Origin of the sequence: Robiginitalea aurantiaca (assembly GCF_030380815.1) — a bacterium.
Classification (GTDB): domain Bacteria; phylum Bacteroidota; class Bacteroidia; order Flavobacteriales; family Flavobacteriaceae; genus Robiginitalea; species Robiginitalea aurantiaca.
Genome location: NZ_JAUDUY010000003.1, coordinates 57,672 through 115,342 on the forward strand (window position 1 = coordinate 57,672; position 57,671 = coordinate 115,342).

The following is a 57,671-nucleotide window of genomic DNA, read 5'->3' on the forward strand; positions in this document are numbered from 1 at the left end:
TGCTTCTAAAATAGGTGCTAACCCCAATAAATATACCGCATAATAATATAGAGTAGATGGATCCATTCTTAATAGCCCTTAAAAGAAAATAGATTGCCAGCAATAAAAACCCTGTGGCAATACAGCCAGGCAAGACATTAGTACTTGGATAAATTAAAGGCGGGTATAAAGCGTAAATCCAAGTAGCAATTAAACTCAAAGAAACATTCTGCCCGGTAAGCAATATGGCAATAAGATAGAAAAGTAAAGGAAAAAAGGAACTAATTAAAGCCTGAAAAATGGACATATTTCTGACTATAGGTTCTCCAGTTAGTTTATATACAGCAAAAATCAGCATTGGATAACCTGGCAAACGAAAATCCATGGCCTGTAAATCTAATCCACTTAAATCAGGCCTATTATTTTCATTTAAAGTTTTGCCGAAGTCCAATAAAGAAACTGAAAAACTATTTAAAGTGTCGGCAGAATATTCCCCTACCGGCCTGCTATATCCATACCCGGAAGACATCATGTACACTGGAGAAATATAGGATTTAGTCATACCTTCATAAGAAGGATTTGTGTAGCTAACCCATATTATTCTTATACAGAAACCTATAATAAGGATAAGAATTAAGTGAAGATGAACCTTACTTATTGTGGACATAAATTAGGACCGCTCCAAGTTTTCGCATAATACCATTGTCCAAGGGAATGGACTTCTAATTTCACATATTGCAAAATGAGGTTTTAAAATGTGCAAGAATGATTTTTTACTCCAATGCTGTAAATGTCCCGGGGTATTCCCTAAATCTTTCCAGTATTTTCCACGTGCTACATTAAGAATTCTCCATATTGGTTCTCTAGGAACACTTACAATTAAGTATTTTGAATTGAGTGATTTAATAATTTCTAAGGCCATATTCGGATTATCGAGGTGTTCCAACACCTCACAACAAACGATCAAATCGGGATTCGCCACATCTTTTTTGGTAAGATTATAGACACTCTGAACCTGAAAGTCAATATTCAGTTTCATGAGTTGATTATTTTTTTTGGCTTCTTGAATGATTTCTGAGGATATATCTGATCCTTTCACTATGCCTCCATTCTCTGCCATTCTTATAGCCAGATGACCTTCTCCACAACCGATTTCATATATAGATTTGGCATTGGCTTTCTTCACCAAGTCATCAAAAGACTTTAAGAATCCGTTCATCAGAGCTTTGGCAATGGGATTGGCGGTTCCATATTTATCATAAAAATTACCGGCAGGATTGTTTTCATTTTTCATGAATTTTGTTTTCAAATAAGCTTAGTTATTGACATCATTCTTCTTGGCTAATATTTATTGCTTTTTAACCTAATAAAACGCATTAATCAAAACAGTTTGCAAAATCTTCCCATTTGTATTTCTTCAATTCCTCAAAATTCTTTTCACCTATTTTTTTTAATTGGTCACAATTCAGTAGAGAAGACTCATAAAAAATTTTGGTTAGCTCACCTTCCTCAAATAGGAGTTGTTTCTGTTGACTTAGCCTACTAGCCAGAACTCCTTTTCTCGGAGCAATTATTGGCTTCGAAAATCCCATCGCTAGAATTGCACTTCCTGAATTTTCAATTTTATTAAAAGGAAGGGCCACAATATCAGAGGCATTAAAGTAGTATTGTAGATCGTGATCAGAAACAAATTCTTCTTTGATCAAAACACAAGACTTTTCACTGCTTTTCTGAATAAGCTTAAAATATTGAGAATCTAATGACTTGCCAGCAATTACCAGTATTGTGTTAGTCAAGCAACTTTCTCGAAATGCTTCTAGCAATTTCAGCACCCCTTTATAGGGCTTGATTAGCCCCAGATATAAGAAAATTCGCTTGTCCAAAGGTAAATTCAACTGATGTCTAGCTTCATCTTGAGTGACATTATTAGGGTAATAATCTACATAAGAACCTTCTGGGACCACTCGAAACTTATCTTTTGGGACATTTAGCGCTCTGGAAGCTCTTGGAATTGTACTATTATCAAAAACTCGAATCCACTGACAATTTGCTGCAAAATATCTTCTAGCCCATTTATAAGGACCATGTATAGGACTTTCGTGAGGGAAGATGTTATGTAGTGTCCAAACCAGTTTTATTCTAAAGATATTAGTGATGATGTATATCTGTAAAACAAAAAAAGGGAATTGTACCCAAGTCATCCATGTTTCTCGCCTTAAATAGTATGAATGTAACCAATCTAGGTGTAGATAGTCTGGGCGATATTTTAATGTAGTTTTAAGTAAACCAAAAAACTTACCAGACACGCCATGTTTTACATTATAACCAGCGAGTCTTAACCCTTGCATCATAAGAAACTGATAGGGGTTTTCAATGCCTGCTATGGGCAAGGTAATTATGGTTGTAACTTCAGGTTTCTTCATTTAAGAAGAAAGGAATTGATTTTCGAATTGAGAAGTGCTTTGATTTTATCAACTTTACTGCTGGAATTAAAAGGAAAATTCAAAAGACTTGGAGCGTTTCTTCTTATAAAATCTAGATGGAACCCTTTTACAGACATCATATTTGAAGGAATACTTTTCATTAAATTAATCTGATATATCGAATTTCCTAAATTGTGGGATAGAGGTTTTGCTAAGGTAAGACTCTGTTCAATATAGCTTAGCCAACCCCCTATTCTTTGATCTAAGTAATATTTTTTATGAAAGTGGGTTCTTAAAGGATGATTACTACAATATGTAGCGTATTTTTTTGTTGCCTGAATTTGAAAGTTCCGGAAATCGGAAAGTGCGTAATTGAATATACGAGTATCTTCTTCGTTTTGAAATTTTAAGTCAGGGAGTCTTTCGTAAAGATGTGCTGAACTTTCCCCAGCCAATTCCAATATACCTCCACGCAAACAGACCTGATTTTCATTAAACGATTGCCATTGTTGATGTGAAAAGAAAAAGCGATCAGCATCCCTTGCGTGAATTCCGCTGTGCTGGTCAAATAATGTTTGAAGGTTTTTTTTGAATACTGATGGCTTAATAAACAGGTTTTCCGACGATATAGCCTTAGGAATTTTGTAATCAGAAATTTTCATGCTTGGGAATACATGTGTGTAGGAACGAACATCTTTTTTGACAGTTGAAGCTATTGCTAAAATAAGCCTGCTGTCATAGCCTCCAGAAAGAGCAACCAAAGGCTTTAACTTGAGCTTCAAAACTAAATAGGATACTTCATTAAGGAAACTTTCACTTAGGTCATTATATAAATCCTCGTATGAATCAAATCTATAATTTAGTTCCAATTGTCGATACCTTATACCCCACGAATTTTTTAACCTAATTGCTTTTTCACCTGGAAACATTTTAAAGATATTTGAATAGGCCGTTCCAGGCACAATAAACCAATTATGATAATATTTACCTTGGAGGTCATAATCAGGACTTTTCTTATTCAATAAAGAATTTAATAATACAGGGCTCGAAGCTAAATAGGAACAAGATTTATCATATACCAAACAGATTAAATTGGAAGCATCTGAAAAGATTTGATCTTTGCCAATTAGACACCAGCGTCCAGCCCATTTATGACTATCAGATTCTATTTCTTGGATTCCGGCATACTCATTTTTAAAATTATTCTCTAATAAAACAGGCCAACCGAGTAGGTAATAAATGTTGCCTTTACAATCATTTAGTGTTTTAACCGGTAATTTGGAACAATAAGAAATATGCAGACCGTTGCCAACAGAAATAGATCTCCATTTTGAATTTAAATGGTGTTTTTGGGCAGAAACAACAAACTGCTTTTGATGTAATTCCAAACTATCTAAACCAATATTTTTTAGAAGGATTATATTTTAGTTTTGATTTTCTTTTTCCAATTATTTTTGCCGGAACACCAGCCGCGATGGTCATCGGAGGGATATCTTTTGTCACAATACTGCCGGTTGCTATCACCGCACCTTTACCAATTTTGACCCCGGGCAAAATAGTGACTCGAGAAGCAATCCAAACATAATCTTCAATTACCACATCACCTCCTTTTGTGGCGTGATTGTCACTATTCGGATCATGCTCTAGAGTCCATATGTTTGTTTCTTGCCCTATATCAACATAATCACCAATAATTAGTTTTCCTCCACGGCCATCTAAAAGGATTCTTTGATTAAAAGAATTCCAATTCCCAATGTATATTTTTCTTGGATTCCGGATTTCTGTGTACATCCTGAAAAAATTACCTTGACCAACTTTGTTCAGTCTTTGCCTCAAAAGAAAGTAACGAATAGAATGAAAAGGAAGTCCCATTAACCAGTCGTTGAATATATAATTCCAAAATGCTAGGATTATAGTTTTAATTTTCTTCAAGTTGAAATCTTAGAAATACTAATTATAGAACATAAATTTTAAATCAAATTACTAAGGCAGATATTTTGGTGACTAAAGTCGATTCTTAAAAGTTATTTATATAGAAAATCTAACTTTTGATAGCCATCAATAACTCCTTTTTAAAAATTGTAATAATCAGTAAGGTGTAAATAACAAACATTAATGCTCCCTTTAGAATTATAACTTCAATTAACATTAGAGAACTTTCGGGGATGAATGCTAAAACAATAACGGACAAACAAATACTTAAAATAAATAGAAGTTTTTTCCATGTTCTATTTTTTTTTAATGGAAATATATTCCCCCAATAAACACCTTGTTTCTTGGCCATTATAACGGATACTATACTTAGAACAATCATATTAAAAAGTGGGATAAATGATAGACCCCAGACCCCAAACATTTTAACGGCAAAAAAGCTAAAAATTGCGCTGGCAAGTTGAGACAAAGTCCAAAAGAAATATAATTTTTTAGCCCCACCCAAAGCCACTGCAGATTTTCTAAAAAGAGCAGACATCATAATGAATGCTATACCAATCGTGTTTAGTATCAACATTATATAGGCTGTTTGGAATTCTGGTTCAGTCAGCTGGTCATTCTTCCAGAGAATTTGTAAAACTGATTTACCGATAACTACTGCCAAGCATATTTGAAGTATTCCAACAAGTCCCAAAAACAATAATGGAGCTCTAAGATACGAGGCCAAATTACTCTCACCCTGAGCAACTTTCTTGGAAAATTTGGAAAAGAAAACCGTATTAATAGGGGTAAGTATAATACTTCGCGCCCTGCTACTAAGCTGCCTGGTATAACTAAAAATCGAAAGAATTCCTTCCGGCATTAAACTCGCCATTGCCGTTAGAATCACATTAAATAATTGAGTAGCTCCAACGTAGCCGGATGTTGTAAAAAGCACCTTAAAGAATTTATTTAAATCGAATTCATTAGTATTATAAACCAATTTATATCGAAAACCTATTTTGTTTAAATAGTACAAACCGAGCAAAAACTCGACTATTTTTCCAATTAATAAAGCATATATAAGAATCCAAATACCAAATTTGTTGTGATATACTAATATTAAACCCACTGAGATAATACTATTTACTAGGGCAGTAACCTCAGCTCGCCCGTAAACCTGTTCTGCATTTAAGGTAGTATTAATAAAAGATGCGATGATATTGAAAAGAATAAGAATTAACGAGGCCTGGAAAAGGGAGGTCGCGAGTTCCTGATTATTATTTACTAAGCCAGGCCCCATTATAGAAATAACCCAATATGCTCCAAAATAGAGTAATAACAAGATAAATATTAGAAATAACGTTACTCTGTTTAAGACTGCGGAAAGAAGTTTTGACGAGGACTCAATGCCGTTGCGTTCCTTTTCTTTAATATATTCAGGCAAAAAGACTTCAGCTAATTGTCCGCCTTGAGTTAAAGAGCTTACTAGGTATAAGGCTGACGTTGCCACGAAATATGCGTCAACAGAACCGTTTGCGCCGAAGTAGCGAACCTGTAATACTGAGTAAACCAAACCGAATATTGCTCCAAATAATTTTAGGACAGTTAGCTTTCCAACGGCTTTAATAGAAGAAATCAAATGCTTCTAGACTATTTAAAAATAAAATCAGCAAAGGGTTCCTCACCGGAGATTCTTCGAATTATTTTATTGATTGGGGCGTCTGAATCCTTTTTAAGTTCATCGTAAGAATAATATCCATAACCATTGAAAAGATTTGATTTGGTATAGCTCATTGGCATTTGATGTTGATATTCAAACATCATCAAATAAAAGTATTTACGAGATAGATGTTTTTGATCTGGTAAAGGACTTGGTTCAGAGATCAATTTATCTATAATTTCAAAATAGTTTTTACGGTTCTGAGCATCATACGTAAAACCTTTTCCCCTATAATGTGTGTCAGAGATTAGAATGACAGGTTTTTCAGCGATAGCCATTTCCAAACCGACTGTGGAAGTATGGACAACGCCGATATCAGAAATATCTAAAACGTCAAAAGAATTAATATTATCATCTGGATTTATAATAGTTACATTCTCTGGGATTTTTCGATTAAATGCATTAACAACTAGTTCTCCATAGCGCCCTTCTGTCCCTAAAACTTTTTCAGCCGGATGTATGCGGACTAAAAAATGAATATTGTTCTGAATTTTGAGCGTTTTGATAGTGTCAACAATACATTCTATGGGCGATTTAAAGGCAATGTCTCTTGATACATTTGCCGCATCCCAAATAAGGTTAGTAAAAAAGGTCACGACAGTACTACCCTCTTTAATTCTAAGTTGTTCTTTGACTCTAGATAAATCCTTTGCTCTGCCCGAGAAGTTATATGAAAATACATCTCCTTTTTGCAGAATGCGTTGACGTAGGTACGCATCGACCTTTTGCTCTTCTTCTTCTGAAAGAGAGTGATTTTTTAATCGAACCCAGGATTCACGAAAATCCCAAACAGGGGAAGGTCTATTAAGATTGAAGTTGCAATGGCCTTTGGTTTTTGCCCTGTCGTAACATATGAAGTTTATTCCTTCCTTGCGGCAGTACTCAACAATGGGTTGCCAGGTACAGTAAATGCCGTGAGAAAATAAAACGTAGTTAAAAGCTTTTTTTTCGTGAAGATTTCTGATCTGGAAATAATTTATCAGAGCTGTGTGTAGAAATTTTTTTGCAACATCATATGCGTCCTCATCAAATTGTAAGGATTTATAGTAACGATACATAACGCCTTCGACTATTTCGCCAAAGCCAATCCCTTCATATTCGAAATTAAGAATAGCATCTAAATCATTATTCGGCAGACTATTAACAACCTCGTAAACAGCTGGATCAGGAGTAATAAAACTATATTTAACTTTTGAGGCTGTTAAGATTTCTTTGGCTTTAGACACATTATTCTTCCAAAAATCTTCTTTACCCTTTTGTTCAATTACTTTTTTTGTAATCAATTCATTAATTGGGATTTCCTCATTGTAGATATAGTACTCTACTTCAAATCCATTTTCTTTTAATAAATGGTATAGTAATATTTCCACCGGCGTTAGAAACATTTTTCCAATACCAGCATAAATAAGAATTTTTCTATTCGAATCATTCCTTTTAAAGGTTTGCTCAAAAAATTTTTTATAATAAGCTGTTTCCAATCTTTGAGAAACTAACTTTTGATATACTCTTTGAACAAATGGAGTGTTTCCGTAAATGCTTCTTTTCAAACTATTTCCATGTAGTATTAGACTGTATTACTTTTGCAGGGTTGCCTGCGGCAATTGAATTTGGGGGAATGCTTTTTACAACAACACTTCCCGATCCAATGATAGTGCCTGATCCTATTGTCACTCCCTTTAGAATTGTAGTTTTAGAACCAATTAACACTTTGTCGCCAATAATAATGGGCTTATGAGATTTAGGATTTGTTCCTACTAGATGAAAATCATCATCAAGTATTTGACAATCCCAGGAAATTGCACAATGCTCACCGATGTGTATTTTTTCTCGTGTAAAAATTAATGTGTTAGGGTTGATGTACGTTCCGTTTCCTATTCTAAGGTTTCCGGACACATAAATTTTGCACCCTTTTGCTATTCTTACAAAGCCATTAATCTGAACCTTACCAGTTTTATAAACTCTAAATACCCCTCTGCTTTTTGGTTGAAATCCCATTTGATTACTTAAAAATCCTAAATATAGCCGGCCTCGATTTTCTATTTCCCCATGGTTCTTAAAATCAAAATAAAACGACTTAAAGAATTTAAAATTAGTTAATGGCCCCCAAATTATAAAGGTGAAAAAATCATCAAATTGATTTTCTGATTTAAAGATTTTTTTTAAAATTTTTAAAAAGGATTTAGGCAAAAGATTCTTCTGTTTAATGTTATCTCATTATGATTTAAGGTAATTTACTAACCATGTCAAATTTTATTAAATCTTATGGTATTAGGTTGCGCCACTTACAGCTACTAACCCTTTCTTAGCCTTTATGTGCAATCTATTTTCTTTAAAGAAAACAAACTGATACATCGTGACTAATTGAAATATATAGTGTTGAAGACTTGATCCTTTAAATGGAAAGAGCAGGTAAAATAAGGCAAAAACCTTATTTTGAGTGCTAAGTTTCGTAGGTGGCCATTCCTTCAAATATAAAAGATGTAGCTGCCTTTCATTCCAATTGGTAATTTTATGATATTGATCTACTCTTTTCAAAGCGGTATTGTCTAACGTGGTCTTATCGGAGAAAACAGATCCTGACATGGCCGGAACGCCTAATCTTGTTGGACTTGTAGGAGTGTTTTCGTCCTTGAGATCTAACCAATTAGATATAGATTGTAAGTTCTTTTTTGAGTTTTCAACAAGCTCTTCAAAATAGATAAGTTTGTAAGACTCTTCGCCAATATCCTTTAAATTCCTTTTCGCTAAGTTTATAGATGTCTGATCAATCTCAACATGACCAAGCACAAAATTAACTCGATTTATATGTCCCAATCTTTGACCATTCTTATTTTTCTGATATAATCTTCTCGTTTTGGCAGAGGTATATCTTGAGATTGGGTTTCTTAGTATTTGAAGAAATCTAAATTCGGGATAAATATCAAATGCTTCTTTGGCGAAAACTTCAGTAAAAAAGGGTTGCTTAAAAACCACGTACTGTAAAGTTTCCAACTTTTTTCTGGCATATTCATTACTCTGAACAAGGGCAAAAGCTAGTGCCTTAAAAATAATCTCAAGAGTTATTATGGAATTGCCAATATATTCCAAATAATACTTACGAAATGCTACTGCATCTATAGAAATTAATAAATCGTTGCTGTATTCTTTTCGAATTTTGTAGGCATAATTTTTAAGCCTATGTTCATCGGCTAAAATAGCCTGTTGTCCAGTGTTTTTTTTTGATATAAAATCAGCAGTAAAGTATTCGAGATTATTTTGATTCCGATAAAATTGTTCAAAAACGGAATGCTCAAGTGGAAATACTAACATATTTGGATGACTATCCAAAAGGTTAGAAAGTAATGTGGTTCCACTTCTTGGCGCACCACCAATAAATAAGAGTTTAGCGTTCTGTATTTTTTCTACCACGCCGTCCATCCCCCGTCAACAATTAGGTTCGCTCCCGTCATATACCGAGAAGCATCGGACATTAAAAAAAGGATAGCCCCCTGATAGTCTTCAGCTTTGGCCATTCTGCCAAGGGGGGTGAGCCGGGTATAGTTCGAAATAAATTCTTCGGATTGGTTATTGAAAACCCCACCCGGGCTTAGGCAATTCGCCCTGATATTCTGCTCAGCTAAATGAGTGGCAAGGTAGCGGGTGAAATTTATCAAAGCGGCCTTGGAGGTACCGTAGGCCACCGGGGAATTAATCCCGGAATCCCCATAGATGCTTTTATTGGCACTGACCTTTCCATAGGTGGAGGAGATGTTGACAATCACTCCGCCCTTATTTTTTTTGAATAGGGGAATGACTCCCTGACTCATCAGAAAGGCACCTTTAAGGTTTACATCGTGAACCATATCCCAGGCTTCTTCGGGGTAGTTTTCAAAATCGGCAAAGAAGTTTGAGGAAGTGTCCAGTTTACGGGTATTCCCTTTGAAGTGAAAACAGTTCACCAGACCGTACAGAGATCCAAAAGTAGCCTCGAGTTGCTCAAAAAATGTGGTGACAGAAGCTCTGCTGGAAACATCGAGTTTCTCTATGGTAATTTTTTCGGCTAGGTTCCCGTCAAGCTCGCTCAACTTATCCTTCGCCATTTCGACGTCTATGTCTGCAAGGACAACGGAAGCTCCGGCATCTGCCAGGATTTCACAAAAAGCAAATCCGATCTGTCCGGCCCCCCCGGCGACCACGATGGTTTTTCCTGTGAGATCGAAGAGTTTATGATGTTGTTTCATGTATGGATTCTTTGTCCTGTATTGCTCGATTCATGCATTTTGAGCATTAGTTCCGTATTCGAGACTGCGTGCTTCCCGTCCAGCTCATGTGTTGCAGTTCCGCTTTCAATTAGGGAGAGAAAATGCTGAACTTCTTCTGTATAAAGGCCATTCACATCAAAGGGTTCCTGAATAGTGATTGCTTCAGGTTTTTCTTTGTGCTTTTGGATGATGACCTTATTTTCATGCCAGTCCCATAGAATTTCGCCTTCATCACAACGGATCTTGATATTGCGATCGTAATCTTTTTGCAAATAATTCAGATGTAGGCTAACGGTTTTCTCCCGGTATCCGAAAATGGCTTCACAAACTTCCTCCACATCGATTTTGAGTCGGTTCAAGTTTCGGGCTTCACAAACAACAGATTCGGGTTTGCCGAAAAAATATTGTATCAGATCGAGTTCATGAGTGATCGTATTGATTACCCCCCCACCGAGTTCGGACCGGGCCGCATAACTGATATGATAGTCTTCCCATGGATGCCAGTAGGGCAAATAACTTCCAAATTCAAAACGAGCCGAATAAACTTCGCCCAGTCGTTTTTCGTTAAGCAAGGTTTTAATGCGCCGTACCAAAGGGTGGTAGCGAAGCATAAAGCCGATAAAAAAGGTTCCGGTATACCCAGAGAGGAGCGCCTCTGCCTTTTGCATTCCCTCTGAATTGTGGATCAGGGGCTTCTCCATAAAGACGTGGAGGTTGTTTTTGATTCCCCATTCCAAACCTTCATTGTGAAGGGAAGTCGGGGTACATATAAAAATGGCGTCTAACCCAAGCTTTTCGGCTTCGACATAAGAGTTCAGCACGGCAACATTGAATTCTTTTTCAAATGACGGGTCCTGGTAACGCTTTAAAACCCAAATGGAATGATCGCCGAGGATTTGAAGGTTTTTAATGTGCCGCTGACCTATAGAGCCACCTCCAATAATTAGAAAATTTGCCAATCTTTATTCTTTAATAATGTAGGAAGGTGCTTTTGCAAATGGAAAGCTTCTGATTTGTATGGAAGTGTCTGCAAAATATTCATCTACGGCTTTTGATTCACCTTCCCATACTTTATAATCATCCAGAATTAAAATACCGCCTTTGGACAATCTCGGGAATAAGTACTCGAGAGAAGTGACGCTAGGTTCATAAAGGTCAACATCAAGGTGAATTAAAGACAAAGTAATGTCCGGATTTTCCTCAATAAATTTGGGCACCGTTTCATTTATATTTCCAGATATCAGTTCTACATTGTGCTCTACTCCTTTTCTTTCTAATACCGTTTCGAGTTGAGTCTTTGAAATACTCTGATCGCCAGCATCCTCAAGAAATTTTGAAAGCATTTTTTTGTCACTATCTAAAGTGGCCTTAGGGAAATGTCCAAAAGCATCAAATCCAATAAATTTTCTATGGTTATTACCATCAATCATTTCTCTGTAAGCAAGAAATCTAACAAAAGATATTCCCTTGAATATACCCAGTTCAACAAATGCCCCAGGGACCCCTAAGACTTTTTTATAAAGCTCATAATGAATTATTGGTTTATACATTCTGCTAATCGCAGATGCCAGATAGAAATTGTTTTCATAATCAAAAGCTTTTTCGAAATCAGGGAGTTGGATCATTGTTGAATATTTGCTGCTTCTATATAAAGATTGATGGACTTGTCTAATTGCCCAATCTCTTTTAAGTATTTTTCCACAAACCCCCGGAAAGCCCCATCACCCCCTTTTATAGGGATCTCCCAATTCACTTCATTTTTGATGTAATCCGGGGCATTGGCCGGGCAGGCGCTAAGTCCCACGGCTCTGAGTAAAATGATGTCGTTAATGTCATCTCCGATATAGGCGACTTGTTGGAGGGAAATGTTGAGTTCTTCGCAAAGCTTTCGGGCGACTTCGAGTTTATTCCTGACCCCCATATACAGATGAGGTATCACAAGTTTTTCTGCACGCCTCCTGACGATTTCGGTTTCTTCTCCCGTGATGATAGCGGTTGGGATTTCAAGGAGTTTTAAAAAAAGGACTCCGGCACTATCAGCCGTATTAAACTTTTTCCACTCGTTCCCCGTTTGGTCATAGTACATTCCTCCGTCTGTCCAGACCCCGTCGATATCAGTTATAAAGAGCTTTATATCCATCCCTATTTAAACATTTCAGGCAGAAGTGTAACGTCGGAAGGTATGGCCTGCACTGCTTTTTTTCCTAGTATCGTACTCTTTTCAGCCCACTTGAGTCCTGTCCCCGGGCTTTTGAGGCAAATCATGTCTTCGTTTAGAACACTGCCTTCCGGGATGGCTACTTTACTGGTCACACTTCGGGCGAGCTTCTCTTTGGCCGGGCGGGTTACAGGGTCTACCGCTTTTATTCCATCACCAAGGGATTTTTCAGACTCCCGAATGTATTTAACCATTAGCTTTAAACCGGTTTCCTCCAGGGATCCGGCCTGATCACTTCCCTTCATGGCTCTGGAAAGCGTAATGTGTTTTTCGATAACAGCTGCCCCGAGGATGGAGGCCGTTACAGAAGCAATGATTCCGGCCGTATGATCCGAAAAGCCGGTGATCTTCTTGTATTTTTTCCGAAGGGTTTTTATAGCCCTAAGGTTGACTTTTTCCAGATCTGCCGGGTATTGAGAGGTGCATTGTAGAATAATTATGCTTTCCGGGCGGTCTCCTAAAACTTTCAGGGCTTCCTCTATATCTTCATGGCTGGCCATTCCGGTAGACAGAATCACGGGTTTCCGTGTTTTGCCAATGGCATCAAGGGTTGGAAGGTTGGTTAGGTCGCGGGAGGCTACTTTATAAAAGGGAACTCCCAGGCGTTCCATCATTTGCACCGAGGGAATATCGCAGGGGGTACAGAAATAGGTAATTCCATGTGCCAGGGAATACTCTTTGAGTTCCTTGTGTTGTACTTCGTCCAGCTCCAGAAATTCCCGATGTTCCCCGTAGGTATGACCAAAAGAATTATGCGAATCATAAACACGCTCATAGGCCTCTTTTGTGAGTTCCGAGGCGATGTCCCTTTTCTGAAATTTAACAGCATTGGCTCCGCAGCGAACCGCCATATCAATCAGTTTGCGGGCGTTATCCATGTTGCCATTATGATTTTGACCGATTTCAGCGATGATATAACACGGGTGTCCGTCGCCCACCCAAGTGCTTCCCAATTTGGTTTGCAAACCTCCGGTAATGGTAAGCTGATGCTGTTTTTGCTCCAGATAGGGGAAGATTTTTCCAAAGTCGGGCATGCCCCCGTTTAGTTTTAAGGCAAGGATCATCTCTTCGAAACGGTCGAGGTCTTCCCGGGTGTCAATAGTCAGAAACCGGTCCAGGTCGTCTCTGAGGCCTTCAAATGACCCGGGGAGGGTCTGGACTTTAAATTGATCTTTGTGCTTTCTTAGATATGGGGTCACATGCTCCTTATCAAAGTCTTCTTTTACGAGGGCATGGATTTCCCGGAGTGCACGGACCTTAATGAATTCAGGAACAATATGGGAAAGTCCGTCAATATGGGAATAATCGAAGTTGTTTTCCAGATGGGAAGTATAGACTTTCTCTGCGATGTCTATATGATAGAATGGATTGTCAGCGGTAAACCGGATGACCTGGTCTTCCTCGTCCAGATCACTGGAGGCATCTTTGAATCGCTTCAGCACATTCATGGAGTCTCCCCGGTAAATATCAACCCCCAGATTGTTAGCAGCTGCCGCAATAGGATCGTCAGCTTCGGACCGGGTGGTAGCAATCATGATCTCATCGATAAAGGGAAATTGGCGAACACTTTGGATCACCCGGTATAAGAGAGGTACGCCTGCGACCGAAATCAGGGACTTCCCCCTCAAACGACTGCTGAGCATACGCGCCTGAATGATGGCTCTGGTTTTCATTTATATTTTTATTGACTAATTAGGAAGCGTAATGAGTTGTCACTTTTCCTCAACCCGTTTCATTAAATATTGTCCATAACCTGTGTTCGCCAAGGGTTCTGCGAGCTCGAGTAGTTTTTCTTTGGTGATAAATTCACGTTCGAAGGCGATCTCCTCAAGGCAAGCTATTTTAAGACCCTGTCTTTTTTCGATGGTCTGGATAAAACTGCTGGCCTCCAGCAGGGAGTCATACGTGCCGCAGTCCAGCCAGGCGTATCCCCGCCCCAGCAGGTTTACTTTGAGCTGGCCTTTTTCTAAAAAGGCCTGGTTTACAGCGGTAATCTCGAGTTCTCCACGGGCAGAGGGAGTGATTTTTTTTGCGATCTGGACCACTTCATTGGTATAGAAGTAAAGCCCGACTACGGCATAGCTAGACTTGGGTTTGGCAGGTTTTTCCTCTATGGAAACGGCATCTCCGTCTTCATTAAATTCAACTACCCCATACCGTTCAGGATCCTCGACATAGTAACCAAAAACGGTGGATTTGCCCTCGTTCACAACTTGTGCTTTAGCCTGTAGTAACTGCTGCGTCAATCCCTGTCCGTAAAAAATATTATCTCCCAGAATAAGGGCTACCTGGTCATTCCCAATAAATTCTGCTCCGATCAGGAAGGCCTGGGCGATCCCCTCCGGGGCAGGCTGTACTTTATATGCAAGGGTCAGGCCAAAATCCGACCCATCGCCTAAGAGCTTCTGTATGTTCGGGAGGTCTTCCGGGGTCGAGATGATCAGGATTTCCCGGATGCCAGCCAACATAAGCACAGAAAGCGGGTAATAGATCATAGGCTTGTCGTAGACGTTCAGAAGTTGTTTGGAAACTCCCTTGGTAATGGGATACAAACGGGTTCCAGACCCCCCTGCCAGGACAATCCCTTTCATGTGGCGTTGTATTGAGATTCGTAATACGACTGGTACCGTCCTGAAGTCACATTTTCAAGCCAGACGTCATTGGCAAGGTACCAGTCAATCGTTTTGTCAAGGCCTTCCTCAAAGGTAACCGAAGGTTGCCATTCGAGTTCGTCACTTATTTTGGTTGCGTCAATCGCATAGCGTTTATCGTGTCCGGGCCGGTCCGTAATAAAGGAAATCAATTTTTCGGAATAACCGTCTACCCGGCCGAGTTTCTTGTCCATGAGCCGGCATAAGAGCCGGATTAGATCGATGTTCTGCCATTCGTTGAACCCACCCACATTGTAGGTTTCTTTCTGTTTACCCTTGTGGAAAATAAGGTCGATGGCCCGGGCATGGTCCAGCACATAGAGCCAGTCGCGGGTATACCTGCCATCGCCGTATACCGGGAGGGGGATTTCATTGATGATGTTATTTATAAAAAGGGGAATCAGTTTTTCGGGAAACTGGTTCGGGCCGTAATTGTTGGAGCAATTCGAAATGATATAAGGCAGGCCATAGGTTTCCCCCCATGCCCGGACAAAATGATCTGAGCTCGCCTTACTGGCCGAATAGGGGGAGTTGGGTTGGTATGGAGTTTGCTCGGTAAAATAACCTGTTGTACCCAGGGTGCCGTATACTTCATCTGTACTGATGTGATAAAATAGTTTTCCGTCCAAATCATCACCCCAATGGTCACGGGCAGCGGTAATCAGATTCAGGGTTCCCAGGATATTTGTGTGTACAAAAGCAAGGGGGTCGGATATGGACCGGTCCACATGGGACTCTGCCGCCAGGTGGATAACCTTATCAAAATGGTATTTTTTAAAAAGTACCTGCATCCCTTCGGCATCCCGGATGTCCCCCCGAAGGAAGTGATAATTCTCAGCTTCTTCCACATCTTTTAAGTTCTCCAGGTTCCCCGCATAAGTCAGGGCATCCAGGTTGTAAATCTGGTATTCGGGATACGTATTGACAAAAAGCCGCACGACGTGTGAACCGATAAAACCGGCACCTCCGGTAATCAGAATGTTTGAACGGGGCGTCATAATTTCGAAACCCCCTCTGAAGCGTCTTTAACCATATTCCTTAGGTCTACAATCATCCGGGCATGCTGTTGTATAAAATCAGCATCGAAAACTTTGTGATTTGTCGCCAGCACGACACAGTCAGCCCCTGCTAATAAATCCTCGGTTAAAGGGGTGCTTTGGAAATCCCTTCCCTCCTTGGTCCGAAGTTCGGGGATGTAGGGATCGTGATAGCTGACCAGACCACCTTTATGTGCAGTGATGTCCATGATTTCCAATGCAGGGGATTCACGCGCATCATTGATGTTTGGCTTATAGGCTGCCCCGAGGAAAAGGATTTTACTGCCGTTTACCGCTTTCTGATGCCGGTTGAGGGCAGTAGCTATTTTGATGTACATATAATGGGGCATCCGCATATTGATATGCCCTGCTGTATGTATCATACTCAGGTCAAAATTGTACTTTTTGGCAATGTGTTCCAGGTAGAACGGATCCAGGGGGATGCAATGCCCGCCAATTCCGGGCCCAGGATAAAACGCCTGAAATCCAAAAGGCTTTGTCTTGGCCGCTTCGATTACTTCCCAGATGTTGATATCCATTTTTCCCGATAGCAGTGCCAGCTCATTAATCAGGCTGATATTTACCAGGCGATACGTATTCTCCAGGATTTTTACCATTTCGGCAACCCTGGGAGAGCTTACCGGGTAAATTTGCTCTATTGCCTTTTCATAAAGGGCTTTGCCTATCTCCAGGCCATCTTCAGAAAGCGCTCCAAGGACCTTGGGCGTATTTCGTGTATGAAACTGGGGATTGCCGGGATCGACGCGTTCAGGACTATACGCCAGCCAAAAATCCACCCCCTGCTCAAGGCTGCTCTCCTTTTGCAGGATAGGTAAAATAAAATCTTCCGTAGTCGTTGGGTAGGTCGTGCTCTCAAGACAGATGAACGTACCCCGTTTCATGTGCTTCCCAATGGCTGTGCTCGCAGCCTCGATGTAAGACATATCGGGTTTCCTGAACCGGTCCAGAGGGGTCGGCACACAGATGATAAGGGCATCACATTCTGCTATACGGGAAAAATCCGTGGTGGCTGAAAGCTTTAATTTGTCGATTACCACATCCCTGAGCACAGCGTCCCGGATATCTGAAATGTAGTTATCCCCTTTGTTGATTTTCTCAACTTTTCCAACGCTTTTGTCAAATCCCAGGGTGGTGATTCCAATCTCTGCAAAATTCACGGCCAGGGGCAATCCAACATAACCAAGTCCGATAATGCCTACGACTTCCTCCCCCTTATTTATTTTTTCTAGTAATGCAGTTTTAACTTTCAAAATCTGGTGAATCTGTTTTGCTTTTCGGTCTTTCCACGGCTCCGCCTCAGCGAGTCCCATGGAAAAATGGAAAATACTGAAGATCAATCACATAAAAAAACCGCTTCGAATAAATTCGAGACGGTTGCGCACCCTCAGGATGCGGTCCTTACCGGAACTACATCGCTTATCCGGGTGGTAATTTTATACCCCAGCACCGGTAATATCAGGCGGACCCTGGTAGAGCTGAGATGTTCCACAAAGGCTTGCTGGTCTTTCAGGGCACCCCTCAGAAGGACTACCTGGTCTCCTGGTTTAAGGGCTTCGACAAGCACATCTTCGCGTTCCTGCCCATGGAGGTAGGTCCGGATCATTTCTATTTCCGTGTCCCTGACTACGGCAGGAGCCCCTTGCCAGTATAGGTACCTCAGGACTCCTGAATGGCAAAAAACAAGGTCCCGATCCTTTTCCGAAAGGCGGACAAAAACATAAGATGCGAAATAGGGGACGCGTATTTTTTTCTTCCGGTCACTCCATTGCCGAACTACCTGATAAGTGGGAGCAAAGGTTTCAATCCCCTGTTGCTGCAGTTTCTGGGATACTTTTATTTCGTTTCTCGGTTTGGTATGGAGGACGTACCAGCGCATTTGGTTGGGATTGTGGTGATTTTGTTTGAGCATCATCTGCTTTCTTTTCATAAATCGGATTCACCGGGGACATTGCCTTATTTTTCTTAAGGACCAATGGACCTAAAAATAGTGCAAATCCCATAATCAGCATACAAATTAAATGAAGGTGTATTGGAATATCCTGCATTTTCCAGCAAACCGCAATAAGGAGCACGGTTTTTAGCACGATCAGAAGGGTAGCATGGCCGTGGGAAAGTCCCAGATCCAGAAGGCGGTGATGGAGGTGGTTGCGATCCGGGGAAAATGGACTATGCCCTTTGAATGCCCTGAGCATAAAAACGCGCAGGGTATCGAGCAGGGGAAAGGCAAGGATTGTAAGTACAATTACAGGGGCGTTGGATAAGATAGGTTCCGCTGCGGCATCAGCATTGACTTTAAGGAATGATACAGCTTGATAGGCAAGCAAAAACCCGATAAAAAGCGAGCCTGAATCCCCCATAAAAATCTTTGTGGCATGGGATAGGTTGTATTTTAAAAACCCGATCAGGGCACCCGCCAGGACAAAAGAGACAATACTTAAGGCGATATTACCAGCGAAGAGGAAAAAAGCCCCGAATACCAAAGAGGCAACAAGCGCGACTGAACCTGCCAGTCCGTCAATTCCATCGATCAGGTTATAGGCATTGATAACCAGCAGGAAAACAAAGAAGGTAAAGACTATGGATACCCAATACGGCAACTGCCCTACTCCGAAAATGCCTTCCAGGCTTTCAATACGAACATCTGCCAGGACTATAACGATAAAAGCGGCAAGTAGCTGGCCGATAAATTTCTTCGTCGGATCCAGCCCAATCATGTCGTCTTTGATGCCGAGAAAGAATAGGATTGAAATAGCAGCCATCAGGGCCAGGATATTGCTCAGGGTTCCATCGCCTATTCCTACCAGGCAGACAAGGCTCATTACCAGTACACTCACTACAATAAAGATGCCAGCCCCTCCATAGGTCGGCACGCGGTAAGAGTGTGAACTCCGCGCTTCGGGCTCGTCCATGAGGTTTTTCTCCTGGCTAAGCAATATGATCACCGGCTGCAGTCGGGAAGAAGCCCAATACGCCAAGAGCATCGCTCCCCCTGCTATCAGGTATGGATTCGTGAGAAACGAAGTAAGATTTTCAGTCAGCATATTGCGATAATTCGTCCTTTAAGTGTCGAGTTGACATTCTAAGCCCCTGAAAGTGAAACCTGCGGAAATTTCTGGTGAAGCGGTAGTCGTTTTTTTTTCACAGAGTAGTTTTCAGCCAATAATCACAAGGGTTAAAATTCAAAAATCAAGATTCACGTATGCGCTTTTCGTTTTTCAATTTACTAAAAAAAAGCGCATTTCATCCTGTGAATTCAGCACTTAAACCTTAAATCTTTACTTCAAATGTAAGTATAAAGCAGAAAAAATGCTTTATCAATTGTTTATTAATCGTCGAAAATTGTGTGTCTGGACTATAAACCTTTGAATATTCGTCGATTTAAAACGATAGAAGGCACGCCATTACAAGAGTTCATTTTTAAGGCAGCGTAAAAAAAACTGGGATACAAAGGTTAGTTTGCAGGTTTGATCACCTTGTGCTTGCCTACAGGGCTAACGGAATTGACTAGGCCCGAAGCGACACCTTTCCATACATAATTGCCCAGGCCTTTATAAGGGATTCTTTCAAATTCAATTTCACCCACTTTGATTCGCCCATTTTTATTTGGGTTTTCACTTTTTAAGAGCGTATTGGCAGCCCAGGAAAGGGTTTTTCGCTTGGTGTCATCGGGTTTGGCGAGCTCAACTTCAAGACCGTGATACAATAGCGTTAGCTCACCCGTCAGGGTCCGGGGCGTTCCTGTAATATCAAACCGGAGGCCGTCGAGTCTTCCTGAGGTAAACTTCAGTCCTGTAGCAGGTAAAACAGTATTGTTCAAACTGGAAAAATTCGAGGCGCCTTCCGTATATCCGGAAACGTGAAAAGTCCTGCCGTGGTAAGGCAATTCTATTTTTACGCCAATAGGAATACTTTTATCCAGTTTGGCTTGCAAATCCATGGTAATGGCTTCAGAATCTTCTAAGCCCTCAGTAATTGAAGTGAGATTGGTCAGCTGGAGGTTCAGATCTGAAAAATCGACTACGAGTGGGGCGTTATCACCCTCAGACTGTTCGGTATATTTAAGATAGGAGTCCTTTATTTCTATCGATCCAACACGAAGCGGAAAGTTAAGGGCCACCATTTTTTGGTTGAGAAACAATACTTTCCTACTCGTATCATATGGTTTTGCCTTGTCCCGATAAATTTCCAGATTAAGACTGTCCAATTCCATCTTTTTAACAAAGACAATCCCTTCGTTCAAATATCCTTCCAAATCAAAATCTTCTAAAAACAGTCTTTTAACCGTCGCGTCGTAAATCTCATAACTATACCTGGCCTTTTTCCGGAAAGCATCCCTGTCTTCCCTGGGCTGGAAGGTAATCCCCTTGATTTCGAGGTTCTCTGAAGCGTAGGAGTACTCCAATTCCGCGATGGAGGTTTGGTACAGCTCTTTTTTTAAGTCAAGAACTTGCTGATCAAGTTGCAGGACCAATTCCTTAAGATTGGGTTCGAAAAAAGAGTCATCATCTCCTTCGGGTTTTATCAGGGACATGCCGCTTAGGGCTCCTCCGCTTGAGTTAAATGTCAATAAGGTGTCTTTGGTGTCTTTATGGATCTGATGTAAAATAAAACTGCCTAAATCAAACCTCCCGAGGGAGAGCTTGTTAATGCCAGGAAGCCTGATCCCCTCAATAGCGGGACCTTTGGGCACGGTGTCTTTTTTGACTTTTTTCTTTGATTTAGGTGCGACTACCAGATCGAAACTTACTTTATTAATATCAATCTCATCAATTTGTATATTCTTATCCCACAGGAAATTCATCAAACCCACCCCCTTAACTGTAATTTCATCCGCTTTTATTTCTCTCAGGGCCTTTCCGGCAAGTGTATCACTATAAAATACCTCACGGTATTCTTCTAGGGGTGTCATTCGGAAGTCCCTAAAGGTTATGCGTTCAGAGAGGATGTCAATATCGAGTTGATCATATGAAAAGCGATAGGTAGGCGTTGCCCAGCGTACTTCCAGTTTGTCCTTTAAATAGGCATCAAGGGAGTTTTCGAGAATGGGATTGATCATGCCTTTGCCCAAAAGAAATACAAGGGCAATTACAAGCAAAAAAATACCAAAAAGTATTTTATATTTTTTCTTCATCTGCCTTAAAACTACTCAAATGAGCATGAAAGATAACCCAAAAGCAAGGAAATATGCATAAATCATTGCAATCATTCAATTCAGGGAACAAACGAAGCATAATGCCGGTAACGTTCCATGATTTGCCTCACATATCGGTAGGGTTCTACCCCCCGGACATATCCGTATTGGATAATGGGATCGTTGTAATTTTTAGGATAGCTCAAACCAAGAATAATCTGATCTACATTGCCCTCCCAGCAGTTCGGATCAAGGCCGCGGATGGCAGCCAGTCTCCGGGCATCTTCTACATGTCCTAATCCGCAATTATAGGCCGCAAGCGTGAATTTGATTTGATCCGTTGAATCAGGAACAGCCTCAAAGGCTTCTGAGAGCTGCCTGAGGTATCGGATTCCTCCTCGCAGGCTTTGTTCGGGATCCTCCGGATTTGCGATCTGTAATTCCTCTGCTGTGCTGGGCATAAGCTGCATAAGTCCCCTGGCATTGGTCCAGGCCCTTGCGGTGGGATCAAATCGGGATTCCTGATAAACTTGAGAGGCAAGTAATCGCCAGTCCCAACCCAGCGCTTTTGAGTAAATTTTAATCAGGCTATCATATGGGCTAATACGTCCTTCGGTAAGGCTGAAAAATTCACTTTTCACCCTTCGGTTGAAGTTCCTTCTGTTCTCGAAGTACTTGCCATAGATATAGTTAAAATCGCCATCTGCCTTTTCGGCCTGAATCCATTGATCGGTGGCCTGTTTTAAGGCCGGGGAATTTTTACGCATCGCCCATCCGATACGTTGAGAAAAACTGACCGGGACACCCACATCGAGAATTGGATAGCTCGAGGCATTGATTTGCGCAAGATTCCTGTCCGCCACCGTATACTTTATCTTCTTATCCACTACCATTTTGATAATCTCATCTGTTGAAAGATTCCCATCCAGGGTATCGATATAAATGGCTCCCCCGATTTCACGGGAGAGGTTAACCAGACGCCTCAAGTACGAAGAGTTCTTGCGTACACTGACCGTATCCTTAATCAGCTCAACGGGATCCTGAACCAGGTCTTCCCGGATTGCGTCAAGGGTCATGCTGCGCCAATTGGCAGGTTTGCGCTGAACAAGCACCTGTTTAGTGAGGTAGAGATAGTCTGAGAAGGAGACTTCTTCTTTTCTGCCTTCGGTTATGGCAAGGCCATGGGCTACGAGGTCTACCTGCCCATTTTGCAGGATTTCGAGCATTTGGTCCAGATCCTGAGCTACACGTAGTTCGAGTTGTACACCAAGGCGCTTTGCCAGTCGTGTAAGCATTTCGTACTCATACCCCATAGGCTGCCCCCGGTAGAGAAAATAACCGGTGGCACTATACGCGATAAGTGCGCGTAACTTACCTTCTTCCCGGATATCATCGAGGTCACGGCTAACTATTTCAGGAGTGTTTTTGACCGGATCCCCGGCTCGGGTTCCCTGGCACGCCACGGCCAATGCCAGAAGGCATATAGCAATACCAAAACGAACCATTTTTGCATTCAAAACAGCAAAAGGTAAAAAATTTAAGGGAGAAATACTTTAAGTGTAGCCTAACGGCTGCGCATCAGCAATATATGCAGGAGGACTACCTTCCGGCTAGTGCATTGGAGGTAACCTCGAGAGAAGTGGCCAGTTCCCGCTCCATATCTTCAAGCCAGAGCGTCGACATTGAATCAGCAATAACAACCACCAAAAATAGGATCAGTACAATGCCCAGAATGGTGAGGCAACGGGCGCAGAATAATTTTTCCGAGGATTTCATAAAAGTGTAATTGGTTGGTGTTCAACAAGCAAGTTAAAAAAATTTGTTTTAATTAACAAATATTTAAGAAAACAAGAGTCAGGCACTTAGGTGCAAAAATTACGACCCGGGGAAAGGCGTGAACAAAATAGATTCAATGAACAATAGAATCCTTTGAGGATATAATTTTATCCATGATATTCCCTGCTTCTTCAAGGGTGTTGATGTACCGGGTTAAGCGGTAGAGGAAATCATCAATCAGGTTTTCATAAGTGATGTCCTGAAATACGGCCGTCTTCTCAATAGAGAGCCTGCTCGATTCCTTCCAGTTAAGAACCCCATATTTATCCATGTCTTTTAAGGGATATCGCGTGGTGAGATAGGCCAGGAGTTCCTCCTCCGTTTTTTGCTTCATTCCTGAATATTCTTCGTCAACACGTCCCATTACGCGGGTCCAATCATAGAGTAGGTTTTTTAGTCTGTCGTCGGAAATCAATTGTAATTTCCCTGACTGTATCAGATCTTCAAGCGCATTTTGAGAAGGAACGAAACGCGTGTACTCCAGGGACTCAAAAATCAGGCTGTCTGTATTGACCCCGGTTATTCTATCTTCCGGCCTTCCAAATAAATCCATCAGAATTATATTGGCCTTTCGGGTTTTTTCAAGCCTTGTAAGGACCTCATTGAGAACCAGCCGGTTCGTGTGAAATTCCTGCCTCAAGGTACTGACAATTCCTTTTTCTTGTTGTCGGTTTTGGCGCTCCTCATTCCAGGTGTTGATCTGCAACGCGATCAGGATTCCAATAACTACCAGCACGATTTCTCCCAGTGCATACAACATATATCGTGAAGCCCGGTTTTTGGCGAGTAGGTTTTCCCGGAGTTTGCGAAAGAATGGAAACATGCTAATTTACCTTATTGGCCAGGGTATCGTGGTGTTCCAGGAGTAGGGACCTCAGGTAGCTCCCAATAAACTTTACCCCTTTAAAACCTGCTTTTTTGGCAGCTGCATCTTCCATTTCAAGGGTTACACCGCCGTCATCGGCATAAGCCTGCAGGCTTTTATATGCCCCGATCGTAAAAATATCCCATGAAGGTCCGAGCACCCTGGTAAAGATCAGGTTGGGGGGATGATTTAAATGGGCATAAAACCGATTTTCAGCCTCTCGCTGCTCGAGGAGTTCGGTTTGCTTGCCCGCCAGGGCTGAAAAGATTTCAATATGATAAAAATTATTCGATCCGAAAGCCGTTTCGAACACATCTACAGCCGGTCCTTTAACAAAGGCCTCTTCCTGATAACTCAGCAGGTCGTGAAAAATGTCCCCATACGGTTTTTCGAGGGTTTGAGACCCTTTTCGTATTTGTTGTTGGTCTGTGGTAAAATAGGCTTCAAGGGATTCTATGGGGAAGATGAGCATTAAGTCCCAATGATCTCCCTGGCTATGCCGCAACAGATATGGCTGCTCCATGCCAAGGGCTTCATGGTTGTCAACATCCTTTTTAATCTCGTCAATTAGCTCCAATAACTTCCCCGGTGCTGCCCGATAGAGAACGACTTTATATAATTGCTCCTGTCCAAAGACCGAAGTCGTCAGAAGGCACAGCAGCAGTGCGCAAAGTTTGTTTTTCATAGAACACAAGATACAGATTCTGTCCGGATAGGCCGGAAGCTTATCTGTATGGTGCTTTCAAAGCAATAAAGGCTATGCCTTTTCGGTCTTGGGACTGAGGAGGTAGGTTATGGCCCCTACTGAAAGAATTGCGAGGCCCATGAGGCTTTCCCGGGGTTGGTTTACGATAAGATACCCCAATATCCAAACGCTGAACATCAGGAAAAGCAGGGGCAACCAGGGAAAGAAAGGCGACTGGTAGTAGGTGGCTGACGGATTTCTTTTTCTCAGGATAAAAACCCCTCCCACAGCGAGTGCGGAGCTGAGTTGCAGTATAAATCCGCAATAGAGCAATACGCTTTCGAAAGTTCCAGTCATGATGTAGAAAATACTGATGATGCCCTGAAACCAGATGGCCACAACCGGGATACCATTTCTGTTTTTTCGCTTAAGAAATCGCCATAAATCGTAGTCCTCACTCATCGCCATGGAAACCCTGGGGCCTACCCATATCATGGCGCTTATACTGGAGATCAGAAAGAAGGCAATCAGGAAATTTATGCCAGAAGCGCCCCGGGCTCCAAAGACCTCTGTGGCAAAAACATGGCCCACATCGATCTGACCTTGCAAGGCATCCAGGCTTCCGTGTTTTAAGAAGACCATCTGGAGGGAAACATATAACAGCGTTACGACCAGGGTACCGCGAACCAGGGCTTTTGGGAGGTTTTGCCGGGGTTGTTCTATCTCGTCCAGGATATATGCAGCGGCGTTCCATCCGGTATACGAATAACTTACATACACAAAAGCAATGGCAAAAGTGGGGGTGAGTATTTCACCGGTCCAGGATACCGAGAAATCAAGTGCAGAAACCTCACTTGTGACAAAGAGCCCGGCCATAATTAGAAAAACAAGCAACAGGACTTTAAACCAGGTAGCAAAGGCCTGGAATCTGCTGCTCACCTCAATATTAAAGGAATGGATTACGGAGATCAATACGACAATTCCTGTTGCCATTGCGGTTGGGGAAATCGAAACGACGTTATCCAGGTATGCGCCAAGAGCCATGGCTGCCAGGGCTGTTGGCGCAGCAAAACCAACGATGAGGGAAACCCATCCCGCCAGGTAGCCCACAAAGGGATGGTATAATTTTGTCAGGAAGACGTATTCCCCTCCCGACCGGGCATAGGCACTGCCGACTTCTGCGTAACAGAATGCCCCCACAAGCGCCATGACACCCCCGAGGACCCATAGCGCACCAATGGACCATGTATTTTGCACATCCAGAAGCTGGAAACCCAGGCTGGTAAAAACCCCGGTGCCAATCATATTCGCCACCACCAGGGCCGCAGCCACTTTCCATCCAATTTTTTTGGTCATCACATTCATCCCGGGTGGCTTAGTAATGTGACGTCATATTTGGTTGCTGCCAGGTAAACACCTTTATTGCCTTCAGATACCTTTCTGGCATCCTGGAGGTTTTCCGTGAACTCTCCCTTAAGGTCAAGTAGGGTTTTTAGCCCTGTTTCCTGAAGCTTTTTGTCCTCATTCCAAGTATTGATCTGTAAGGCCGGCAAAATCCCAACGGTGACAAGAAGGATTCCCCCCATCGTATAAAACATGTAACGGCCCCAACTGTTTTTTTTAATCAGGATTTTCCGGACTTTACGAAGGAGGGTGATCATTGTTGGAAAAGATGAGTCTCAAGAATGCGAATTAATTTTTCTTGTTGTTCCCAAATGACTTGTCCGGGAATGGAGGGGGTTGGGGCACCTCCCTGGGGTCCTTTCTGATCTCCTCCTGAAGGAATTCGATCGCGCGCTCCAGTTGGGCATCTTTTCCCTTATACGTAGCATGGGGGAGATTGTCCAGTACAATATCGGGTTCAAAGCCATGCCCTTCAATAAGCCATTCCCCATTATCCCCATAAACGCCCATCATGGGAGCCCTGGCAAGACCACCGTCGCTCAGGCGGTTCGCGCTGCTAAGCCAGATCTCGCCGCCCCAGGTCCGTACTCCTATAGTCGTACCCAGCCCGAGTTTTTTAAAGCCATCTGCAAAAGCCTCCCCATCGGAATAGGTATTTTCATTGACCAGTACTACGATATGACCCCGAAAGGCGTATTGCATATTCCAGGTGGGTTTCCCGCTTCGGGTGGCCCAGTACATCCATGCCTTTCGAAGCAGTTTTTCAAGGATAAAACTGTCGATGTTCCCCCCAAAATTGTAGCGGACATCTATGATCAGCCCCTTGCGGTTAAAAACAGGGTAGAACTCCCTGTAGAATTGACTGATGTCATTGGAACCCATGGCGCGCAGGTGGAGGTAGCCCACCTCTTTGTTTGTGGCTGCCTCAACCGCCAGACGGTTTTTGTATTCCCAGTCCCGATACCTGAGATTGTAGGTGCTTCCCATCGGCTTAACGATATGATCCCTTGTTTTTCCTTCAGATAATACGGTAAGACGCACTTGTTTTCCTTCCTGGTTTCGAATGAGCTCACCCATTTCTACGGCCTCCAATACGGGTTTACCATTGACCCGGGTAATCACATCTCCCTCCGAGATATTCAGATAGGGGTCGTCGAGGGGTGATTTTTCATTGGGATAGTCCGGGTCTGCCCGGTAAATTTTTTCGATTTTAAAGCCACCGGCTTTTTCATCCCTGCTGAAAACAGCCCCTAAACTGGCCACAGATATATCAGCAGCGTCTTCACGGGTGTCTCCTCCGCGTACGCTGGTGTGCAGGGCAGAGAGTTCACCCACGAAGCGCCCGATGAGGTCTGAGAGTTCCTCCCGGGTAGTGACCCGATCAACCAGGGGGAGGTATTTGGCATACATGGCATCCCAGTCGACGCCATGCATATTTTTATCGTAGAAATAATCCCGTTCCATGCGCCAGGCATCCGTATAGATTTGGCGCCATTCCTCCCTTGGCGTAATGGAAAATTTCCAGTTCTTCAGGGGAATTTTTGATTCGGCCAGATCTTTGACCTCGGAACTACCAGCCTTAATCATATAGAAATCTGAGCCCTTGCGAAGGAGCATTTTCTTCCTGTTTCCCGTTAAGTCATATGTTCTCAGATCGGAAACCACTGTTTTTAATTCAGGAGAATCATTTCCTATTTTAAGTGCTTTGAGATCAGATTTTGGACGCAGTCCCGAGCCCCGTTCCATAAGGTAGATCGCCTGATCGGAAACCTGAAGGTTGCGGTAATTCCCCGGGGATACCGGCACTTCTTCCAGTCGTTCCTGGATACCATCCAGATCAATACTGACCGTAACTTCTTTCTCTTTCTCTTTTCCTTTCTCTTTCGATTCCGAGTCTGATGCTTCTTCTTCTTCTTCCTGCTGCAATTCATCGGCTTCCCTGAAGGGAGAGCGCGTGCCTGATTTCAGGGCGGTGTGGTAAACCTTATACCGGGCCTCAAAATAGGGCTCAGGCTGACGCGATCCCCACGGAGACCCCACCAAAGAGGTAAAACTCCTGTCGGACAGAAAATAGATAAAACGACCATCCGCACTCCAGGCCGGGGACTGAGAATTTGCCCGGTCAGTGGTCAGATATGCGCTTTTGTCTGTCGCTGTGTTGTACAATACAATTCGCGTCATCAGATTATCTGCACTTTCTTCATAGGCCAGCCATTTCCCATCGGGGGACCAGGCGGGATTGCCTACATAGTTGTCGAGTTTGGAGATCCGCTTGCTTTTGCCGGTATTCAGGTCCAGGATAAACATGCGTTCCAAAAGGTCTTTGTAGGCCAGCCCTTTGCCGTCAGGGGAAGGAACACCTTCAAAACGAAGGATTTCACCGTCTTTGGTCAGGGCTTTTTCAGCACCGATTCCTTCCGCAGGGAGGGCGACAAATTCAAACTCCCCACTTTCGTCGGACAGGACATATACGGATGAACCATCTTCGGAGAATACGGCATCGCGGTATCTGACACCGCTCTTCTCAGTAAATTCAATATACCTCCCATCCTTAACCGGAGCAATGAATACGCGGCCTCTTGCCGTTAGCACAACTTTTTCACCCTTGGGATCTGGTTTGGCCTGGGTGATGTACTGTGACGGGTTTTCCTCCCACTTTTCCCGCAACTGGTCCAAATCTGAAGTAAGTCGGATATCAATTTTGGAAAAAACGTCGGATGTGATATCGTAAATCCAGAGATCGGCACCTCGCTGGTATACGATTTTACCTTCTGAGATTCGGGCATAGCGAACGTCAAAATCCTCGTGTTCTGTATGTTGTTTCAGATCCGACCCGGATTCATCCATCGACCATATATTCATAGTCCCATCCCGGTCCGAGATAAAGTATACCCGATTCTGATACCACATCGGGTGATGACTTTCCCCTGCGTAATCTTTTGTAAGCCTGACCGCTTCGGGATTACCGTCTTTAAATTTCCAGATCTGTCTGGCAGTGCCCCCTTTATATCGCTTGGTCACATTTCTGTGATAGGCCGGCCTTACAAAGTAGAGGGTTTCCCCCGAGGCGTCATAGGAGGCTTCACTGGCCTGATAAAGCGGGACAACTTCTTTTGATTTTACCTCAGGATCAATTTCAACTACCTGATAATCGGGAACTCCGGAAAAAGCCCGGGTCTGATAGACGACCTTGCCATCAGGGGTCCAGGAATTGACAAACGAAGGATCCCGTTCATATGTCCATCTTGTTGGCAGCCCTCCGATTGCCGGCATGGTATACACCTCTGTCGGGCCTTCATAACTGGCAGAAAATGCAATTGTGGCGCCATCAGGGGAAAATACGGGAAAGGCTTCCTGCTCGGGATGGCTGGTGAGCCTTTGTGCCATACCCCCGGAAACAGGAACGGTCCATAAGTCTCCTTCAGCCGTGAAAACGATACGGTCTCCATGAATATCGGGATATTGATAATACCCTTCAAAACCCTGGGATTGCAGGGTCTGCATACAGCCAGTGGCAAATAGGATTAAGGTCAGGAAGCGGGTCAAACGAAATGGGTTATAGCTCATGGATCAGAGGTTATGGATTTTAGAATATTGAAAACTACAAAAAAAAGGGAGCTGCCCTATTATGAAGGAGGCCTATCCTTGGATGGACAAAAAAAAACAGCCCCGAATCCGGGGCTGCCTGTATTAAAAAATGGCGTTTTAAACACCGCCTTTCAGGACGTCCTGCCATTTGGCCAGTTCATCCCATTCGCCGAGTTCGGCCAGTTTTGCCTGGGCCGGCCAGGTTCCGGTCATGCCCCTGTGGGTGGCAAAATTAGGACCAGCATCGTTAATTAACTTTTCAAGGAAGCTCACGGAAGTCTCGGATAATTGTCTGTAGCTGATAATACCCTTGTTGTTGAGCAGGCCTTCTATTTTAGGGCCGATTCCCTCCACTTTGGTCAAATCCTGTTTTACCGCTGCGGGAGCCGCTGCAGCGCCACCTCCGAAGAGTTGCTTGAGAAGCCAACCCAGCAGCAGGCCTAGAATAAAGGCTCCAAGAAGCCATAAAAACCAGGGCCAGAAGACATCAGACCCGTCACACGCCATTGTATTTATTTGAACTAAACTCATATTGATAGTTTTACAGTTTACGTAGAATAATTATTTAATGATTTGTACAGTTACCCGCCTGTTGCGTTGCTTGTTCTCAGGTGAATCGTTTGGAACTGCCGGGTCGGATTCTCCGGCGGATTGAATCTCAATCTTGGATTCATCAACGCCTAGGGAAATCAGATGGGCCTTGTACTCTTCAGCACGCTCTCTTCCAAGTTCCAGGTTATACGCTTCTTCTCCGTCGGAATCCGTATGGCCTACAAGCAGGATGCGGTCCCCGGTTTCTTTAAGGTATTCCGAAACTTCCTCTGAAAAGGCATAAACAGCCGGAGTCACGATTTCCTGGTCGGAATCGTATTTGTATAAAATTGCTGTCCGGTCATAGAGTTCAATGACGTCATCGTTTCGGGTGACCCATTTGTACTGAAGTTCGTGGAGCATGTTGGCCATAGTACTTTCACAGTCATCAACCGGACGGCGACCTACCACGATGTCATCTGGATCTAATTCTGTGAATAATGCTTTGACCTTTTCGGCCCGTGCTACACCAGCAGAGGGGTCTTCATTCCCAAAATAGGGAGCCACCAGTAAGAGTTTCTTTCCTGTAATCCTGGCATTGAGGATTTCCTTTTTCTTATCCGGCCACAGTTCATTTGTGATGACCTCGCCTGTTGAACAATCAAAGATCAGAGGGCCATACTGAACGACGACCTCCATCTCTTCTTCCGGGCAACAAACCACCGTGTCTTTGTACCAGCCCCAGGCCAGCCACGCGAGCAGCAGAAAGAGAAGAAAAAGTAATAATGCTAAAGCTTTTTTCATTCCTTATGATTTTTGTTAAAAAGTTCCAAAAGATATGTTAAAAAGCCTGAATTTCAAAGAAAGCGGCAACAGTGTTTTAAAAACGTATACACGGAGCGGAAATCTTTCCGCAAAACCAGGGGTTCTCGAGGCCTCAAAAGAGAAGTTCAATAATGTAACAAAAGTCACAATATACTGGTCAGACACGTGTTAATTTTGTACTTTGAAAATGACATTATGATAGGAAAAGGTTCTAAGCTTTACAGCATTCTTTTTATGAAATGCCCCAGATGTCATGAAGGACGCTTTCTTCAGAACCATCCGTATAACCTCAGCAGTATGAATAAGGTAAGGGACACCTGCCCGAGCTGTGGATTGAAATACAAGTTGGAGCCGAGCTTTTACTATGGATCCATGTATGTTTCCTATGGGGTAGGTGTGGCTATCGCGGTAGCTGCGTATGTTTTGATATACCTTTTGGGACTTGACCTGGGCATTGCCGGTATTTTTGGTGTAATTGTGGGCACCTTGATACTCCTGATGCCATTTATAGGGGCAGTTTCTAAATCAATATGGGCTAATTTCTTTTTTAACTACGACGAGGAATACGCCCAAAAAGCCAGAGAAAACACATGATACAGGAGTTGAAAGCCAGTTACGGCAAACTTTTTGAAGAGGCGCTGATCAATGAAATTGCTCAGGTTGGGACTTTTAAAGAAGTGCCGGCCGGCCATAAATTGATGGAAATCGGGGAGTACATCAAAGGGATGCCCTTGCTTATTTCAGGAGTGATTAAGGTGTTGAGGGAAGACCCTGACGGGGATGAACTTCTGCTGTATTACCTGGAGCAGGGAGACACTTGTTCCATGACCATGAGTTGTTGTATCGGACAGGCTAAAAGTGAGATTCGCGCCATTGCCGAGACCGATGCCAAACTTATCATGGTCCCGGTTCGCAAGATGGAGGAATGGACGGCCAAATATCGTTCCTGGAGGAATTTTGTTTTTGAGAGTTACAACAACCGCCTCAATGAAATGTTGCTGACTATCGATACCATAGCGTTTATGAATATGGATGAGCGACTGGTGAGTTATCTCAGGGAGAAGGCCCGCGTTAACCAGGATTCCATCATCCACAATACGCATCAGGAAATCGCCTATGATTTGCACAGTTCCCGTGTGGTTATTTCGCGTTTGCTCAAGAAACTGGAGCAAATGGGAAAACTCGAAATCCATCGGAATTATCTGAAAATTCTCGATCTATAAGGTTAGGGTTTTAACCCAAAGACCCTGCCGCCCTAAATTAATGTGATATGCTCAAACGATATTTTCCCATACTGGAATGGTTGCCGGGTTATCAGAAGCAGTGGCTTTCCGGGGATCTTTCCGCCGGACTGACGGTAGGGATTATGCTGATTCCCCAGGGCATGGCCTACGCCATGATTGCCGGGCTGCCGCCGGTCTTTGGTCTATATGCTGCCCTGGTGCCTCAGATCATCTATGCCCTAATGGGAACCTCGCGTCAGTTGGCCGTGGGACCCGTAGCCATGGACTCCCTGCTTGTAGCCTCAGGTCTGGGAGCGCTGGCCCTTTCAGGCATTGAAGAATATATCGCCATGGCCCTTTTCCTGGCCCTTTTTATGGGTGGGATTCAATTGCTTTTCGGGCTTCTGAAGATGGGGTTCATGGTCAACTTCTTGTCAAAACCGGTGATCAGCGGTTTTACTTCAGCCGCTGCCATAATCATCGGATTGAGCCAGTTAAAACATTTGTTGGGCACATCAATAGCCGGAAGCAGTCAGATTCATGTCCTTTTAAGCAATGCCCTTAAAACCGTTGGGGATACGAACCTGATCACCCTTGGGATCGGGATCGGGGCAATCGTGCTGATCAAAGGCTTAAAAAAGCTGAATCCAAAGATCCCCGGGGCACTTATTGCCGTCATCCTGGGGGTCATTCTGGTGTATTTTCTCGGGCTCTCATCCTCGGGTGTGCTCATCGTTGGCGATGTGCCTGACGGACTTCCCTCCCTGACTTTACCTGTGATGGATACCGGTAGAATTGCCCAACTGTTCCCAATCGCCTTAACCCTTGCCTTAATCGCCTTTATGGAAGCAATTTCAGTGGCCAAGGCCGTTGAAGAAAAAAGAGGGGAGCGTCATGTAAATGCAAATCAGGAACTGGTGGCTCTGGGGGCGTCAAACATCATTGGATCCCTTTTTCAATCCTATCCGACCACTGGCGGGTTTTCACGTACCGCAGTCAACGATCAGGCGGGAGCACATACAGGTCTGGCTTCCCTGATTAGCAGCGGTGTAGTTGGCTTAACCCTGCTTTTTCTGACCCCGGCATTTTACTATCTGCCCAATGCGGTTCTCGCCTCCATAATCATGGTTGCTGTATTTGGTCTGATAGACGTTAAGTATCCGGCACGACTCTGGAAAAACAGAAAGGATGAATTTGCACTCCTTTTGGTCACCTTCGTGCTGACCCTCGGGCTGGGAATCAAAGAGGGTATTCTCCTGGGGGTTTTACTTTCCTTGCTTTTGCTGGTTTACCGGATTTCCAAACCCCATATTGCCATTTTAGGGAGGATCCGTGACACCAATCATTTCAGGAACCTCGACCGATTTACGACAGATGCGGAGAACCCGGAGGACTTTTTGATCCTTCGTTTTGACGGCCAACTATTTTTCGGGAACAAAGACTATTTCCGCACACAATTACAGCGGCGAATGGCGAAGAAGGGCGACGCGCTCAAATTCATTATTCTCAATGCTGAAGCCGTTAACTATATCGACAGTACCGCAGTCTTTATGCTGCGTGCTCTGGTGGCGGACTTGAAAAAGGAGAACATTCGCTTTGCCGTGGCCGGGGCCATAGGCCCTACCCGGGATATCCTTCATACTAGTGGTTTGATTAAGGATATTGGAAAAGAAAACCTGTTCGCCAATACAAACGAGGCCTATACGCATCTGAAAATGTTGAGGGATCGTTCGGAAATTGAAGCCAGGATCGCTACACAGACGGCCAGCGGGGTAATGTAACTTAAGTGACTGAACGTATGGCAGTGTAGTCGTACTTTTATTTCAAGTAAAATCAAAAAAGTAAAGAAAGATGAAAGTTGAACAAATTTATACAGGATGTCTTGCTCACGCAGCCTATTACATCGAAAGCAAAGGAGAAGCAGCAGTTTTTGACCCGCTCAGGGAGGTTCAGCCTTATATCGACAGGGCCCAGATAGATAATGCGGAAATCAAATATGTTTTTGAGACGCATTTCCACGCTGACTTTGTCAGTGGACACCTCGATCTCCAGAAGAAGACCGGAGCAGCTATTGTTTTTGGCCCGAATGCCAAACCCGGATATGATGCCACCATAGCAGAGGATGGGCAGGTGTTTACTGTAGGGGATTACAAGGTCAAGGTAATCCATACCCCAGGGCATACGATGGAGAGTACCACATATTTGCTGATAGATGAAAATGACAAAATGCACGGGATTATTACAGGGGACACCTTATTTATTGGAGATGTAGGGCGTCCGGACCTCGCTCAGCACGTGGTTTCCGAACTAACTGAAGAGAAGCTTGCCAGCCACCTCTTTGATTCCCTGCGAAATAAAATCATGCCCTTGCCCGACCACCTTATCGTTTATCCCAATCACGGTGCGGGTTCCGCCTGTGGTAAGATGATGAGCAAGGAAACCACAGATACCCTTGGGAATCAGAAAAAGGTCAATTACGCCTTGAGGGCCGATATGACCCGTGAGGAGTTTATCAAAGAGCTGCTCACCGGATTAACCGCCCCTCCCGGATATTTCCCTCAGAACGTTCTGTTGAACATTCAGGGGTACGAGTCCCTGGACGAGATTATGGAAAGGGGTACCCAGCCTTTAAGCCCTGAAGCCTTTGAGGCCGCTGCAAACGAAACAGGCGCCCTGGTCCTCGATACCCGGGATGCCTCGGATTTTGCGAAAGGCTTTATTCCCAACAGCATCAATATTGGGTTGGAAGGTAACTTTGCCCAATGGGTAGGCGAAATGATCCCGGATGTAAAACAACCACTTCTTCTGGTCACCTATCCTGAAAAAGAAGAGGAGGCCGTTACCCGTCTATCCAGGGTAGGATACGATAATACCCTTGGCTTTTTGACCGGAGGCTTTGAAACCTGGGCAAAATCAGGAAAGGATTACGAAACAGCCGGAAGGGTTGAAGTTGGTGAGGTGGTAAAGCAATTTGAAAAAGATGCACTGCCACTGATCATCGATGTTCGCAAGAAAAGTGAATACGATTCAGAACACCTGATCGATGCGATTAATGTTCCATTGAATGAAATCAATCAGCACCTTGCACAATTCCCAAAGGAAAAACCTTTTTTGATCCACTGTGCCGGAGGCTATCGGAGTATGATTGCATCCTCAATCCTGAAACAAAGGGGATGGGATAACTTCTCAGATATAATCGGAGGCTTTGACGAGCTTAAGGAGACCTCCATGCCAAAATCGGAGTACGTATGTCCTTCTACCCTGTTGTAGGAGTTCACCTGTAACAGTTTGAGGCCCGCCTGATTTCAGGCGGGCTTTTTCTTGTGTAACCCTGGTTACTGTATGGACCGACGTTTATTCTTAAATTTGCCTAAGTTTTAATTTGGAAAATAGTACCATGATAATAGAACAGATTTATACAGGTTGCCTGGCACAGGGAGCATATTATATTGAGAGTAAGGGTGAGGCCGCCATCATTGACCCCTTGAGGGAAGTGGGCCCCTATATCAAAAGGGCACGGCAGGACCGGGCTGAAATCAAATATATTTTTGAAACCCACTTTCACGCCGATTTTGTCAGTGGACACCTGACCCTGTCGCGAAAAACGGGTGCGCCAATCGTTTTTGGCCCCCTGGCAAACCCAAGTTTTGAAGCAATAATTGCCGAAGACGGGCAGGAGTTCAAAATTGGAGACCTGACCCTGGTGGTGCTCCATACCCCGGGACACACCATGGAGAGTACTACGTATTTGCTCCGGGATGCAGAAGGAAAGGACCACGCTATTTTTAGCGGAGACACTTTGTTTTTAGGTGATGTTGGTCGTCCCGACCTGGCCCAAAAGGCCGCCGACATGACCCAGGAACAACTTGCCTCTACGCTCTTTGACAGTCTGAGATCCAAAATCATGCCCCTGGCTGACGATATTATCGTTTACCCGGCACACGGGGCGGGATCTGCATGTGGCAAAAACATGTCCAAGGAAACCGTAGACACGCTGGGGAATCAAAAAAAGACGAACTACGCCCTTCGTCCGGACATGACCCGGGAAGAGTTTGTGGCTGAGGTAACCGATGGCCTGTTACCTCCCCCGAATTATTTTCCCCTGAATGTAAAGATGAATAAAGAGGGGTATGAAGACATAGATCAGGTCCTGGAACGCGGAACTAAAGCCCTTTCTCCGGATGCTTTTGAAGTTGCAGCCAACGAAACAGGGGCTGTGGTACTTGATGTTCGCAGTGAGGATGATTTTGCAAAAGGACACATACCCCGTTCCATTTTTATTGGTCTTGACGGCAGTTTTGCCCCTTGGGTAGGCGCCCTGGTTGCGGATACGGCCCAACCGATTCTGCTTGTCGTTCCCGAAGGCCGGGAAGAAGAAGCGGTCACCCGACTTTCCAGAGTGGGATTCGATAATACCCTGGGATACCTCGAGGGTGGTTTTGAGGCATGGCGGAAAGCTTCCAAAGAATACGACACGGTGAGTCCGGTAGCTCCAAAGCAATTGAAAGTGCTTATGTCTGAAGATCCGCAAACCAAGGTCTTTGACGTAAGGAAAGAAAGTGAATACCTTTCTGAACATCTTTTAGAGGCCGAAAACACGCCTCTGGACTACCTGAATGACTTTTTGAGTGGTTTCCCAAAAGAGGAGGTCTTTTATCTTCACTGTGCCGGGGGTTACCGAAGCATGATTGCCGCTTCCATTCTTAAAAGTCGTGGAATTCACAATCTGGTGGATGTTTCCGGAGGTTTTAAAGCGATAAAGGAAGCCGGTCTTCCGGTATCGGATTACGTTTGCCCAAGTACGCTGTAACCGTTAAATCTTTTTTTACAGATTTTTCAGTTATGTAACCAAAGTTACTGTAGCGGGAAACCGAAATACCTAAATTAGTATTGTGGTTGAAAAAGCCATAAGAATAAAAGCTTAAGTCCTGATTTATTCAGGCAGGCAGTTAAAATTTAGATGGTTGAGTTGATTGTTTTTAGTGATAAAAGCGGCCTGATGTAGCGGGCCGCTTTTTTTTTGACTGACCTGAAAATTTCCGAAAATCCGAATCGATGAAATATCTTTTAATTCCTGTCTTTCTGCTGGCCGTACTGCTGGGCTGCAAAGACACCCAAAACCAAAAACAAGTACTGCCTTCCCACTCTGAAGCTTCAACAGGTGAAAAGGGAAATGAATTGAACTCGGCGGACTATCAGGAAAAAGGCATGGAATACGCCATGGCGGTTCAGGGGACACTGGGTAAAACACTCCAATCGGAAATTCAGAAATCCGGAATAAAGGAAGCTATTGTGTTCTGCAAGGTAGAGGCATTACCCATCACGGACAGCCTTTCGAAAAAATTCGGCGCATCTATAAGCAGGATCTCAGACAAGCCCAGGAACCCTGTTAATATGGCCGGGGCCGAAGAGATGAAATTAATTTCGAATTACAGAACTGAATTGAGTCAGGGACAGAGTCCTGAAGGCCTGGTGGTTCGTCAGGATGACCGTACGAATTTTTACTATCCCATCCTGACCAATAACCTATGTCTTAAATGCCATGGCGCCCCCGGGGATGATATTCGTCCAGACGTCCTTACGATCCTGGAGGAATACTATCCGCAGGATCAGGCAACGGGATATTCGTCCAATCAACTGCGGGGACTCTGGAAAGTGTCCTTCTCAGAAAATTAAACTTTTAAAGCACCGTAGCACATGAGAACAATTGGTTTAATCGGAGGTACTTCATGGCATTCCACTATGGCCTATTACAAGATGATCAATGAGGGTGTTGGGGCCAGGATCGGCACCCAGGGAAATCCTGAACTCATCCTTTACAGCATCAACATCGAGATCATGCGGGAGCAGAACCGCGAAAAAATCAACGCTAAATATCTGGAGGTTTCCCGAAGACTGATCGATGCCGGGGCAGAAGCTATCCTGATTTGCGCGAATACACCTCATATGGTTTACGATTTTGTACAGCCCCAAATCGAGGTGCCCATCCTGCACATTGCAGATGCCACTGGGCAGGAGGCCAAAAGGCTCGGGTTGAAGAAATTAGCGCTTCTCGGCAATCGGCCTACGATGACCGGGTCCTTTATCCCAAAGGTACTGGAAGAAAAATATGGCATCCAAACCCTGATCCCCGAATCGCATTGCCTCTCCCAGGCCCACACCTATGTTTCAGAAGAACTTACGCGCGGGAAGTTTACAGATCAGGCGCGAAGCTTTTTCACTACTCAGATTGAACTCCTAAAAGCACGGGGAGCCGATGGGGTCATTCTCGGGTGTACAGAGTTGCCTTTACTGCTAGAGGCCGGAGCGTTACCGCTGCCCGGTTTAGCCACCACTGACCTGCATGCACAAATGGCCATTGATTTTATCCTGGATTCCTGATCAGGAAGCAGCCTATCCGTTGCCCTTTTTAGGTTTTGTGAATCCGTAGAGATTCTGGTGTACAAAATCCTTTGGGAAATCTGCATCTCCAGGGAACCCCAGTTCAATGGTTCCACTGTCCTCCGGAACGTAATTCGTTTTGAAAATATAATCCCAGAGACTCAGGCTTATACCAAAGTTCACACCGAATGAGCCCTCCGGAAGGACGTATGCATGATGGTAGAGATGCATTACCGGGTTGTTGAAAACGTATTTCAACGGACCCCAGGTGAGTTTGATATTCGCATGGTTAAGATGTCCAATGGAAATGGCGATAAAGTGCACAATATAGGCCTGTTCCGGTTCAAAACCTCCAAGGATCATCACCCCGAAAACCTTTAGCGGTTTGTAGAGTACATTCTCCATCCAGTGATATCTCAGATGGGCCGCAAACCCCATTTCCTTAACGCTGTGATGCACCTTGTGGAAATTCCATAGCACCCGGTATTTGTGCAGCAGGATATGGGTGAACCACTGTACAAAATCCAGTACAATAAAGAATACCAGGAGTTGCAGCCACATAGGCCAGGCACTCATATCCACTATAGCCAGGCTCTTCGCGGTGATGCCAATATCTGAAAAAAGCACTTCCAGCATCTTGTATACCCCGCTGATGACGATGGCGAAAATGAAGAAATTAAAGAACATATAAAAGGCATCCAGCCAGAAGTCCTTCCGGAAAATGGACTGGTCCTTCCTCCAGGGGAATGCGATTTCAAGCATCCATACGATCAGGGAAATGGCTATAAGTCCCCAGAAGTAATTCGTATACCAGGGGACCTCGAATAAGATAGACTTCCAGGTCCATTGCAGTGTCCCCATAAAGGCGTTTCCAAATGCGTCAAAATATTTTTCCATAGCTACTGTAAAATTAATGTGGTACTGTCTTTTTCTATCGGGGCTCCTTCCGAAGCACTCCATTCCAACCAGGATCCATCATAGTTGTAGACCCGGGTATATCCTAATAGTTGCGTTAAAACAAAAAAAGTATGAGCCGAACGAACACCCGAATGGCAATATACCACGACAGGGGTGTCCTTGTCTTCCGGCAGGCCTTTGTAAACCTTAGTTAATTCTTCCAGGGTACGGAATTTCTTGGTTCCGTGAAAGTCCACAGCGTGCGCCCAGTCGATGTTGATGCTTCCGGGAATACGCCCTGCGGTTTTAGCCCCTTTTTTTATTCGCTTTCCTGAGTGTTCATCGGTAGTCCGGGCATCTATCAGGGTTCCGTGTTCCGCTACAAGAAGGGAATGCAAACTGTCCTTTTCAATTTTCAGGTGAGGCGCGTCCCTCAGGGGAAACCTGAATGATCCTTCAGGACGGGGTTCATAGGCAATGCTGACCTCCCCTTTTTCATTCTGCCAACTCTGTAATCCCCCGTTGAGCAACCGCACCTGGTTAAAGCCATAGGTTCTTAGAACCCACCACAGGCGTGCTGCATTCACATTGCCCTGATCGTCGTAGAGAATCAGGCTGTCTTTTGAAGAGATGCCGTGGGAGGACAGTAATTTTTCAATTTCAGATTTTGTGGCCATCATGCCCCGCACATGGTGCGTATGATCCTCAATATCACTGCGCCAAAGGGGGATTGCACCTTCGAGATGACCCTGATCGAAGGCCTCCCGTTCTCTGAAATCAATGATCCGGATGTCTTCATTATTCTGAATCGCCAAAAGTTCGTCCACCTCGATCAACGATTCCGGATGCGCATAATTAAGGGTTTTTACCCCGGCTTTTTCGGAATCCAGAGGCGTGACTTCCCTCCCCCGGCAGGCGGAGAGCATAATGAGCAGGATCAAAAGCTTATTCTTCCAGCGCATACCATTGAATATTCTCGAGGTTCTGACGGCGTCCTTTTTCACCAGGCGCGTAATAGGTAGCCAGATAGGCCACGATGATGTCTTCATTCTTACCCAGATCCCAAAGGTTCTGGGTTTCCTGCATCCATTTGATTGTGGAGCGCCATCCTTCGGCGTTCATCCGGTTTTGGGTGACCAGTTTCGCAGAATGGCAATTTGTACAGTTATTCACTACCGTCATAAGGCCTTCACCTTCAACAAATCCGGTTCGCAGGTGAATCCCGTTCTCAATTTTGTCGAAATCATCTTCTTCGGGAGGCGTAACCACGACGAGTGCTTCCGGTTCAGGGGAAAATGCGGAGAGGGTGGGGTCGATCATCAGGTATACCAGGAATCCCCCCACGACCATGAACATCGCGAAGATAATCCCCATCATCCTCGATATCGCACGTGCGCTTTGTTCAAATTTACTTGCCGGATTTTCCATCAGCTGATTTTTACGGCAATTCGGTGGCAGGCATTGTTGAGGTATCCTTTCGGATTCCATCCGGGCAGGACCATCGGCTGGGCATTGCCCTTGCTGTCAATTGCCCGGGCCCAAACCTCGTAATATCCTTTTTTCGGGAATTCTGCTACCCCTGAAAAATGTTGCCACGCCAAACGGTTGGCAGGCGCTTCAAGGGTACAGTCCTTCCAGGTACTTCCAAAATCTATGGAGTATTGCATTTTTGTGACTTCGAGTTCCCCTGCCCAGGCATGTCCCCTGAAAGACAGTGATTTCCCGAGGGGAAGTGTCGCTCCGGTCTTCGGATAGGTAATAAGCGATTTTACAGGCATGGACTCGATGATGCAGAGGTCTTCATCCGCTACTTTTGTGCCGGGAGCCACGGGATTGCAAGGGACCCGGTAGGAATCCCCGGTCATTTTGGGCCCGTCATGTACCTGGTTGCGCACACTGATGCCCGTGAGCCATTTGCCCGAGGTTGACGCAGGCCAGCCACCGGCAACAAGCCGAAGCGGATGTCCGTGGGCCAGTGGGATGTCTGCTCCGTTCATTTGAAAAGCGAGGAGGGTCTCATCCTGCATCGCTTTGGCCATCGGGAAACCCCTGGAGATGGGTTCTTTCTTTGGGTCTCCGCTAAGGTGGGTGTCTGCAGCGTGAAACCCGATATAAACCGCATCCGATTTGACGCCTACATCTTCCAGGACATCCCTAAGGCGCACTCCTGTCCATTCGGCACTATGAACGGCTCCAACGCTCCATTGATTTCCTTTGGCAGGCGGGTTGAATTCGCTTCTTCCATTGCCTCCGCACTCAATGGTCAATTGATAGGTATGTACAGAAAAACGGGATTTAAGCTCAGAAAGGCTGTAGCTTTTGTTGCCCTGAACGGATTCACCGTCAAAGCTAAGCGTCCAGGTGCCGGGGTCAATTTCCTGTGGAATGATCCCATTGTTACGAATAAACATATACCTGTTCGGAGTGATCGGATCGTCCAGCAAATGGGCCAGAGATTCAATATTCCATGGTTTGTCATTGAGGACTTTCATCTCCTGATCCTTATCGAACATCTTGAAGGGATCCGGATCCTGAAGGCCCAATGGGATATATCCTTTTGGCAGCACACCGCCAAAAACAATTTCGGTACCGAGTAACGCAGCCATGGCGCTTAGACCGGAATTCTGAACAAATTTTCTTCGGTTCATGTGAATGCGAATTGAGAATAATTCATAAACTTAAGGGATTTTGGCAGAATGATCTGTAACCTTGGTTACAATGCCGGGGGGTCGGCTTTATTTTTTGCTTTAAATCCCAAATGGCCGGATTCCAGCCCAAAAGCGCCGGCAGCCACAAATACGCAGTTTTATTCCACTTAGTGTAACCTTTGTTACAATGAAAAGGAGTAGAAATATTTACCTTTAAAGTTCTTTAAACAACCTGTACTACTATGGAATCACATTTCGAAATTCTTGTAATCGGCGGAGGAACAGGGGGCATTATGACTGCCGCCAAATTGTTGCAGGAGGACAAATCCCTTAAAGTCGGAATCATTGAACCGGCAGAAACTCATTATTACCAGCCAGCCTGGACCCTTGTAGGTGCCGGAACTTTTGATTACAAAAAGACCGCCCGCCCGATGCGCTCTGTCATACCCAAAAGAGCTACCTGGATTCAGGATAGTGCAACGGGATTTAAGCCCGAGGCCAATACAGTAATGACTAAATCCAGTGGTGACCTGACCTACGATTACCTCGTTGTTGCCCCGGGATTGGTTTATGACTGGAGCCTTGTTCCCGGCCTTGGCGATGCCATGGACAAGGACGTGGTTTGCAGTAATTACACAGACCCGGAACACACCTGGGAAGTGCTTAAAAACTTCAAAGGGGGGACTGCGCTTTTTACCCAGCCGGCCACTCCTATAAAATGCGGGGGAGCTCCTCAGAAAATCATGTACCTTGCTGAAAGCTACTACAGGAAAGCCGGGGTCCGGGATAAAACCGATGTGGTTTTTGCGACTCCCGGAACTACGATTTTCGGGGTTCCGGAGGTTAAGAAAACACTTCTGGAAATCGTTGATCGCAAGGATATCAACCTCAGATTTGGCTATAAACTGGTAAAGGTAGACGGCCCGAACCGGATAGCCTGGTATTCTTTTATGGACCATGAGCGGGAATACAACCACAAGGATATCCGGATCGAAAAAGACGGGGACCTGACCGGCATCCACTTTGATATGATGCATACAGCCCCTCCTTCCACAGCCCCGAAATTCATTCAGGATTCACCTCTGGCCAATGAAGGAAAATGGTTGAACATCGATAAACACACCATGCAGAGCCCTGACTACCCCAACGTTTTTGGGCTTGGGGATGTTGCCGGGATCCCGGCGGCCAAAACGGGCGCTGCGATCCGCAAACAGGTTCCGGTTATCGTTGAGAATATCCAGCTCCTAAAGTCCAGGAATATCCTGGGTACGACTACCTATAATGGGTATTCCTCATGTCCTATCGTTACGGATTATGGGAAAATGGTGCTTGCGGAATTTGATTACGACAACAATTTTACTCCGGATCCCAAGCTGAAACTGATGGGAATAACGGACTCGTACCGGGAGCACTGGAGGTTGTGGATGCTGAAGAAGTACGGCCTTCCCTATCTCTATTGGAACAAAATGCTCAAGGGTCAGGATGTGTAACCTGGGTTACCCGGATATCCAAATGAAAGCATTTGCTTTGCAAATCGATTTAGCTTTTTAAAAATACAGATATGAATTTGATTATGGAACCCTGGCCCTGGTATGTTTCCGGGGCGGCAATTGCGCTGGTTATGCTTTTGCTTTTGCTGGTTGGAAAGAATTTTGGGATGTCATCCAACCTTAGGACTTTTTGTACGCTTTGCGGAGCGGGGAAGAGCTCGGAGTTTTTCCAGTTCGACTGGAAGTCCCAGAAATGGAACCTGATTGTGGTTTTAGGAGCCATCATCGGGGGGTACATTGGTGCGAATCACCTGAGTACCGATGTGGCGGTAGACATCAATCCGAAAACCGTTGCTGAATTGCAGACACTGGGCTTTAACAGCGCAGGCAAAGAGTACCTCCCGGATGAACTTTTCGATTCCGGTATCTGGACAAACCCGAAAACAATATTGCTGCTCGCCCTGGGCGGGTTTATGGTCGGTTTTGGAGCCAGATACGCCGGCGGATGTACCTCCGGCCACGCCATTTCGGGCCTGAGCAATCTGCAATGGCCATCGCTGCTTGCGGTAATCGGATTTTTTGCCGGAGGAATGGTCATGATTTATTTCTTATACCCCTTAATTTTTGGATGATGCGAAGTCTGAGTTATCTACTTATTGGAATCTTTTTTGGTATTACAATGTTTAAATCTGAAGCCGCGAGCTGGTTTCGGATCTACGAGATGTTCAAGTTCGATGCTTTCCACATGTATGGTATTATCGGGACTGCAGTTGTGCTTGGAGTGATCATTGTACAGATTATAAAACGCTTTGGTGTCAAGTCCTTTTACGGGGAGCCCATTGAATTTGAACCCAAGGAAAAAAGCGTTCCGCGCTATATAATTGGTGGGTTTATATTTGGTTTGGGTTGGGCCCTGGCAGGTGCCTGCCCAGGACCGATGTTCACCCTTGTCGGGGCCGGGTACATGCCTATTCTGATCGTTATCGCAGGGGCGGTAGCCGGGACGTGGTTGTACGGGGTAGTGCGGGATAAACTCCCCCATTAACCTTTACTGAACCATAATCAGTATGGCCCCCAGGGCAGTGAGAAAAAGGATTATCCTGCGGTAGGAAGTGTCCCGAATAAGCCGGACCAGTCGTACCCCGGCAAAAAGACCGACCAGAACTCCGGGCAACAGCCAAAGGTCTGTCCGGAGTACTTCTGCGTCAATGGTCTTCCACACAAAAATATGCAGGGGCAGTTTAAACCAGTTGGTCAGTAAGAAAAGCCAGGCCGCGGTTCCGATAAATTCATTTTTGGGAAGGCGCATTGCCAGAAAGTAAAGGTTGGAAAAAGGCCCGGCCAGATTCCCGATCATTGTGGTAACCCCGGCTGCCAAACCCATAAACCCCGCAAAGGCAGGGTGCTGTGGGACGCGTTTGGATTTTCGGATATCCCACCATCCCATCAAAAGCACACTCCCCAGGATGATGACTGCCATTGCCCATTTGAAGACTTGCTCCGGCAGGTCTTTGCCAACCCACGCCCCGAGCACAATCCCGAGCACCATCCAGGGGATGAATCGCTTTAAATGATCCCATCGGGCATGTCTGTTGTAGTACAGGACAGCGAATAGATCCCCAAACATCAGCAGGGGTAAAATCTGGCCAGTTGACTGGCGCGCCCCAAATGCCAGGGCCATCAGGGTTACTGCAAAGATTCCGGTTCCTTTCAATCCTGACTTGGCAAGACCCAGGACCAGGGCGCCGGCCAGGGCAATTAAATATGGGGTTGTACCCTGATCAGGTTGAAAGAGAAAGTAAAGCATTGGGAAACGGGTCAGAGCCTAAAGGTATTTTAAAATATAATATCTTTAGCCGGTAACCGCTACCAAACTATGGAACTCACCACCCTGGATTACGCCTTTATTATTGGGTTTTTCACCCTTGTACTTGGAATCGGAATCGGGGTTTCCCGTAAATCGGGAAAAAGCACTGCAGAATATTTCTTATCCGGGCGGAGCATGCCCTGGTGGCTTCTTGGCTTTTCCATGGTCGCCACCACGTTTTCAACGGACACGCCCAACCTTGTCACCGATATTGTCCGGGTCAATGGAGTATCCGGTAACTGGGTCTGGTGGGCATTCTTACTTACCGGGCTCCTCACCGTTTTTGTCTACGCAAAACTGTGGAGACGCTCCGGGGTAACTACGGATATGGAGTTCTACGACCTCCGTTACGGTGGGAAACCCGCACATTTCTTAAGAGGATTCAGGGCGGTATACCTGGGAATCATATTTAATATTCTCGCCATGTCCGCGGTTACACTGGCGGCGATCAAAATAGGACAGGTCATGTTGGGCTTATCCCCGGTACAAACCGTTCTGATCGGCGGAGTCATCACGGTGATATTTAGCGCTGCCGGCGGTTTTCGGGGCGTGGTTTATACAGATTTCCTGCTCTTTTTTGTCGCCCTTGCTGGGGCGGTAGGCGCAGCTTATTACCTTGTAAATATTCCGGAAGTAGGTGGCGTAACCCAACTTTTAGCGCATGAAAACGTTGCGGGTAAGCTCTCTATACTACCCGATTTCTCGGACACTGAAGCCCTTATTGGAATCCTGATCATCCCTCTGGCCGTCCAATGGTGGAGTGCCTGGTATCCGGGCGCAGAACCCGGAGGAGGTGGTTATATTGCCCAGCGGATGCTGGCAGCAAAAAATGAAAATCACGCGGTGGGGGCGACGTTTTTTTTCAATATCATGCACTATGCGCTGCGTCCCTGGCCATGGATTCTGGTTGCCCTGGCTTCCCTGGTCGTTTTTCCGGATGTGGCGAGCATACACGAAGCCTTCCCGAATGTAGAAGAAAGCAAGTTGGGCAATGACCTGGCCTATTCGGCCATGCTCACCAAATTGCCGCCGGGCCTTCTCGGGATTGTCCTCGCTTCCCTGGGAGCGGCTTATATGTCTACGATCTCAACGCACCTGAACTGGGGATCCTCCTATGTGGTCAATGATTTCTACAAGCAACAAATTAAGCCTGAAGCCTCCGAGCGTGAACTGGTTGCTGTGGGACGTATCACCACTGTGGTTCTCATGGTTTTCAGCGCGATCCTCGCGCTCTTTCTGACCAATGCGCTCCAGCTCTTTGATATTATCCTGATGTTTGGTGCGGGTACCGGCCTGATATTTATTTTGAGATGGTTCTGGTGGCGCATTAACGCCTGGAGTGAGATATCAGCCATGTTTATATCGGGGCTGATTTCCATCTTATTTAATTTTACGAGTTTGGGCAGCTATCTCTTTGGGGGAGCCGCTCCGTCAGGGGAGGTTTTAGAAGGGCTGTTGCCTGCCTGGAGTAAGTTCCCTGTGGTCGTCCTGATTACTTCAATCGTCTGGCTGGTCGTGACTTTTGCCACACCTGCCGAACGTGCGGAGACGCTCAGGGCATTTTACAAAAGGACCCAGCCTGGCGGTCCTGGCTGGAAGCGTATTGTCGATCAGGCGAAAAGAGAAGGTGTGGAGTTGGATCTTGGAAAGAAATGGAGTGTGCCTTCCGGAATTCTGGCCATGTTACTGGGATGCCTGCTCGTGTACAGCTGCATGTTTGCGACAGGGAACTGGATTTATGGAAACTATCCCCTGGCCACGGGGCTAACAGTCGCGGTGATTGTTTCAGCCTGGTTGTTAAAACGGATTTGGAGTAAAATAAAAGGTGATATCTTATGAGAGAGCGCATTGTTTCAGTAGACATTTTCAGGGGCTTGACGATTGCCCTGATGATTCTGGTCAATACCCCGGGAACCTGGTCGGCAGTATATCCGCCTTTGCGACATGCGACCTGGCATGGATACACCCCGACGGATCTCGTTTTTCCCTTCTTCCTGTTTATTGTAGGAACCTCCATTGTCTTTGCCTACAGGAACAAGCAACCGAGCCCGGCAGTTTACCGTAAGATTGTAATCCGAACACTGAAACTCATTGGCCTGGGGCTGTTTCTGGGGGCGTTTAAGATATCGTCACCCTTTATTTTACCTTTTGAGGAAATCCGTTTTCCTGGAGTGTTACAGCGTATTGGGGTTGTTTTTTTCGCCGCATCCATACTCTACCTGAATTTCAACTGGAAAGTACTTTTGGGTATAGCCATTACAATTCTGCTCGGCTATTGGGTCTGGATGGGATTCATTCCGATAGAGGGTCAGGCACCTACCTTTGAGCGGGCTGCGAATAATTGGGCAAATTATATCGACCTGAACTTTCTGGGAACCCATATGTATAAGGAGGATTATGATCCGGAAGGAATTTTGAGCACACTACCCGCAATTGTGTCCTCAATACTTGGCATTTTTACAGGCCTTGTATTGGTGGGCCCCAAGGGCAATAAAATCCGTTCGATGGTCCTCATGGGAGTTGGGATGGTTCTGCTCGGGCACCTCTGGGACCTCGTATTTCCGATCAATAAGGCCTTGTGGACCAGCAGTTTTGTCTTGGTTACCGCCGGATGGGCAAACCTGGTACTGGCACTGATTTACTATTTTTCGGATGTCCGCGGTTTGTCTTTTGGCAGTATTTTCCGGTATGCCGGAGCCAACGCGATAACCGTGTATTTCCTCTCCAGCTTTATTAGCAGTATTTTCTATCAGATAACGGATGAAGCAGGAGTTTCGCTGCACGAACAGTTATTCAATTCCATATTCGTACATCAGGGATTGTCCATGGAATTTTCCTCCCTTCTCTATGGCCTGACAGTTACGGGCTTTTACCTGTTATTGGGTTGGTGGATGTACAGGAAAAAGATCTTTATCAAAGTTTAGGAGGTATATCCCTCCATAAGCCTTGCGACATATTTACCAATCATATCGAATTCGAGGTTGACACGACTCCCCACCTTATATTCCTTAAACCGGGTGTGATCATAAGTGTAGGGGATGATGGCAACACTAAAACTGCCCGGGCCTGAATCGACCACCGTAAGGCTTACCCCATCTACTGTTATGGAACCTTTTTCAATGGTGATACGGCTGGGGTGCATGTCGTATTTGAAATGGTATTTCCAGCTACCCCCGAGGTCTTCGACCTGAGTGCATTCGGCAACCTGATCCACATGCCCCTGAACGATATGCCCGTCCAATCTGGCCCCGAGGGCCATTGCGCGCTCCAGATTGACCTTATTGCCCTTTTTCAGGTCCCCCAGGTTGCTTCTCCGCAGGGTCTCTTCAATGGCCGTAACCGTATAGGAGTCGCCTTCGATGGCTACCACGGTGAGGCAGACTCCGTTGTGCGCAAGGCTCTGGTCAATTTTTAACTCTTGCGCCAGAGGAGTTTTAAGCGTGATATTCAGGTTGGTCTGGTCGTTTTCCAGATGTTGGACTGTGCCGAGGGTTTCGATAATACCTGTAAACATAGTAAGGGGAAATTGAGTAATTTTGACGGGATTTATAAGATACAAAGGTACAGATTCATGCAGGATACGGAGGATAAAATTAAAGTGGGTATTTCAATAGGCGACTTGAACGGGATTGGTTCGGAAGTGGCATTGAAAACATTCGAAGACAGCCGGATGCTCGATTTTTGCACCCCGATTTTTTTTGCTTCCAATAAGACGATATCATTCCTTTCCAACCATTTTAAAATACCGATTAAGTTTCATGGGATTCCGGATGCTTCGGATGCCATTCACGGAAAGGTCAATGTGGTCAATGTATGGAAAGAAACCCCTGAAATTACATTTGGCCAACCCACAGAAAAGGCGGGATCCTTTGCCATACGATCACTCCAGGCTGCTGTGAAAGCCCTGAAAGAGGGGAGTATTGATGTCCTGGTAACCGCACCCATCAATAAAAAGACGATTCAAAGTAAGGATTTTAAATTCCCGGGGCATACCGACTATCTCGCTCGGGAACTCGGGGGTAAAAGCCTGATGTTTATGGTGACGGACACGCTCAAGATCGGATTGCTGACCGATCATGTCCCCGTCAAGGAAGCCCCATCGCTTATCACCAGGGGTTTGATTCTCGAAAAGGTCCGCGCCATGGAGAATTCCCTTATCCGGGATTTCGGGATTTCCAGGCCTAAAATCGCAGTGCTTGGCATCAATCCGCACAGCGGCGACGACGGCGTCATTGGTAGTGAAGATGACGACGTGCTCAGGCCGGCCCTGAAGGAGTTGTCTGAAGGCAAACATTTGGTTTTCGGGCCGTATGCAGCGGACACTTTCTTCGCCTCAGATGCCTACTTAAAATTCGATGGTGTTTTAGCTGCCTATCACGACCAGGGCCTGATCCCTTTTAAGACCCTTTCCTTTGGTAAGGGTGTAAACTTTACGGCAGGATTGGATCGCATTCGCACTTCGCCTGATCATGGGACGGCTTTTGATATTGCCGGAATGAATAAGGCGAACCCGGAATCTTTTAAAGAAGCTGTGTTTACCGGAATACATATTTTCCGTGAGCGGTTTCAGTACGACGAACTAACGAGGAATCCACTTAAAAAGAGCCGCTTGAGACGTCGCGGGAAAGGGGAAGATCGATAGTCAATTATTGGTTTAAATACTTTGGTTTTTATAAAAATTAAGTATCTTTGCACGCCCTAATTGAATGGAAAAGGAGATGAGGCATAAGGAGTTTGAAATTCCTTTTTCGGGATTAAAGCTGGGGAAACATCAGTTTGATTTTCAAATTGAGAAAGCGTTCTTTGACTCGTATCAGTACGATGAATTCAATGATGCTGATATACAGGTTACAGCGGTGCTCAATAAAATGAGTACCATGATGGAATTAGCGCTGAGCGCAAAGGGTACGGTAAATCTGGCGTGTGACCTGACCAGTGAACCCTATGACCAGCCTATCGAAAGTGACCTTGAATTGGTGATTAAGTTCGGTGAGGCCTTTAATGACGAGGATGATGAAATCCTCGTTCTTGCTGAGGGCTCACATCAATTCAATATTGCCCAGTACATTTATGAAATGCTTGTACTGTCGGTGCCTACAAAACGGGTACACCCCGGGATTAAGGATGGCACCCTGGATTCAGAAATATTAAAGAGGCTGGAGGAATTACAGCCAAAAGAGATCAAAAACGAAGAGAACGAAATAGATCCCAGATGGGATGCATTAAAGAGTTTACTAATAGACAAAAAAAAATAGCGTACCATGGCACATCCTAAAAGAAAGATTTCCAAGACCAGAAGGGATAAACGTCGCACCCATTACAAGGCAACGGCCCCAACCCTGGCAAAAGATCCGACAACTGGAGAGATGCATCTTTTCCACAGGGCGCACTGGCACGAAGGTAAATTGTATTACAGAGGCCAGGTACTCGTGGATAAATCGGAAGAGGCCACAGCCTAAGGATGTACAAACAGACTACGGACTCCCACTGAATAAAGTGGGAGTTTTTTTATGGCCTGTATTGCTCAAAAAACAATAGATAAGGGCTGAAATTCGTGGAAAATCCTTATTTTTCACGGATTTTGAGGCCTTTTTTAAGGGTTCAATCATAAAAACGTGTCTTTAATGAATAGGTTAACAGCAGCGATTACCGCTGTGGGAGCTTACGTTCCGGAGTATCGACTCACGAATTCCATCCTGGAAACCATGGTTGATACCAACGATGAATGGATCACCTCCCGGACCGGAATCAAGGAACGAAGGATACTGAAAGACCCAGACAAGGGGACCTCGTACCTGGCAATTGAGGCAGCCAAGGACCTTATCCGCAAGCGAAATCTCGATCCTGCAGAAATCGATTTGGTTATTCTGGGCACGGCAACACCAGACTTACCTGTGGCTTCCACAGCTGTATATGTGGCTTCTGAAATCGGAGCGGTCAATGCTTTCGCCTATGACTTGCAGGCGGCATGTTCTAATTTTTTATATGGAATGTCAACGGCAGCCCGATATATTGAATCAGGCCGGTATAAGAAAGTGCTCCTGATCGGTGCAGATAAAATGTCTTCGATCATCGATTATACAGACAGGACTACATGTATCATCTTTGGCGATGGAGCAGGGGCAGTCCTGTTTGAGCCTTCTGAGGAAGGTTTGGGCCTGATAGATGAATACCTCAGGTCGGACGGTACCGGAAGGAAATTTCTTCAGATTGAAGCTGGAGGATCCCTGATGCCTCCCTCGGAGGAAACCGTCAGGAATAAAAAGCATTACGTTTTTCAGGACGGGAAGTCCGTTTTTAAATTTGCCGTTTCAAATATGGCCGATGTGGCAGCAAAAATCATGGAGCGCAATTCGCTTTCCCATGAAGATGTCAACTGGTTGGTGCCTCACCAGGCGAATAAGCGAATTATCGATGCCACGGCAAACCGAATGGGCCTGGATCACTCAAAAGTCATGATGAACATCGAGAAATACGGGAATACGACTTCGGCAACGCTTCCGCTACTCCTGCACGATTACGAAAAACAGCTCAATAAACGGGATAATCTGGTATTTGCCGCTTTCGGCGGAGGGTTCACCTGGGGATCAATTTACCTCAAATGGGCCTATAACACAAAATAGAAACAAACAAGAAAACCTGAATCCATGGATATTAAAGAAATTCAAAGCCTCATCAAATTTGTGGCTAAATCAGGAGCCAGTGAAGTAAAGCTGGAGACGGATGATATCAAAATCACAATCCGTACGGGCCCGACATCAAGCGGCACGGAAACGACCTATGTGCAACAGATTCCGATGCAAGCAGCTCCTGTGGCCGCCCCTGCGCCTGTTGCTTCCCAGCCAACCCCTGAAAGTCAGGAGAAAGAAGGCGAGGAATCCAAATACATCACAATCAAATCTCCGATCATAGGTACTTTCTACAGGAAACCTTCCCCGGATAAACCGGCTTTTGTTGAAGTGGGCGATTCCATTTCTCAGGGGGATGTACTCTGTGTGATCGAGGCCATGAAACTCTTCAACGATATTGAATCGGAAGTCTCAGGGAAGATTGTTAAAGTACTCGTTGAGGACTCTTCCCCTGTGGAGTTTGACCAACCTTTATTCCTGGTCGATCCCTCATAAGGAACCAGAACTCCCGAGACTGTTTTTTAATCATTAATCCGCCAAGAAGACGCGCCATGTTCAAGAAAATACTGATTGCAAATCGCGGGGAAATCGCCATGCGCATCATACGGACCTGCAAGGAAATGGGAATCAAGACCGTTGCGGTCTACTCCAAAGCTGATGAGGAAAGTCTTCATGTCCGTTTTGCAGATGAAGCGGTTTGTATCGGCCCAGCGCCGAGTTCCGAATCGTATCTGAAAATACCCAATATCATTGCAGCCGCAGAAATCACAAATGCCGATGCGATCCATCCGGGATACGGATTCCTTTCAGAAAACTCCAAGTTTTCGAGGATTTGCGCTGAGCACGACATAAAGTTTATCGGTGCTACCGGGGACCATATCGACAAAATGGGGGATAAGGCCTCCGCCAAAGCTACGATGAAGAAGGCTGGCGTTCCTACCATTCCGGGTTCTGAGGGAATCCTGAAAGATGTTAAGGAGGCCAAGAAGATTGCCGGCAAAATGGGGTATCCGGTGATGATTAAAGCTACGGCCGGAGGTGGGGGAAAGGGAATGCGTGCCATTTGGAAAGAGGAAGACCTCGAGAAGAATTACGAGAGTGCGGTACAGGAGGCAAAAGCGTCCTTTGGGAATGGGGGCATGTACATGGAGAAACTCATCGAAGAACCCCGGCATATTGAGATACAGATTATCGGGGACCAGTACGGGAAGGCGTGCCACCTTTCGGAAAGGGATTGTTCTGTCCAAAGACGACATCAGAAACTCACCGAAGAGACCCCTTCTCCCTTTATGACCGATAAGCTCAGGGAAGAAATGGGCAATGCGGCTATTAAGGCGGCAGAATACATAAAATACGAAGGAGCCGGTACGGTGGAATTTCTGGTGGACAAACATCGGAATTTCTATTTTATGGAAATGAATACGCGGATCCAGGTGGAACATCCTATTACAGAACAAGTAATTGATTACGACCTGATCCGGGAGCAAATTCTTGTGGCCGGCGGCGTGCCAATTTCGGGTAAGAATTATGTGCCAAAGCTGCATTCTATCGAATGCCGTATCAACGCTGAGGATCCGTATAACGATTTTCGCCCTTCCCCAGGAAGGATCACCACGCTTCACACGCCCGGAGGGCACGGGGTTCGACTGGACACCCATGTCTATAGCGGATACGTGATCCCACCCAATTACGACTCCATGATTGCCAAGTTGATCACTACCGCCCAAACCCGGGAGGAAGCGATCAACAAAATGAGGCGTGCCCTCGATGAATTTGTGATTGAAGGCGTAAAAACAACAATTCCATTTCATCTGCAATTGATGAACCACCCGGATTACCTGGCTGGGAATTACACGACAAAATTCATGGAAGACTTCGTCATGGATCCGATCTCTGAGGAATCCTGAAGTCCTAATCCTTAAAGGCAATTACGCATGAACTTGAGCTACTGGGAGCTGAAAACCTGGCTGGACAAGCTCGATTTCTGTATTGTCGGCAGTGGAATTACAGGGCTGAGTTGTGCCCTGGAACTTCGTGAATCCCACCCTGAGGCCCGAATCCTGATTCTTGAAAAAGGGGTGTTTCCCCAGGGGGCAAGCACTAAAAATGCGGGCTTTGCCTGTTTTGGCAGCCTTACCGAAATCCTTTCAGACCTGCAGCAACATTCGGAGGATGAAGTGGTAGCTTTGGTGGAACAGCGCCTGAGCGGGATAAAATTGCTACGCAAACGACTTGGGGATAAAGCTCTCGACTTCCGACAATGGGGGGGATATGAAATTTTTCAGGAGAAAGATGCTGCAGTATTTGAGGGTTGTCTCAATGAAATGGACCGGATCAATGCCCTGTTGGAACCCGTTTTTGGAAAGTCGTGTTTTCGTCTGGCCGAGAACACTTTTGGTTTCAGGGGAGTGCTGCCAGAATTAATTCTGCATTCGGCTGAAGGGCAAATTGATACCGGAAAGATGATGCAGGCCCTGCTCAACAAGGTGCAGGGTCATAACAACCCCGTAATGATCCTTAATGGAGTCGAGCTCAAAAGCTATACAGACCTTGGGCATACGGTGGCGATAGGTACAAATCGGTTCGATTTCAAGGCCGGAAAACTCTTGCTGGCGACAAATGGATTCGCAGGCCATTCCGGAGCCGCTTTGGTTCGTCCGGCTCGTGCCCAAGTACTGATTACGGAGCCCATTCCCAAACTGGCTATTCACGGGACATTTCATATGGACGAAGGCTTTTATTATTTCAGAAATGTGGGACAGCGTATCTTATTCGGAGGCGGAAGAAACCTGGATCCTGAAGGAGAAACTACAACAGAATTTGGTCAGACACCCCTGATACAGGATAAACTGGAAGCCCTCCTGAGGGAAGTAATCCTTCCGGGGATTCCCTTCCGGATCGCGCAACGCTGGAGCGGTATTATGGGTGTTGGGCCACAAAAGAGACCCATAGTTGAAAAGTTTTCAGAGAATGTAGCCTGTGGGGTCCGTCTTGGTGGGATGGGAGTGGCCATTGGTAGCCATGTCGGTAAAGAACTTGCCGGGTTGGCCAACGGATAAATACCCAAATTCCAGGGCGCGTTTTTTTTATTTCATTTTATTACCTGATCTTCAGGATTGAAATCTACTCAGCATAAAGATATTGGAACTTGTTTACCTGCTTGTCGCCGTATTGATCATCATTTGGATGACTACCCGTTTGAAGATACACCCCTTTCTGGTACTGCTGGTGGTTTCTATGGCTTATGGCGCATTTGCAGGGATGTCCCTGGAGTCCCTTGTAATAGCAATTAATGAGGGATTTGGAAGGACTATGGGCAAGATTGGTTTGATCATTGTCCTCGGGGTCATGATCGGCGCCTTTCTGGAACATACCGGAGGTGCCCGGGCGATTGCCGAAAAGACACTATCCTGGATAGGTAACAGGCGAATCCCCCTTGCAATGGCCGTTCTCGGGTATATTGTTTCTATTCCTGTATTCGCCGACAGTGGCTATATGCTCCTAGATCCACTCGGGAAGAGCATGAGCCGGAAAGCGGGGGTTTCCCTCGCCGGCGGGGCTATCGCCCTGGGCCTGGGTCTGATGGTTTCTCATACCCTTGTTCCACCCACGCCGGGACCCATTGCAGCTGCGGGAATCCTGGAAGCAGATCTTGGCCTAGTCATCCTCTTTGGGGTCCCGGTCAGTTTGCTGGCCCTGGCTGTATCCATCTGGTTTGCCAGCCGGGTGGCCTCAAAAACCTATATTGAGCCCGAACCGGTTTCCAACAGTGCCCCTATACCGGATCTTGTCCGGGAGTATCGACCACCAGTTTTTTTGGCCCTTTTGCCTATTGCGATGCCGATTCTGCTAATTGTTTTAAAATCGGTATTTGGTGCTAAGGGTGCCGCGGCCATCGGAGTTTCGGCCTGGGTTAATTTTCTCGGAGAACCTGTTATTGCCCTGATGATTGGTCTGCTGCTTTGCCTTTTACTTCCCCAAAAATTAAACGTGCATATGCTGGCTTCGGATGGCTGGGTCGGTAAGGCCATTCGGGATTCCGCCTCAATACTGCTGATTACCGGGGCCGGAGGAATATTTGGCACCGTACTCCAGGAATCCGGGATCGCGGAATCCCTTGGGAATAGACTGGTCACCTATAATCTTGGGATTTTTCTGCCCTTTGTACTTGCGGCTGTCCTCAAAACAGCCCAGGGTTCCTCTACTGTTGCGCTGATTACAGCGGCCTCGATACTCTTTCCAATGATGCCGGCCCTTGGCCTTGAGACGGAAGTTCAGAAAGCGCTGGCAGTCGTAGCCCTGGGAGCCGGGTCCTCGGTAATCTCACATGCGAACGACAGCTTTTTCTGGGTAGTCACCCAAATGAGCGGCATGGATGTGCGTACGGGGTATAAACTTTTTGGGGGCGGCACCTTCCTTCTGGGCACCAGTGCGGCAGTGGGTGTATTTGTCTGCTCGCTGCTCTTTGCTTAATCCGGGTTATATCGGCATGCGTTTGTTGATGGTTTCCAGGGATACATTCAGGAATATCTTTTTCCCTTTCTCTATGGGTTTTTCCGAATCGAAATACACCCCTCTGCCCGAATCCAGAACCCCGTAATTTCGGTAATGACTCCCGAGATAATACGTGTGTTTCACGGTAACGGGCATACCTGATTTACCAGAAATGCGGAATTCGTGGGCGTAGACAATAATATTCCGGGTCGTGGAAGCATAAGATTTAAGCACCTCTATTGGCACCAGGTTTGCCTCACCCAGCAATTCTGCGGTGTAAAGGGTTCTCGGTTTTTCGAATATGTCATCCGTGTGGCGGAGGTCCAGGATTTCCCTGTCCTTTAAGACCATAATCCGATCCGCGAATGGGAGTACATCGAAGAAATCATGAGAAGCACAGATACAACTTATGTTTTCCTTTTTGAGGAACCCAAAGAGGTTTCGCCTGAGTTTATTCCGCCGAAAATGATCGATATGGCTAAAAGGCTCATCGAGCAGAAGAATTTCGGGCCTAAGGGCAAGAACACGGGCGAGGGCCACACGCTGCTGTTCTCCTCCACTCAGGAATTGTACCTTGACATCCCGGTATTGCTCCAGCTCCATTGTCTCCATTAGCTCTACCGTCCTGGCAGCCCTTTGTTCAGGGTCCGTAGCGGACAGGTATTTGCTGATGTTTTCGGCAACAGTTGCATAGGGCATCAGATCAAAATCCTGTGCCAGGTATTTGATGTATTCACCCCCGGGCAGCAATTGATATGCAGGACCTTTTATAGGGTGATTTTTCCATGTAATACTGCCTTCTTCAAACGGAAGGGCCCCATAGAGTAGTTTAAGCAAGGTGCTTTTCCCACAACCGCTCTCTCCCATAACAGCCACGTATTCCCCCCTGGAGACCCTAAAACTGAGATCCTCCAGGACCGGTTGCTTATCATATCCGAATGTCAGATGACGTACCTTGAGCATAGTGCTAAAA

Annotated in this window: 56 protein-coding genes (2 of these 56 cut by a window edge); 20 read left to right on the forward strand and 36 right to left on the reverse strand. The window is 45.3% G+C overall.

Annotation, left to right across the window (positions count from 1 at the left end):
* From QU605_RS06660 to QU605_RS06800, 29 genes are all read right to left on the reverse strand, one after another.
* Window positions 1-541: the beginning of an ArnT family glycosyltransferase gene (locus QU605_RS06660; RefSeq protein ID WP_289724506.1), read on the reverse strand. The gene continues 782 nt to the left of window position 1, outside the view; the window shows 541 of its 1,323 coding nt (coding positions 1-541); its start codon is at window positions 539-541; its stop codon lies off the left edge, out of view.
* 108 nt (window positions 542-649) lie between these two features.
* Window positions 650-1,273, reverse strand: coding sequence for a class I SAM-dependent methyltransferase (locus QU605_RS06665; protein WP_289724507.1), 624 nt, complete (start codon window positions 1,271-1,273; stop codon window positions 650-652).
* 82 nt (window positions 1,274-1,355) lie between these two features.
* Window positions 1,356-2,402 (reverse strand): glycosyltransferase, encoded by a 1,047-nt coding sequence (locus QU605_RS06670; protein WP_289724508.1) that lies wholly within the window; start codon window positions 2,400-2,402, stop codon window positions 1,356-1,358.
* A complete protein-coding gene (locus QU605_RS06675) occupies window positions 2,399-3,790 on the reverse strand; it encodes a hypothetical protein (RefSeq protein ID WP_289724509.1) in 1,392 nt (463 codons plus the stop codon). The genes QU605_RS06670 and QU605_RS06675 overlap by 4 nt, the downstream gene beginning before the upstream one ends.
* A gap of 1 nt (window position 3,791) precedes the next feature.
* The gene (locus QU605_RS06680) at window positions 3,792-4,334 is read right to left on the reverse strand and encodes an acyltransferase (RefSeq protein ID WP_289724510.1); all 543 of its coding nucleotides are present in this window, start codon (window positions 4,332-4,334) and stop codon (window positions 3,792-3,794) included.
* A gap of 109 nt (window positions 4,335-4,443) precedes the next feature.
* Window positions 4,444-5,955, reverse strand: a complete 1,512-nt coding sequence (gene murJ, locus QU605_RS06685) for a murein biosynthesis integral membrane protein MurJ (protein ID WP_289724511.1) — start codon at window positions 5,953-5,955, stop codon at window positions 4,444-4,446.
* Between the two features lie 11 nt (window positions 5,956-5,966).
* Window positions 5,967-7,583, reverse strand: coding sequence for a hypothetical protein (locus QU605_RS06690; protein WP_289724512.1), 1,617 nt, complete (start codon window positions 7,581-7,583; stop codon window positions 5,967-5,969).
* A gap of 1 nt (window position 7,584) precedes the next feature.
* Window positions 7,585-8,223 (reverse strand): acyltransferase, encoded by a 639-nt coding sequence (locus tag QU605_RS06695; protein WP_289724513.1) that lies wholly within the window; start codon window positions 8,221-8,223, stop codon window positions 7,585-7,587.
* An 81-nt stretch (window positions 8,224-8,304) separates the two neighbouring features.
* Window positions 8,305-9,453 carry a sulfotransferase gene (locus tag QU605_RS06700; RefSeq protein ID WP_289724514.1) on the reverse strand — a complete coding sequence of 383 codons (1,149 nt, stop codon included), beginning with the start codon at window positions 9,451-9,453 and terminating at the stop codon, window positions 8,305-8,307.
* A complete protein-coding gene (locus QU605_RS06705) occupies window positions 9,438-10,256 on the reverse strand; it encodes an SDR family oxidoreductase (RefSeq protein ID WP_289724515.1) in 819 nt (272 codons plus the stop codon). The genes QU605_RS06700 and QU605_RS06705 overlap by 16 nt, the downstream gene beginning before the upstream one ends.
* A complete protein-coding gene (locus QU605_RS06710; RefSeq protein WP_289724516.1) occupies window positions 10,253-11,236 on the reverse strand; it encodes a Gfo/Idh/MocA family protein in 984 nt (327 codons plus the stop codon). Before QU605_RS06710 ends, QU605_RS06705 begins: the two co-directional genes overlap by 4 nt.
* Window positions 11,237-11,239: 3 nt before the next feature.
* Complete coding sequence (locus tag QU605_RS06715; protein ID WP_289724517.1) at window positions 11,240-11,902, reverse strand: TylF/MycF/NovP-related O-methyltransferase; 663 nt, start codon at window positions 11,900-11,902, stop codon at window positions 11,240-11,242.
* Window positions 11,899-12,417, reverse strand: a complete 519-nt coding sequence (locus tag QU605_RS06720; RefSeq protein ID WP_289724518.1) for a 3-deoxy-D-glycero-D-galacto-nonulopyranosonate 9-phosphatase — start codon at window positions 12,415-12,417, stop codon at window positions 11,899-11,901. The genes QU605_RS06715 and QU605_RS06720 overlap by 4 nt, the downstream gene beginning before the upstream one ends.
* A gap of 2 nt (window positions 12,418-12,419) precedes the next feature.
* Window positions 12,420-14,168: an N-acetylneuraminate synthase family protein gene (locus QU605_RS06725; protein ID WP_289724519.1), complete on the reverse strand. Its 1,749-nt coding sequence runs from the start codon at window positions 14,166-14,168 to the stop codon at window positions 12,420-12,422.
* A 39-nt stretch (window positions 14,169-14,207) separates the two neighbouring features.
* Complete coding sequence (rfbA, locus tag QU605_RS06730; protein ID WP_289724520.1) at window positions 14,208-15,086, reverse strand: glucose-1-phosphate thymidylyltransferase RfbA; 879 nt, start codon at window positions 15,084-15,086, stop codon at window positions 14,208-14,210.
* Window positions 15,083-16,144: a dTDP-glucose 4,6-dehydratase gene (gene rfbB, locus QU605_RS06735; protein WP_289724521.1), complete on the reverse strand. Its 1,062-nt coding sequence runs from the start codon at window positions 16,142-16,144 to the stop codon at window positions 15,083-15,085. The genes rfbA and rfbB overlap by 4 nt, the downstream gene beginning before the upstream one ends.
* A complete protein-coding gene (locus tag QU605_RS06740) occupies window positions 16,141-17,454 on the reverse strand; it encodes a nucleotide sugar dehydrogenase (protein WP_289724522.1) in 1,314 nt (437 codons plus the stop codon). Before QU605_RS06740 ends, rfbB begins: the two co-directional genes overlap by 4 nt.
* 134 nt (window positions 17,455-17,588) lie before the next feature.
* Entirely contained in the window at window positions 17,589-18,080 is a 492-nt protein-coding gene (locus QU605_RS06745; RefSeq protein ID WP_289724523.1) for a UpxY family transcription antiterminator, read from the reverse strand.
* A complete protein-coding gene (locus QU605_RS06750) occupies window positions 18,004-19,245 on the reverse strand; it encodes an MraY family glycosyltransferase (protein ID WP_289724524.1) in 1,242 nt (413 codons plus the stop codon). Before QU605_RS06750 ends, QU605_RS06745 begins: the two co-directional genes overlap by 77 nt.
* A 410-nt stretch (window positions 19,246-19,655) precedes the next feature.
* On the reverse strand, window positions 19,656-21,335 hold the full coding sequence (locus QU605_RS06755; RefSeq protein ID WP_289724525.1) for a hypothetical protein: 1,680 nt from the start codon (window positions 21,333-21,335) through the stop codon (window positions 19,656-19,658).
* An 80-nt stretch (window positions 21,336-21,415) separates the two neighbouring features.
* Window positions 21,416-22,852: an MltF family protein gene (locus tag QU605_RS06760; RefSeq protein ID WP_289724526.1), complete on the reverse strand. Its 1,437-nt coding sequence runs from the start codon at window positions 22,850-22,852 to the stop codon at window positions 21,416-21,418.
* Window positions 22,853-22,934: 82 nt separating this feature from the next.
* Complete coding sequence (locus QU605_RS06765) at window positions 22,935-23,111, reverse strand: hypothetical protein (protein ID WP_289724527.1); 177 nt, start codon at window positions 23,109-23,111, stop codon at window positions 22,935-22,937.
* Window positions 23,112-23,244: 133 nt separating this feature from the next.
* Window positions 23,245-23,994: a DUF6090 family protein gene (locus QU605_RS06770; protein WP_289724528.1), complete on the reverse strand. Its 750-nt coding sequence runs from the start codon at window positions 23,992-23,994 to the stop codon at window positions 23,245-23,247.
* 1 nt (window position 23,995) lies between these two features.
* Window positions 23,996-24,721 carry a hypothetical protein gene (locus QU605_RS06775; protein ID WP_289724529.1) on the reverse strand — a complete coding sequence of 242 codons (726 nt, stop codon included), beginning with the start codon at window positions 24,719-24,721 and terminating at the stop codon, window positions 23,996-23,998.
* Between the two features lie 72 nt (window positions 24,722-24,793).
* Window positions 24,794-26,077, reverse strand: coding sequence for an APC family permease (locus QU605_RS06780; RefSeq protein ID WP_289724956.1), 1,284 nt, complete (start codon window positions 26,075-26,077; stop codon window positions 24,794-24,796).
* A gap of 5 nt (window positions 26,078-26,082) precedes the next feature.
* On the reverse strand, window positions 26,083-26,382 hold the full coding sequence (locus QU605_RS06785) for a hypothetical protein (RefSeq protein WP_289724530.1): 300 nt from the start codon (window positions 26,380-26,382) through the stop codon (window positions 26,083-26,085).
* Between the two features lie 31 nt (window positions 26,383-26,413).
* Window positions 26,414-29,692 (reverse strand): S41 family peptidase, encoded by a 3,279-nt coding sequence (locus tag QU605_RS06790; RefSeq protein WP_289724531.1) that lies wholly within the window; start codon window positions 29,690-29,692, stop codon window positions 26,414-26,416.
* Window positions 29,693-29,830: 138 nt separating this feature from the next.
* Complete coding sequence (locus QU605_RS06795) at window positions 29,831-30,244, reverse strand: helix-hairpin-helix domain-containing protein (RefSeq protein ID WP_289724532.1); 414 nt, start codon at window positions 30,242-30,244, stop codon at window positions 29,831-29,833.
* A gap of 30 nt (window positions 30,245-30,274) precedes the next feature.
* Entirely contained in the window at window positions 30,275-31,048 is a 774-nt protein-coding gene (locus QU605_RS06800; protein WP_289724533.1) for an OmpA family protein, read from the reverse strand.
* 318 nt (window positions 31,049-31,366) lie between these two features.
* On the opposite strand from QU605_RS06800, the gene QU605_RS06805 reads away from it, so the two are divergent.
* The 7 genes from QU605_RS06805 to QU605_RS06835 all read left to right on the forward strand — a co-directional run bounded on the left by QU605_RS06805 (window position 31,367) and on the right by QU605_RS06835 (window position 38,673).
* Window positions 31,367-31,663, forward strand: a complete 297-nt coding sequence (locus QU605_RS06805; protein WP_353655880.1) for a DUF983 domain-containing protein — start codon at window positions 31,367-31,369, stop codon at window positions 31,661-31,663.
* Window positions 31,660-32,292, forward strand: a complete 633-nt coding sequence (locus QU605_RS06810) for a Crp/Fnr family transcriptional regulator (RefSeq protein WP_289724535.1) — start codon at window positions 31,660-31,662, stop codon at window positions 32,290-32,292. Before QU605_RS06805 ends, QU605_RS06810 begins: the two co-directional genes overlap by 4 nt.
* 47 nt (window positions 32,293-32,339) lie before the next feature.
* Window positions 32,340-34,073 carry a SulP family inorganic anion transporter gene (locus tag QU605_RS06815; protein ID WP_289724536.1) on the forward strand — a complete coding sequence of 578 codons (1,734 nt, stop codon included), beginning with the start codon at window positions 32,340-32,342 and terminating at the stop codon, window positions 34,071-34,073.
* Window positions 34,074-34,143: 70 nt separating this feature from the next.
* Window positions 34,144-35,562 (forward strand): MBL fold metallo-hydrolase, encoded by a 1,419-nt coding sequence (locus QU605_RS06820; RefSeq protein WP_289724537.1) that lies wholly within the window; start codon window positions 34,144-34,146, stop codon window positions 35,560-35,562.
* Window positions 35,563-35,689: 127 nt separating this feature from the next.
* Entirely contained in the window at window positions 35,690-37,102 is a 1,413-nt protein-coding gene (locus tag QU605_RS06825) for an MBL fold metallo-hydrolase (protein WP_289724538.1), read from the forward strand.
* Window positions 37,103-37,347: 245 nt separating this feature from the next.
* Window positions 37,348-37,968 (forward strand): Tll0287-like domain-containing protein, encoded by a 621-nt coding sequence (locus tag QU605_RS06830; protein WP_289724539.1) that lies wholly within the window; start codon window positions 37,348-37,350, stop codon window positions 37,966-37,968.
* 21 nt (window positions 37,969-37,989) lie between these two features.
* Window positions 37,990-38,673 carry an aspartate/glutamate racemase family protein gene (locus QU605_RS06835; RefSeq protein ID WP_289724540.1) on the forward strand — a complete coding sequence of 228 codons (684 nt, stop codon included), beginning with the start codon at window positions 37,990-37,992 and terminating at the stop codon, window positions 38,671-38,673.
* 12 nt (window positions 38,674-38,685) lie between these two features.
* On the opposite strand, the gene QU605_RS06840 is transcribed toward QU605_RS06835, so the two are convergent.
* From QU605_RS06840 to QU605_RS06855, 4 genes are read right to left on the reverse strand one after another with little or no spacing between them, the layout of a single operon-like run.
* The gene (locus QU605_RS06840; RefSeq protein WP_289724541.1) at window positions 38,686-39,570 is read right to left on the reverse strand and encodes a sterol desaturase family protein; all 885 of its coding nucleotides are present in this window, start codon (window positions 39,568-39,570) and stop codon (window positions 38,686-38,688) included.
* 2 nt (window positions 39,571-39,572) lie between these two features.
* Window positions 39,573-40,532: a sulfurtransferase gene (locus QU605_RS06845; protein WP_289724542.1), complete on the reverse strand. Its 960-nt coding sequence runs from the start codon at window positions 40,530-40,532 to the stop codon at window positions 39,573-39,575.
* Entirely contained in the window at window positions 40,516-40,998 is a 483-nt protein-coding gene (locus tag QU605_RS06850) for a monoheme cytochrome C (protein ID WP_289724543.1), read from the reverse strand. The genes QU605_RS06845 and QU605_RS06850 overlap by 17 nt, the downstream gene beginning before the upstream one ends.
* Window positions 40,998-42,218, reverse strand: a complete 1,221-nt coding sequence (locus QU605_RS06855) for a sulfite oxidase (RefSeq protein ID WP_289724544.1) — start codon at window positions 42,216-42,218, stop codon at window positions 40,998-41,000. The genes QU605_RS06850 and QU605_RS06855 overlap by 1 nt, the downstream gene beginning before the upstream one ends.
* 242 nt (window positions 42,219-42,460) lie before the next feature.
* On the opposite strand from QU605_RS06855, the gene QU605_RS06860 reads away from it, so the two are divergent.
* From QU605_RS06860 to QU605_RS06870, 3 genes are all read left to right on the forward strand, one after another.
* Window positions 42,461-43,708 carry an NAD(P)/FAD-dependent oxidoreductase gene (locus QU605_RS06860; protein ID WP_289724545.1) on the forward strand — a complete coding sequence of 416 codons (1,248 nt, stop codon included), beginning with the start codon at window positions 42,461-42,463 and terminating at the stop codon, window positions 43,706-43,708.
* A 71-nt stretch (window positions 43,709-43,779) separates the two neighbouring features.
* Complete coding sequence (locus QU605_RS06865) at window positions 43,780-44,340, forward strand: YeeE/YedE thiosulfate transporter family protein (RefSeq protein WP_289724546.1); 561 nt, start codon at window positions 43,780-43,782, stop codon at window positions 44,338-44,340.
* Complete coding sequence (locus QU605_RS06870; RefSeq protein WP_289724957.1) at window positions 44,340-44,753, forward strand: YeeE/YedE family protein; 414 nt, start codon at window positions 44,340-44,342, stop codon at window positions 44,751-44,753. The genes QU605_RS06865 and QU605_RS06870 overlap by 1 nt, the downstream gene beginning before the upstream one ends.
* 3 nt (window positions 44,754-44,756) lie before the next feature.
* Here the strand turns inward: QU605_RS06870 and QU605_RS06875 are convergent, their stop codons facing one another.
* Window positions 44,757-45,515, reverse strand: coding sequence for a sulfite exporter TauE/SafE family protein (locus QU605_RS06875; protein WP_289724547.1), 759 nt, complete (start codon window positions 45,513-45,515; stop codon window positions 44,757-44,759).
* Window positions 45,516-45,584: 69 nt separating this feature from the next.
* Here QU605_RS06875 and QU605_RS06880 point away from each other — a divergent pair, with 69 nt between their 5' ends.
* Both QU605_RS06880 and QU605_RS06885 read left to right on the forward strand, forming a co-directional pair.
* Window positions 45,585-47,414, forward strand: coding sequence for a sodium:solute symporter family protein (locus QU605_RS06880; protein ID WP_289724548.1), 1,830 nt, complete (start codon window positions 45,585-45,587; stop codon window positions 47,412-47,414).
* Window positions 47,411-48,499: an acyltransferase family protein gene (locus QU605_RS06885; RefSeq protein ID WP_289724549.1), complete on the forward strand. Its 1,089-nt coding sequence runs from the start codon at window positions 47,411-47,413 to the stop codon at window positions 48,497-48,499. Before QU605_RS06880 ends, QU605_RS06885 begins: the two co-directional genes overlap by 4 nt.
* Here the strand turns inward: QU605_RS06885 and QU605_RS06890 are convergent.
* Window positions 48,496-49,089, reverse strand: a complete 594-nt coding sequence (locus QU605_RS06890; protein WP_289724550.1) for a riboflavin synthase — start codon at window positions 49,087-49,089, stop codon at window positions 48,496-48,498. The two genes, QU605_RS06885 and QU605_RS06890, sit on opposite strands and share 4 nt — an antisense overlap.
* Before the next feature lie 57 nt (window positions 49,090-49,146).
* Here QU605_RS06890 and pdxA point away from each other — a divergent pair, with 57 nt between their 5' ends.
* The 8 genes from pdxA to QU605_RS06930 all read left to right on the forward strand — a co-directional run bounded on the left by pdxA (window position 49,147) and on the right by QU605_RS06930 (window position 56,677).
* Complete coding sequence (gene pdxA / locus QU605_RS06895) at window positions 49,147-50,217, forward strand: 4-hydroxythreonine-4-phosphate dehydrogenase PdxA (RefSeq protein ID WP_289724551.1); 1,071 nt, start codon at window positions 49,147-49,149, stop codon at window positions 50,215-50,217.
* A gap of 64 nt (window positions 50,218-50,281) precedes the next feature.
* Window positions 50,282-50,830 (forward strand): YceD family protein, encoded by a 549-nt coding sequence (locus QU605_RS06900; RefSeq protein ID WP_289724552.1) that lies wholly within the window; start codon window positions 50,282-50,284, stop codon window positions 50,828-50,830.
* A 6-nt stretch (window positions 50,831-50,836) separates the two neighbouring features.
* On the forward strand, window positions 50,837-51,034 hold the full coding sequence (gene rpmF, locus QU605_RS06905; RefSeq protein WP_289724553.1) for a 50S ribosomal protein L32: 198 nt from the start codon (window positions 50,837-50,839) through the stop codon (window positions 51,032-51,034).
* Between the two features lie 165 nt (window positions 51,035-51,199).
* Window positions 51,200-52,198: a beta-ketoacyl-ACP synthase III gene (locus QU605_RS06910; RefSeq protein WP_289724554.1), complete on the forward strand. Its 999-nt coding sequence runs from the start codon at window positions 51,200-51,202 to the stop codon at window positions 52,196-52,198.
* A 24-nt stretch (window positions 52,199-52,222) separates the two neighbouring features.
* Complete coding sequence (gene accB, locus QU605_RS06915) at window positions 52,223-52,699, forward strand: acetyl-CoA carboxylase biotin carboxyl carrier protein (RefSeq protein WP_289724555.1); 477 nt, start codon at window positions 52,223-52,225, stop codon at window positions 52,697-52,699.
* Between the two features lie 56 nt (window positions 52,700-52,755).
* Entirely contained in the window at window positions 52,756-54,111 is a 1,356-nt protein-coding gene (gene accC / locus QU605_RS06920) for an acetyl-CoA carboxylase biotin carboxylase subunit (RefSeq protein ID WP_289724556.1), read from the forward strand.
* Between the two features lie 27 nt (window positions 54,112-54,138).
* Window positions 54,139-55,263: an NAD(P)/FAD-dependent oxidoreductase gene (locus QU605_RS06925; RefSeq protein WP_289724557.1), complete on the forward strand. Its 1,125-nt coding sequence runs from the start codon at window positions 54,139-54,141 to the stop codon at window positions 55,261-55,263.
* An 82-nt stretch (window positions 55,264-55,345) separates the two neighbouring features.
* Window positions 55,346-56,677, forward strand: a complete 1,332-nt coding sequence (locus tag QU605_RS06930) for a GntP family permease (RefSeq protein WP_289724558.1) — start codon at window positions 55,346-55,348, stop codon at window positions 56,675-56,677.
* A 6-nt stretch (window positions 56,678-56,683) separates the two neighbouring features.
* On the opposite strand, the gene QU605_RS06935 is transcribed toward QU605_RS06930, so the two are convergent.
* Window positions 56,684-57,671, reverse strand: partial view of an ABC transporter ATP-binding protein gene (locus QU605_RS06935; protein ID WP_289724559.1) — the 3' portion only. It continues 14 nt past the right edge of the window; 988 of the gene's 1,002 nt are visible here — the last part of the coding sequence; its start codon lies off the right edge, out of view; its stop codon occupies window positions 56,684-56,686.

Bases quoted from the DNA above. Each gene is read 5' to 3' on its own strand.
- QU605_RS06825 (WP_289724538.1), top strand. From the start codon at position 35,690: ATGATAATAGAACAGATTTATACAGGTTGCCTGGCACAGGGAGCATAT.
- rfbB (WP_289724521.1), bottom strand. From the start codon at position 16,144: ATGACGCCCCGTTCAAACATTCTGATTACCGGAGGTGCCGGTTTTATC.
- QU605_RS06780 (WP_289724956.1), bottom strand. From the start codon at position 26,077: ATGACCAAAAAAATTGGATGGAAAGTGGCTGCGGCCCTGGTGGTGGCG.
- QU605_RS06855 (WP_289724544.1), bottom strand. From the start codon at position 42,218: ATGAACCGAAGAAAATTTGTTCAGAATTCCGGTCTAAGCGCCATGGCT.
- QU605_RS06875 (WP_289724547.1), bottom strand. From the start codon at position 45,515: ATGCTTTACTTTCTCTTTCAACCTGATCAGGGTACAACCCCATATTTA.
- QU605_RS06745 (WP_289724523.1), bottom strand. From the start codon at position 18,080: ATGCGCTGGTACGTCCTCCATACCAAACCGAGAAACGAAATAAAAGTA.
- QU605_RS06900 (WP_289724552.1), top strand. From the start codon at position 50,282: ATGGAAAAGGAGATGAGGCATAAGGAGTTTGAAATTCCTTTTTCGGGA.
- QU605_RS06720 (WP_289724518.1), bottom strand. From the start codon at position 12,417: ATGGATATAAAGCTCTTTATAACTGATATCGACGGGGTCTGGACAGAC.
- QU605_RS06750 (WP_289724524.1), bottom strand. From the start codon at position 19,245: ATGCTGACTGAAAATCTTACTTCGTTTCTCACGAATCCATACCTGATA.
- QU605_RS06725 (WP_289724519.1), bottom strand. From the start codon at position 14,168: ATGAAAACCAGAGCCATCATTCAGGCGCGTATGCTCAGCAGTCGTTTG.
- QU605_RS06715 (WP_289724517.1), bottom strand. From the start codon at position 11,902: ATGATCCAACTCCCTGATTTCGAAAAAGCTTTTGATTATGAAAACAAT.
- QU605_RS06830 (WP_289724539.1), top strand. From the start codon at position 37,348: ATGAAATATCTTTTAATTCCTGTCTTTCTGCTGGCCGTACTGCTGGGC.
- QU605_RS06850 (WP_289724543.1), bottom strand. From the start codon at position 40,998: ATGGAAAATCCGGCAAGTAAATTTGAACAAAGCGCACGTGCGATATCG.
- QU605_RS06865 (WP_289724546.1), top strand. From the start codon at position 43,780: ATGAATTTGATTATGGAACCCTGGCCCTGGTATGTTTCCGGGGCGGCA.
- QU605_RS06765 (WP_289724527.1), bottom strand. From the start codon at position 23,111: ATGAAATCCTCGGAAAAATTATTCTGCGCCCGTTGCCTCACCATTCTG.
- QU605_RS06670 (WP_289724508.1), bottom strand. From the start codon at position 2,402: ATGAAGAAACCTGAAGTTACAACCATAATTACCTTGCCCATAGCAGGC.
- QU605_RS06705 (WP_289724515.1), bottom strand. From the start codon at position 10,256: ATGAAACAACATCATAAACTCTTCGATCTCACAGGAAAAACCATCGTG.
- QU605_RS06805 (WP_353655880.1), top strand. From the start codon at position 31,367: ATGAATAAGGTAAGGGACACCTGCCCGAGCTGTGGATTGAAATACAAG.
- QU605_RS06700 (WP_289724514.1), bottom strand. From the start codon at position 9,453: ATGGACGGCGTGGTAGAAAAAATACAGAACGCTAAACTCTTATTTATT.
- accC (WP_289724556.1), top strand. From the start codon at position 52,756: ATGTTCAAGAAAATACTGATTGCAAATCGCGGGGAAATCGCCATGCGC.
- QU605_RS06665 (WP_289724507.1), bottom strand. From the start codon at position 1,273: ATGAAAAATGAAAACAATCCTGCCGGTAATTTTTATGATAAATATGGA.
- QU605_RS06845 (WP_289724542.1), bottom strand. From the start codon at position 40,532: ATGCGCTGGAAGAATAAGCTTTTGATCCTGCTCATTATGCTCTCCGCC.
- QU605_RS06815 (WP_289724536.1), top strand. From the start codon at position 32,340: ATGCTCAAACGATATTTTCCCATACTGGAATGGTTGCCGGGTTATCAG.
- QU605_RS06820 (WP_289724537.1), top strand. From the start codon at position 34,144: ATGAAAGTTGAACAAATTTATACAGGATGTCTTGCTCACGCAGCCTAT.
- QU605_RS06795 (WP_289724532.1), bottom strand. From the start codon at position 30,244: ATGAGTTTAGTTCAAATAAATACAATGGCGTGTGACGGGTCTGATGTC.
- QU605_RS06925 (WP_289724557.1), top strand. From the start codon at position 54,139: ATGAACTTGAGCTACTGGGAGCTGAAAACCTGGCTGGACAAGCTCGAT.
- rpmF (WP_289724553.1), top strand. From the start codon at position 50,837: ATGGCACATCCTAAAAGAAAGATTTCCAAGACCAGAAGGGATAAACGT.
- QU605_RS06810 (WP_289724535.1), top strand. From the start codon at position 31,660: ATGATACAGGAGTTGAAAGCCAGTTACGGCAAACTTTTTGAAGAGGCG.
- QU605_RS06800 (WP_289724533.1), bottom strand. From the start codon at position 31,048: ATGAAAAAAGCTTTAGCATTATTACTTTTTCTTCTCTTTCTGCTGCTC.
- QU605_RS06890 (WP_289724550.1), bottom strand. From the start codon at position 49,089: ATGTTTACAGGTATTATCGAAACCCTCGGCACAGTCCAACATCTGGAA.
- QU605_RS06770 (WP_289724528.1), bottom strand. From the start codon at position 23,994: ATGTTTCCATTCTTTCGCAAACTCCGGGAAAACCTACTCGCCAAAAAC.
- QU605_RS06885 (WP_289724549.1), top strand. From the start codon at position 47,411: ATGAGAGAGCGCATTGTTTCAGTAGACATTTTCAGGGGCTTGACGATT.
- QU605_RS06785 (WP_289724530.1), bottom strand. From the start codon at position 26,382: ATGATCACCCTCCTTCGTAAAGTCCGGAAAATCCTGATTAAAAAAAAC.
- QU605_RS06755 (WP_289724525.1), bottom strand. From the start codon at position 21,335: ATGAAGAAAAAATATAAAATACTTTTTGGTATTTTTTTGCTTGTAATT.
- rfbA (WP_289724520.1), bottom strand. From the start codon at position 15,086: ATGAAAGGGATTGTCCTGGCAGGGGGGTCTGGAACCCGTTTGTATCCC.
- QU605_RS06775 (WP_289724529.1), bottom strand. From the start codon at position 24,721: ATGAAAAACAAACTTTGCGCACTGCTGCTGTGCCTTCTGACGACTTCG.
- QU605_RS06910 (WP_289724554.1), top strand. From the start codon at position 51,200: ATGAATAGGTTAACAGCAGCGATTACCGCTGTGGGAGCTTACGTTCCG.
- QU605_RS06790 (WP_289724531.1), bottom strand. From the start codon at position 29,692: ATGAGCTATAACCCATTTCGTTTGACCCGCTTCCTGACCTTAATCCTA.
- QU605_RS06880 (WP_289724548.1), top strand. From the start codon at position 45,585: ATGGAACTCACCACCCTGGATTACGCCTTTATTATTGGGTTTTTCACC.
- QU605_RS06840 (WP_289724541.1), bottom strand. From the start codon at position 39,570: ATGGAAAAATATTTTGACGCATTTGGAAACGCCTTTATGGGGACACTG.
- accB (WP_289724555.1), top strand. From the start codon at position 52,223: ATGGATATTAAAGAAATTCAAAGCCTCATCAAATTTGTGGCTAAATCA.
- QU605_RS06870 (WP_289724957.1), top strand. From the start codon at position 44,340: ATGCGAAGTCTGAGTTATCTACTTATTGGAATCTTTTTTGGTATTACA.
- pdxA (WP_289724551.1), top strand. From the start codon at position 49,147: ATGCAGGATACGGAGGATAAAATTAAAGTGGGTATTTCAATAGGCGAC.
- QU605_RS06860 (WP_289724545.1), top strand. From the start codon at position 42,461: ATGGAATCACATTTCGAAATTCTTGTAATCGGCGGAGGAACAGGGGGC.
- QU605_RS06835 (WP_289724540.1), top strand. From the start codon at position 37,990: ATGAGAACAATTGGTTTAATCGGAGGTACTTCATGGCATTCCACTATG.